Raw genomic sequence first — 54,796 nt, 5'->3', positions numbered from 1 at the left:
AAAAAATGATCATCGGTGTCCCCAAAGAGATCAAGAACAACGAATTCCGCGTCGCCATCACCGCTGCCGGCGTCAACGAGTTCCGCACCCACGGCCACTCGGTCCTGGTGGAGCGCGGCGCAGGCCTGGGCTCGGGCATCACGGACGAGGAATACGCCATCGCCGGCGCCGAGATCGTCGCCGAAGCCGACGACGTCTGGGCCCGCGCCGACATGGTCATGAAGGTAAAGGAGCCGGTCAAGGCCGAATACCACCGCTTCCGCAAGGGCCTGATCCTCTTCACCTACCTGCACCTGGCCGCCGAGCCGGAACTGACGCAGGAACTCATCAACAGCGGCGTCACCGCCATCGCCTACGAGACCGTCCAGGAGGGCCGTACGCTGCCGCTGCTGGCCCCGATGTCCGAGGTGGCCGGCCGCCTGTCCGTCCAGGTCGGCGCGACCTCGCTGATGGCTCCGGCCGGGGGCAAGGGTGTGCTGCTCGGCGGCGTCCCGGGCGTTCGCCCGGCCAAGGTGGTTGTCCTGGGCGCCGGAGTCGCCGGCACCAACGCCGCCGCGATGGCGCTGGGACTCGGCGCCGACGTCACCATCCTGGACATCAACATCAACCGCCTGCGCGAACTGGATGCCCAGTACCAGGGCCGCCTGAAGACGGTCGCCTCCAACGCCTACGAGATCGAGAAGTCCGTGGTCGACGCCGACCTCGTGATCGGCTCCGTGCTGATCCCGGGCGCCAAGGCCCCCAAGCTCGTCACGAATGAACTCGTCTCCCGGATGAAGCCCGGCTCCGTGCTGGTGGACATCGCGGTGGACCAGGGCGGCTGCTTCGAGGACACGCACCCCACCACGCACCAGGAGCCGACGTACAAGGTCCACAACACGATCTTCTACTGCGTTGCCAACATGCCCGGCGCCGTCCCGAACACGTCCACCTACGCCCTGACCAACGTCACCCTGCGCTACGCCGTGTCGCTGGCCAACCTGGGCGTCAAGGCCGCCTTCGAGCGCGACGCAGCCCTGGCCGCCGGCCTGAACATCGCCGGCGGCAAGGTGGCGCACCGCTCGGTCTCCGAGGCGCACAACCTGCCCCTCGTGACCGACTGGCACCAGCTGGTCTCCGCGTAAGCTGACCGCTAGACACCGCATCGACTGCTCCGCTACCGCCCTTTGGACACCCAAAACGGCGGTTACGGAGCAGTCGATTGCTGTTTAACCCCCGATGGCGCGGAGGGCGTTCACCTGGCCCTTGCCGTAGAAGCCGTTGTTACCCGTGCCGCCCTGGCAGACCTGCGGTGCACCGTTGGACGCGGACGGGAACGGCGCATACATCGTGGTCTCCGGGCAGGCCATGCCGTCGGCGGTGGTGCTGATCCGGGCTGAAACAGCGCCAGGGTTGCTCACACCGCTGCTGACCACGAGGGCAGCGACCCCGGCGACGTGCGGGGAGGCCATCGAGGTGCCCTGGAGGTAGCAGTACGCGGCACCGGCGTCGACCACCTTGAGCGATGCGGCGCAGGGCGCGGACGACGGCCAGGTGGACAGGACGCGCCCGTTCACGGCGGCGGGAGTGAGCTGCAGACGGCGGTCTCCGCCGGGAGCCACGACGTCGGCAGTGCCGACTCCGTAGCTTGAAAAGTAGGACTTGAAGCCCTTATTGCCGTTGGCCGTCACACCGATGACGCCCGGCAGTTCGACCGGGACCACGGCACAGGCGTTGGTGATCTCACGCGATACCGGCGTGGAGTCGTCCGGACTCATGACATCGCGGGTGGGGTGGGCGAGGTCGTCCGAGAAATTACCCTGGGCAGCAACGACGGTGGTGCCGCTCTGCTGGGCGAAGCGGATGGCGCGGCGTTCGGCCTCCCAGATCGCGCGCTGCTCCGGATCGTTCTTGCAGTTGAAGAGATATGGGTCCGCGAAGTAGCTGTTGTTGGTGACCTGGATGCCCTTGGCGGCCGCCCACATAAAGGAGCAAACGATCGCCTCAGGATAGAAGAAGCCATCGGCGTTGCCGGCCTTAATCCCGGCAATCTTCACGCCGGGCGCCACGCCGACCATGCCGATGCCGTTCTTGGCGGCCGCGATGGTCCCCGCGGTGTGGGTGCCGTGGCCGTTGTCGTCCATCCAGGCGGACGGGGACTGGTTTGTGACGCCGCCGACGCAGGAGACGCTCTTGGCGAAGTCGACGTTGGGTGCCAAGTCAGGGTGGGTGTAGTCGAGGCCAGTGTCGATGTCGCCGACCACCACGGAAGCACTGCCGCCGTTGAGGGCGCGGGCAGCGGGGGCCTGGATCTGGTCCATGTCCCATTGCAGGGCTGACAGGTTATCGTTTCCGGGGGCGGGTGTGCCCGGTGCAACCGGTGACTGGGCGTCGGTACTGTCCGCGGCGCTGTCGCCGATGGCGACCCCGAGGGCAGCTGTGGAGGCCGCGCCCTGCACCGAACCGTCCTGGGCCTTCAGCGCCGAGCCGAAACCGACGCGGTCCGACTTCACGATCGCCACCCCGATTTCCGGATAGCTGTGGACTACGGTTCCGCCGGCTGTCGCGACCGACTTCAGCGAGGAATCTGAAACACCGTTGGCCTTGTACAGGACAACGTAGTTCTGCATTGAGCCGGTTGTGGCCTCGGCTGACGCGGCAGGATATGCCGTACCGGCCAACAAGCCCACTGCAAGGCCTACTGTGCTCAGCGGTGCAATGAGCCTTTTGAGTTTTTGCATAGTGCTGCTCCATTTCTGCCAGGGCGGCAGCACACGATAGCGGCCGGCCGCACTGGATTCGCTCTCCAATCGACCGAGGGCGTCTTTGCCGAAGGCCGCTTCCGGGGTTCACCCGACCAAGATTGGTGAAGACCCACGGCTTAGACCATAGTGACGCAAGTTACAGTTGTGAAGCCCTGCGGTAGATGAGCTTGGCCATTCCCCGCCTAAACCAGCGCCCGGGCCTGTTCGATCAGCCGCAGGACTTCAACCGGGCCGGCAGGATCCACGGGGACGGGCAGCGCCGAGGCCGCGCCGCCGTCGTTGATCTTTTCCGCCAGGAGCCGGTAGAACTCCGGGTAGGCGCCACGCTCGGTGGGCAGCCGGTCCAGGTGGCCGTCCCGGCCCAGCATCCCGGCCCAGTCGCGGTCCTCGACGCCGTAGTCCGGATCCAGCGGGCTGCCGCCGGCCACGATGAAAGGCTCCTGCGGGTCCACGCCGTGCTTGGTGTAGCCGCCCTCGCTGCCGAGCAGCCGGTAGCGCGGCCCCTGCTGGGCGCAGAGCATGTTCATCCACAGGTGGCTGGTGACGCCGGAATCATGCCGCAGAACCAGGAACACGTCATCGTCGACCCTCTCCCCCGGCCGCCGGGCGGCCAGTTCCGCGTGGACCACCGTGGCGGGTCCGAAAAGCTCAAGGGCTTGGTCCAGCAGGTGGGTGCCGAGATCGAACAGGACCCCGCCGCCGTCGTCCGCCGTGGCGGACGCCTTCCAGGCCTTGGCGACCGCGGGCGACCAGCGTTCAAAGCGCGATTCAAACCGCGAGACGGCGCCGAGCACGCCGCTGGCCAACAAGCCGCGGACGCTCAGGTAGTCGCCGTCCCAGCGCCGGTTCTGGAAAACCGTGAGGACCCGGCCCAGCCGCTCGGCCAGGGCGATCAGTTCCTCGCCCTCGGCGCTGCGCACCGTGAAGGGTTTATCCACGACGACGTCGAGTCCGGCTTCCAGCGCGGCCTTCGCGAGCGGGTAGTGCGTGGCCGGCGGTGTCCCCAGCACCAGCAGGTCCAGGTCCCCGGCAAGCTCGAGGATCGCCGCCGGGGTGTCCACGATCCTGGCCCCGGGGAAGCTGGCGGATGCCGCGGACTTCCGGCCGGCGTCGGACGTGGAGATGACATCGAGGGAATACGCGGGGTTGGACGCGATCAGCGGCGCGTGGAAGACGCTGCCGGAGAGACCGAAGCCGGCAAGGGCCACACGGATGGTCCGGGGAGAATCTGTTGTCATGGCTCCTACGCTACCCCCGGACGCTCCGTGAATCCGCGGGTAGGACGGCTAAGGCCGGCACCCCCGAAGATTCAGGGACGCCGGCCTTGGCTGACCTGACTGGTTCTATTGCTGGGGACTACTTCTTTTCCCAGCCGAGGGTGGTCCAGTCCGGAACCTGGGACAGGCTCTTGAACAGGGACGGGCCGTAGTTGGCCAGGCCGGTGCGCACGAAGGAGATCTGCGGACCGTTCATCACAACACCCATGGAGAAGTACTTCGCCATGTGCTTCTTTTCAACTTCCATGGCCGCCTTGTTCCGCTCGGCGTTGTCGGAAATGGTGGAGAGCTTCTTGATGTCGGCATCCAGCTCCGCGTCGCCCAGTTCGTTCTCGTTGGTCTTGGAATCGTAGAACTGCTTGACGGAGTCAGTGGCGTCCGGGCCCACGGTGTAGCCGGAGACGCTCAGGAAGAAGTCGCGGCTGCCCAGGACCTTACCGAAGTCGGCGGAAGCGCGCTGGTCGATGCCGACATCCATGCCGCCGGCCTTGAGCTGGTTCTGCAGGGTCTGCGCGAAGGCCAGGGTGGTCGGGTCGTCACCGAAGTTGCTGATCTTGAAGGTGGCGGGAACGCCGTCCTTCTCCATGATTCCTGCCGCGTTGGCCTTGTAGCCGGCGTCGGTCAGGACCTTCTTGGCGGCCTCGGGGCCGGTCTCCGTGACGGGGTAGTTGTCCTGGTAGTACTTGGAGAAGGGCAGCAGCATCATCGATCCGGAGCTGGTTTCTTCCCAGTTCAGGCCGTTGAACCGGACCTTGCGCAGGGCTGCGCGGTCGACGGCGGTGAAGATCGCCTTGCGGATCGCGACGTCGGTCAGCGGAGCCTTCTGGGCGTTGAGGTTCAGGCCACCGGCGAACAGTCGCTGGCCGCGGCGGACCTCGGAGTCCTTGGTGCCGTCGAGCTGCTTGTACGGAGTGATGGTGTTGGCGGAGACGCCGTCGATTTCACCGTTCTTGAAAGCGGCGATGGCGGCGCTGGTCTCGAGCTGGCGGAAGATGACCTTGTCCAGGACCGGCTTGTTGCCCCACCACTTGTCGTTCTGGGCGAGGGTGACGGTCTTGGCGGCGCTGTCGTACTGATCCACCTTGAACGGGCCTGCCATCCACTCCGGGTGCAGGTCTCCGGTGAAGCCGTTGTTGAAGATCTCCGGGGTGTTCACGGCCGGGTGGACCAGGCCGGTGAAGAGGGAATCCAGCGGGTAGACCGGTTGGGTGGTGGTGACAATGACTTCCTTGTTGCTGGCACCGGCCTTGACGGAATCAACGAACTCGTACGCACCGGAGGTGACGATGTCGATGTCCTTGTTCTCGCCCTTGAGCATGTTCCAGGTGTTCTCGAAGGTCTTGACATCGATCGGCGTTCCGTCGTTGTAGGTGGCCTTCTCATTCACCTTGATGGTGATGGTCTGCTTGCCGTCCTTGACCTCGCTCTTGACGTCTTCGCAGAAATCCTTGTTCGGCGTGGCGGTGCCGTCGAAGTCGAAGTTCCAGCAGCCCCAGGTTCCGGCCTCGTCGATCGGGCGGTGCAGCGCGGTGTTGTCCGCGCTGTTGCCGTTGTTGGAGAACCCGTTGAAGTCCGGCCCGATGTTGCCCAGCGGCAGGGTGACGGTGCCGCCCTGTTGCAGTTCCTTGGCATCCTTCGCGTTGATGCTGATGAGCTTGGCCAGATCGCTTCCGGCGTCCTGACCCTTGCCGGACTCCGGGCCCGTGGCGCCGCCGCCGCCCCCGCCGCCGCAAGCGGTCAGTGCGAGAGCTGCCACGACGGCGGTAACTCCGCCGATCTTGGTCAGTTTCTTCATGGTGTTCCCTTCATTTTTGGTGCGAGTTGTGATGCGTAGGTGGTTCGGTAGCTCAGGTGGTTTCGTGGACAACAAGCATGTCCGCGTCCAGTTCGCCGTCCGGGTAGAAGCAGGCGAATTGCTGGTCTGTGGGGGCTGGCGGCGCGGCCCTGCGGCCGGTGGAGGCCCCGGGCGCCGCTGCCGTTTCCAGGTGCGGCTCGATGGTCAGGCACTTCTCCTGCTTCGCGGGAGGCAGCGCGGCAAATACCGGGCAGCGGGAGGCGAAGTTGCAGCCCTTGGGCGCATCCAGCGGCGAGGGCAGGTCACCTTGCAGGATGATGCGTTCGCGGGTGCGCTCCAGCTGCGGGTCCGGGACCGGGATCGCGGAGAGCAGTGCCCGCGTGTACGGGTGGCGCGGGTTGTCGAAGACGCTGTCCACATCCCCGATCTCCACGATCTTGCCCAGGTACATCACGGCCACGCGGTTGGAGATGTGGCGCACCACGGAGAGGTCGTGGGCCACCATGAGGTAGCTCAGCCCGAGTTCCGCACGGAGCTGGTCCAGGAGGTTGATGACGCCGGCCTGCACCGACACGTCCAGGGCGGACACCGGTTCGTCCAGCACCACCAGCCTGGGGTTCACGGCCAGGGCGCGGGCAATGCCGATGCGCTGGCGCTGGCCGCCGGAGAACTGGTTGGGGAAGCGGTTGACGTGGTCCGGCTGGAGTCCCACGAGTTCCATCAGCTCCAGGATCCGCTTCCGGGTGGCCTGCCTGGTCATCCCGGCGTTCTCCAGGGGCTCGGCCAGGACTTCGTAGACGGTGAAGCGCGGGTCGAGGGCGCCGGTGGGGTCCTGGAACACCATCTGGAGTTCCTTGCGCATGGCGCTCCTGGTCCTGGCGTCGGAGGCGGCCTTGTTGCTGAGCCCGCCGATGATCACCTCGCCGTCCTGGTCCTTGTGGAATTCCATGATTTCCAGCAGTGTGGTGGTCTTGCCGCAGCCGGACTCGCCCACGATCGAGAAGCACTCGCCCTCGCGGATGTCGAAGCTCAGCCCGTCCACGGCCTTGACCGTGCCGATCCGCCGCTTGATGAGGGCGCCCTTCATCAGCGGGAAGTGCTTCTTGACGTCTTTGAGCTCCAGGACCGCCTTGCGCTCTTCGCGGGGGATGGCGTCGAAGCGCGAGACCGGAACGGCCGGGGCCTGGAAGATCTCATGGACGTCCGCCTCCGCGCCGAGGGAATCGGTCTTGATGCAGGCGGCCTTGTGCTCCATCGCGCCAATTCCGCCGCTTCCGCCGACCGGCCAAAGTTCCGGCTCGCCCTGCAGGCAGGCGTCGCTGGCGAGGGGGCACCGCGGCGCAAAGGAGCACCCGGTGGGAGTGTGGATCAGGTTCGGCGGAATGCCCTCGATCGGCACCAGCGAGGTCTTTTCCGCTGTGTCCACGCGGGGCACCGCGCCCAGCAAGCCCATGGTGTATGGCATCCGCGGGTTGTAGTAGATGTCGTCCACGGTGCCGGTCTCCACCGGCTTGCCCGCGTACATCACCATGATGTCGTCCGCCATGCCGGCGACCACGCCGAGGTCGTGCGTGATCATCACGACGGCGGCGCCGGTTTCCTCCTGTGCGGTGTGCAGCACCTCGAGGACCTGGGCCTGGATGGTGACGTCGAGCGCCGTCGTCGGTTCATCGGCGATGAGGACGCGCGGGTTGTTGGCGATCGCGATGGCGATCATGACGCGCTGGCGCATGCCGCCGGAGAACTCGTGCGGGAAGGCCCTGAGCCGGTCCCTCGGGCTGGGGATGCCCACCATGGCGAGCAGTTCGACGGCGCGGGCCTCCTTGGCCTGCTTGCTCATGGTGGGGTTGTGGACCGTGAGCGCCTCGATGATCTGGTTCCCGACCGTGTAGACCGGGGTCAGGGAGGACAGCGGGTCCTGGAAGACCATGGCAATGTCCTTGCCGCGGAACTGGCACATGGCCTTGTCGCTGAGTCCCAGCAGTTCCTTGCCCTTGAGCCGGACCGAGCCGGTGATCTCCGCCGTAGGGGGCAGCAGGCCCATGATGGCCATCGAGGTGACCGACTTGCCGGAGCCGGATTCGCCCACGATCCCGAGCGTCTTGCCGGGCAGCAGGTCAAAGTCAACGCCGCGGACGGCGTGCACCACACCGTTCTCCGTGTTGAAGCGGACATTCAGGTCGCGGACGGAAAGCACCGCATCCGTAGGGGCATGCAGTCCGGCCACGTGCAGCCGTTCGGCGGGGTTCATGGCGGTCAATTCGGTGTTGGCGGTGATTTCGCGGCTCATTGGTTTTTCTTCTTTGCGGTCTTCTGTGCGCCGTTCGCCTGTGTCTTGCCCGTACGGGCGCTGCTCCTCTTGGCGCGGCCAACGGAGCTGGAGCTGGGATCGAAGGCGTCGCGCAGGCCGTCGTTCATCATGGCCAGGGAACCGGTCAGCAGGAACATGACGGCCAGCGGAACCCAGAACATCCACGGGAACGTGGACACCTGGGACGTGGCCTGGCCGATCAGTACGCCCAGGCTGACGTCCGGGACCTTGATGCCGATGCCGATGAAGGAGAACGCGACTTCCGCCAGGATGGCGCCGGTCACGCCGCGGGTGATGTCCAGGACCAGCAGAGAACCGATGTTGGGGACGAGGTGCCGCCAGACGATGCGGCGCGGCGGGATGCCCATGTACTGGGCGGCCTTGACGAAGTCACGCTGCATGAGGGACATCGAGAGGGAGCGGATGAGGCGGGCGGTGCCCATCCAGCTGAAGACCAGCAGCACGACGATCAGCAGCAGCCAGCTGGGAAGCGTTTCCCGCAGGCCGTTTCCGCCGCCGCTTGTGGCCACGGCCACGACGAGCAGCGCCGGCATCATGATCAGGGCTTCGAGGACGAACAGCATGACCTTGTCCACCTTGCCGCCGAAGTAGGCCATGGTGCAGCCATAGACGGCGGCGATCAGCACCGAGACGAGGCCGACGATGAGACCGATCAGGATCGAGACCCTGGTGCCCTCCACGGTCAGGGCATAGAGGTCGATCCCGGCCTGGGAAGTGCCCAGCAGGTGCTCCCCGGACGGCGGCATGCCGATGTTGAAGGGGTCGAGGGTCTCCTTGTCCCAGCCGGAGAAGAAGCCGCCGACAAAGGAGAAGAGCGTCACTGCCAGGAAGATGACCAGGCCCGCTACGGCGGTCCTGTTGCGCAGGAAGCGCCGCAGGATGATGGTGGTCTTGCCGATCACAACGTCGTTGTTCTCGATTTTTGCCTCGTCGGCGATGGCAACCGGGTCGATGGCGTTCAGGTTGGTCATGGTTACTGCACCCGCACTCTCGGGTCGACAAGCGTGGTGGCAAAGTCAGCCAGGATAGCGCCGATCGCGAAGATCACGGAGCCATACGCGAGGGTCGCCGTGGCGGCGTTGACGTCCTGCAGGGCGATCGAGTCGATGGACCAGGCTCCGACGCCGTGCCAGGCAAAGATCTTTTCCGCGAAGAAGCCGCCGGCGAAGATGGCCGGGATGGTGAACGCGATGCTCTGGGCCACGGGGATGAAGGAAACACGCAGGGCGTGCCGGGTGATGGCCTGGTTGCGGGTCAGGCCCTTGGCCCGGGCCGTGCGGACAAAGTCCGCATTGACGTTGTCCAGCAGGTACTGGCGCTGGGCTATCTGGTAGGTGCCCCAGCCGACGATCGTGATGGCGAAGGTAGGCACCGCGTAGTGGGCGAGCATGTCCAGGAACTGGACCCACCCGTTCCCGTCCAGCCCGGGGGTGGAGATGCCGGTGACGAAAAATATCCGTTCGCCCACTGTCTCGTTGACGTTGATGGCGCCCAGCTGGACCAGGAAGTAGGCGATCGGCGCGGGCACGATGTACACAAGGTAGCTGTACGAGGTAATGACGCGGTCCGAGAACTTGTACTGCCGTGCCGCGGTATAGACCCCCAGGGCGACGCCGATGATCAGGGTCAGGATGATCGAGGCCAGGAAGAGCCGGGTTGAGATCCAGACCCGGTCACCGAACTCGGCATTGATAAAGGCGCCGTTGGGGCTGCGCCCCCAGTCCCAGCGGGTGACGATCCCGGTCAGCCAGTCCACGTAGCGCTCCCAGGGGCTGAGCGTCGGATCGAGGCCCTTGAGCCGGAAGGAATTGGTCACCTGCTCGGGAGTGGGCCGCGGGATGCGTTCCTGTTCCAGCAGCGCCGGCTGCAGCGTGCTGACCGCCAGGAAGTAACCGGCCGTGGTGGTCAGGAAGATCATGAAAACGTACGTGACGGCGCGTTTTGCGAGATATCGGAGCATGGCGCCTCTAGTTCTGAATCGCCGTTGTCCGCGCAGGGCCGGAGGCTGCGGGGCGGCCTGCAACGGCCTGCCTGCGCGCCGGATTCCTCACAAGATTCACGACGTTGGTCCTTCCGTAGTCCCCCTTCAGCAGGGGGTTTCCGCTGCCGATCAGGGATCTTGGCCAGCGGGTGTCTGGCCGCCCGCACGCCTTTCGACAATAGTCCTGGTGGACTATGTTGCGGGTCACATTCCAGAGGAAACTACCACATGGACACAGCCACCAGACTCGCTTTGACGGCAGAACCGCAGGTCTACCACCAGATCGTTATGAATAACTCCCGGCACTGGATTGACTGGCAGTGCCGGGAAATCCGGGCTAGTTTACGCCTTGCCGACTACGCGCGAAACAAGCTCGCGCCAGGACTCGGCGAGGCGCTCAGGTGCTATCCCATGCACCCTCACGGCGTGCAGGAGGCGCTCCGGCTCCAGGGTTGCACTCAAGGAAGTGGCCATGAGCCAGGGGTCGGCAGTCACCCCAGCTTCGCGCAGCAACATTTCGAGATGCCGGTGCCAGAGCACGGCGGCCGGCACGTCAAAGCGGTTGTAGGCGGAGACATCCGCGGCCCGTGCCAGTTCGCCGAATTCCAGCACCCAGGCAATGCGTTCGACGCCGAACGCGACGAGCCGTTCCAGCGGTGGGGCGCCGGGGCCCAGCGGCGGCGGGCCGAAAATGAACCGGCCCTGGAAACCGGCTTCAGCATCGCTGAGCAGTGTCATCATGAGCCCGGCGCGGCTGCCGAAGCGCCGGAACACGGTGCCCTTGCCGACGCCGGCACGCTGCGCGAGCGTGCCCATCGTGAGGCCGTCGACTCCGCATTCCTCGATGAACTCCCGGGCGGCACGGAGCAACAGTTCGCGGTTCCGCGCGGCGTCGCTGCGTTCGGATTCGCCGACCGGAACCGCGCCGGGCCCGGTGCCGGGGCGGGCTCCGGGCCGGGCGTCGGGCCGCAGTGGGATTAAGCTCACACCGCTCATTGTAGCCCCGGGAATATTAACCGGACCGCAGTCCGTTTAGCATCAGTGAAGGCCCAAAGCCTCGCATGATCAGCCAGCCGCAGGAACACCGCGGCGCGATACTCAGGAGTTAACATGTCCAAGAACACTGTCCTTACCCTGGTCGGCAGCCTCCGCGCCGGCTCCACCAACCAGAAGCTCGCCGAGGCCATCCAGCTGAACGCGCCGGAGCAGGTTGAGGTCCTCATCCACGACAGCCTCGGCAACATCCCGTTCTACAACGAGGACCTTGACGTCGAGGGCCAGGTGCCCGCCGCGGCAGCCGCCCTGCGCGCCGCAGCCAACGATGCCGACACCCTGCTCCTGGTCACCCCGGAGCACAACGGCACCGTGCCCGCCTCGCTCAAGAACGCCATTGACTGGCTGTCCCGCCCCTTCGGTGCCGGCGCCCTCAGCGGCAAGCCGACCGCCGTCGTCGGCACCGCTTTCGGCCAGTTCGGCGGCGTGTGGGCGCAGGATGAGGCCCGCAAGGCTGTCGGCATCGCCGGCGCCCAGGTCCTGGCGGACGTCAAGCTCGCAGTGCCGGGTTCGATGGTGCGCTTCGCCGAGGTCCACCCGAAGGACGACGCCGAGGTTGTCGAGCAGATCAAGGGCGTCTTCGCAGCGCTGGAAGTCTCCCGCACCGTTTCCGCAGCCTAGTCCGCGGCCCCGCTTCAGCTTTAGTCGCCCCCGGCAGCCTCAGGTTGCCGGGGGCGTCTTGCGTCCGGCCGCTATTTTTGTGAACAAACGTTTCCTGTGTGGCAACAAGGGTTGTATTCTGGAAAATGTGACCCACGAAACACTTGATGCCGCCGCAGAAGTACTTCCGGCCGAGGCAATTGACGCAATCGAACGTGCGGCTACGTCCGCCCACCGCCACGAGGAGCTTTTCTCGGAGCGCGCAGCAAACATCAAGCAGTCGGCCGTCCGTGATGTCTTCGACATCTCGATGCGGCCCGGACTCGTCTCGCTCGCCGGCGGGAGCCCGTACCTGCAATCACTCCCGCTGGAGCGGCTTGGACAGACCGCGGCGAAGATCATCGCCGAACAGGGAATGACCGCCCTGCAGTACGGCGGCGGCCAGGGGACGGAAGAACTCCGGACCCAGGTCTGCGAGGTCATGGCCGCCGAAGGAATCCTCGACGCCAAGCCCGAAAACGTCGTGATCACCGCCGGGTCGCAGTCCGCCCAGGACGTCGCCACCAAAGTGTTCTGCAACCCGGGCGATGTGGTCCTCGTCGAGGACCCCACCTACGTGGGCGCGCTGAACACCTTCGAGGCCTACCAGGTGGAGGTGGCCACGGTCCCGATGGATGAGGACGGCATCATCCCGGACCTGCTGGCGGCCAAGATCGCCGCGCTGCAGACCGCCGGTAAAAACATCAAGTTCCTCTACACGATCCCGAGCTTCAACAACCCCTCCGGCATCACCTTGTCCCAGGAGCGGCGGCAGCAGGTCGTCGATATATGCCGCAGTGCGAATATCTTGGTCCTGGAGGACAACCCCTACGGCCTGCTTCGCTTCGACGGCAAGCCGTTGACTCCTCTCCGCGCCGCCAACCCGGACGATGTCATCTACATGGGCTCCTTCTCCAAGATCTTCGCCCCGGGGCTTCGGATCGGCTGGGCCCTGGTGCCGGCCCATCTCCAGCGCCGCTACTACCTCGCCTCGGAGGCCGTGACTCTCTGCCCGCCGACGCTGAACCAGATGCTTGTCTCCGCCTACCTGCGGGACTACGACTGGCGCGGCCAGATTGAAACGTACCGCGGACTTTACAAGGAACGCTGCGATGCGATGCTCGCGGCCCTCGAGGAATATATGCCCGAGGGCCTGAGCTGGACCCGTCCCGAGGGAGGATTCTTTGTCTGGGTGACCCTGCCCGAGGGTGTGGACAGCTATCCCCTCCTGACGAAGGCGATCGACGCCGGCGTGGTATTCATTCCCGGTGCGGCATTCACGCATTCGGATGAACCGTCCAACAAGATCCGTCTGGCGTTCAGCGCCGTTCCGCCGGACTCCATCCGCGAGGGTGTCCGCCGGCTGGCGCCGGTCCTGCGGGAAGCCGTCGCAGCGTTGTAGCCTGAAGCATCACGGAAGCATGGCCGAAGACGATCGTTGACCTCAAGGAGCATTTTCATGACCGGAATTATTGTTGTCGGCGTCGATGGCAGCGAAACAGCCCTGAAGGCGGCGCAGACCGCCAAGGATCTGGCCGCCACTCTCGGCGCTACCCTCCACGTGGTCAGCGCCTTCGACAGCGACAGGACCGAGGTCTTCGGCAGCGGCAGCGACAAGTGGATTGTCTCCGATGCCGGTGAGGCGGAAAAGGTCGCGAGGAGCGTCGCGGACAGCCTCCGCACGCCTGCGGTCAACGTCACCTACGCCGCGGCCCGGGGAAAGCCCGCCGAAGCCCTGATCAAGGAGGCCGAGCGTGCCGGGGCCCGGATGATCGTGGTCGGCAACAAGCGCATGCGCGGAATCGGCAGGGTGCTCGGGAGCGTTGCGAACAGCGTGGCACACAACGCCCCCTGCGACGTCTACATCGCCAAGACCGACTCCGGCGACTGAGCCGGAGGGGCCGGAACAAGAACGCGTCAGGCCGTCCCGGTGCCCGCCGGGGCGGCCGTCTTCAACATCCGGCGCAGGATCTTGCCTGAGGCGGACTTCGGCACGGCGTCGATGAATTCCACCCGACGGACCTTCTTGAACGGCGCCACGTGGGCTGCCACGAAGTCCATCACGGCGGCCTCGTCAAGCCGGTCACCGTCGTCTCCGGGCTGGCGCACCACAAAGGCCATCGGCACTTCCTGGCCGTCGGCGTCGAGAGTCCCGATCACGGCGGCATCGGCGATGCCGGGGTTCGTGAGCAGCAGCGCCTCAAGCTCCGCGGGGGCGATCTGGTAACCCTTGTACTTGATGAGCTCCTTGAGCCGGTCCACGATCGTCACGACGCCGTCCGCCCGCACCGTTGCGACGTCCCCGGTGTGCAGGAAGCCGTCGGCGTCGAGTGTGTCCGCCGTTTCCCCGGGCCGGTTGAGGTAGCCGAGCATCACGTTCGGGCCGCGGCACAGCAGGTGTCCCGGGGCGCTGGTTCCTTCGGCGGGGACCTCGATCTCCTCCCCCGTGGCCGGGTCCACGAGGCGGCAGTCCATGTTGGGCACGGTGTAGCCCACCGAACTGACCGGCACGCCCGTGGCATCCACCGGGATCAGGTGCGAGACGGGGCTCATCTCGGTCATGCCGTAGCCCTGCAGCACCCGGCAGCCCAGACGCGCGGCAAGGCTGCCGCCGAGTTCGCCGTCGAGCGGAGCGGCACCGGACAGGGCGGTGTGCACCGAACTGAGGTCGTAGTCGGCGACGAGCGGATGCTTGGACAGCGCGACGGCGACCGGCGGGGCGATGAAGAGGTAGCTGCACTTGTGGTCCTGGATCACCCGCAGGAACTCGGACAGCTCGAACTTGGGCATCGTGACCAGGCAGGCGCGCTGCCGGAGCGCCAGGTTCAGCAGCACGGTCAGTCCGTAGATGTGGAAGAAGGGCAGCAGTGCCAGCAGTCGGTCTTCGGGGGCGACCTTCAGCAGGCCGCGCGACTGCTCCGCGTTCGCTACGAGGTTCCGGTGGCTGAGCATCACGCCTTTGGGCCGGCCGGTGGTTCCGGAGGAATAGGGCAGCACGGCCACGTGCGTGGCGGGATCAAAGCTGACCTCGGGGGCCGGCGCGCCCGCGCTGAGCAGGTCCCGCAGCGAGGGGTGGCCCTCGGCGCCGTCGAGCACCACGAGCCGCTCGGCCGGGATCCCGGCCCGGGCGGCTGCCTCAAGGGCGCCGGGCAGCAATGCCGAGACGGTGAACAGCCACTCCGCCCCGGCATCGGCGAGCTGCAGGGCGATCTCATCCGCCGTGTAGAGCGAGTTGACCGTGGTCACCGTGGCGCCGGCCCGCAAGAGGCCATGGAACACGACGGCGAAAGCCGGGACATTGGGGCACAGGATTGCCGCCACGCCATGGACGCCGAGCCCCTGGCCCGCGACGGCCCCGGCCAGGGCATCGATCTGCCCGAGCAGCGTGCGGTACGTGGTTTCCGCGCCGCTCGTGCCGTCCACGACGGCGATCCGGTCCAGGTCCTCCTCCCGCAGGCCGCTGAAGAGGTAGTCGTACAGGCTGACGTCGGGAACATCCACGTCGGGGAACGGGCTCGAAAACACGCAGCATCTCCTTTGATCCGCGTCCGCCGGGCCGGCGGCGGCTGGTGCCACTCTAATGCCGTCCGGCGGGCTGGGACAGGAAAGTGCCGATTTGACCCGCGTCACGGCCGGCCGCGCTCCGTCCGCCCGAGTCCTGCCAACGTCAGTCCAGCAGCAGCGCGGGCTCTTCGAGGATCGCGGCGACGTCGGCCATGAAGCGGGCCGAGAGGTCCCCGTCCACCACGCGGTGGTCGAAGGACCCGCCCAGGGTGGTGATCCAGCGCGGAATGACTTCGCCGTCGAGCACCCAGGGCTTCTGCTTGATGGTGCCGAAGGCCACGATGGCCACCTCGCCGGGGTTGATGATCGGCGTGCCGGTGTCGATCCCCAGCGCGCCGATGTTGGTGACGGTGAGGGTTCCGCCCTGCATCTGGGCGGGCTGGGTCTTGCCGGCGCGTGCGGTGGTGGCCAGCTCATTCAGGGCCAGGGCCAGCTCCTTGAGCGAGAGGTCCTGGGCGTTCTTGATGTTCGGCACCATCAGGCCGCGGGGCGTGGCAGCGGCGATGCCGAGGTTCATGAAGTGCTTGACATGGATCTCCGCGGAATCGCTGCCGTCCGGGTTGTCCACCCAGGTGGCGTTCACGCTGGGGTTCCGGGCCGCGGCCCAGATGACGGCCTTGGCCAGGATCAGCAGCGGCGACACCTTGATGCCTTCGAAGTCCCGGGAGGCCTTGAGCCGCTTCACGAATTCCATGGTGCGGCTCGCGTCGACGTCCACGAAGATGCTGACGTGCGGGGCGGCGAAGGCCGACTCGACCATGGCCTTGGCGGTGGCCTTGCGGACGCCCTTGACCGGGATCCGTTCGATCCGTTGTTCCTGCGGAGCGCCGGACTTGCCCCAGAAGGTGTCCGCCTTGTCCACTTCGGCGTCGCGCTGGGCCTGGTAGCTGACCAGGTCCTCGCGGGTCACTTCGCCGCCGGCGCCGGTGGGGACGACGTCGGACAGGTCGATGCCGAGGTCGCGCGCAATCTTGCGCACGGGCGGCTTGGCCAGCACCCTGCCCAAGAGACCTGTGATGGCGCCGCCGAGCGTGGGGCGCTGGTCGATGCCTTCAGTGGGGACGGGGCGTTCCGGGACGGTCCCAGGCTCGACCACCGGGACGGGGGTGACTGAGCTTGTCGAAACCGCCGGCTTGATCGCCGGGCCGGCAACCCGACGGCGGCGCTTTACGGCGTCGGCCTTGGGGCCGGAACCTACCAGCGGACCGCCGGCCGGGCGCCCGGCTGACCCGCCGTCGTCGGAGGCATCCTCCTCAAGTTTCCCGTACATGGGAGCGTCAACTGCCGGCGCCTTACCGGCAGGAGCCGCGGGGGCCGCCGGAGCGGCAGCAGCCGGGGCTGCGGCGGCGGGCGCGGCGTCCGCGGCCGCGGCGTCGGACACGCTGATGATGGGGGTCCCGACGTCGACCGTGACACCCTCCGGGACCAGCAGTTCGGTGACCGTGCCGGCGAACGGCGAAGGCAGCTCGACCAGCGACTTGGCGGTCTCGATCTCGCAGATGACGTCATTGACGGCCACGGTGTCGCCGGCCTTGACCTTCCAGGAGACGATTTCGGCCTCGGTCAGCCCTTCGCCCACGTCGGGGAGGTTGAACTTGTGGAGAGTCATGTTGTCCTTGGTTTGGGAAGGCGTCTCAGTACAAAAGGCGTCAGAAGGAATCAGTAGGAAAGGGCACGGTCGAGTGCCTCAAGGATGCGGTCGATGTCCGGCAGGTAGTCTTCCTCCACCTTGGCCACGGGGTAGGGCATGTGGAACCCGCCCACGCGGATGACCGGCGCCTCGAGCGAGTGGAAGGCCCGCTCGCTGACCCGGGCCGCGATTTCGCCGCCGATGCCGCCGAAGGTGGGGGCCTCGTGGGCCACGATCAGCCGGCCGGTCTTCTTGACGGAGGCCGTGACGGTGTCGAAGTCGATCGGCGAGATGGAGCGCAGGTCGATCACCTCGACGCTGCGGCCGTCCTCGGCGGCGGCGTTGGCCGCGGCGAGGGCCACCGGCACCAGCGGACCGTAGACCACCACGGTGGCATCCGTTCCCTCGCGCAGCACGTGCGCCTTGAAGGGGTCCGCGGACGCTCCGGGGGATTCGGTGTCCACCTCGCCCTTGAGCCAGTAGCGGCGCTTGGGCTCGAAGACGATCACGGGGTCCTGGCAGTCGACGGCCTGCTGGATCATCCAGTAGGCATCGTGCGGGTTGGACGGGGTGATGATGCGCAGGCCGGCCGTGTGGGCGAACAGCGCCTCCGGCGACTCCGAGTGGTGCTCGATCGAGCCGATGCCGCCGCCGTAGGGGATCCGGATGACCACCGGCACGGTCAGGTTGCCGTTGCTGCGCGAGTGCATCTTGGCCAGCTGCGTGGTGATCTGGTTGAACCCGGGGAAGACGAAGCCGTCGAACTGGATCTCGCAGACGGGCAGGTAGCCGCGCAGGGCCAGGCCGATTGCGGTGCCGATGATGCCGGACTCCGCGAGCGGGGTGTCCACCACGCGGTCCGCGCCAAACTCGGCGATGAGACCGTCGGTGACCCGGTAGACGCCGCCCAGGGCTCCGATGTCCTCGCCCATGAGCAGGGCCCGGGGGTTATTCCCCAGGGTCGCGCGGAGGCCCTCGTTGATGGCCTTGGCTATGGTCATGGTGGTCATCAGTGGGCCGCCTCTGTCTCTGCCTGGGCGGGTTCCGCCTGGTCGGCGAACCCCGCGCTGTACTCCTCGAACCAGGCCAGCTCCTCGGCCACCAGCGGGTGCGCCTCCACATAGGCGTTGGCGAACGCGGTCCGGATGTCCGGGGTTTCCAGGTCGTGGGTGGTCTTGCGGACGTAGGCGGCGAGTTCATCGCCGTCGGCCCTGACCTGCTCAAAGAAGGCGTCGTCCGCCAGGCCTTCGGCGCAGAGGTACTTTTCCAGGCGTTCCAGCGGATCCTTGGCCCGCCACAGGGCCTCCTCGGCGGATTCCCGGTACTTGGTGGGGTCATCCGCCGTGGTGTGGGCGCCGACGCGGTAGGTGAAGGCCTCGATCAGCACCGGGCCGTTGCCCTCGCGGGCATGCTCCAGCGCCCACTCCGTCACCGCGTGCACGGCGATCACATCGTTGCCGTCCACCCGGATACCCGGGAAGCCATAGCCCTTGGCGCGGTTGGCCAGCGGGATGCGGGTCTGCACCGAGCTGGGCACGGAGATGGCCCAATGGTTGTTCTGGCAGAAGAACACGACGGGCGCATTGTAGGAGGAGGCAAACACCATGGATTCGTGGACGTCGCCTTCGGAACTGGCGCCGTCACCGAAGTAGACCACGACCGCGGCCTTGGGCTCCGGAGCCTGGCCCGCGGCGTCATTCGGGGTAGCGGCAGCGGCCGCAGCGGCAGCCGCGAGTTTCTGGTCCCGCTGGATGCCCATCGCGTAGCCGACGGCGTGCGGGGTCTGCGCCGCCAGGACCAGCGTGTAGAGGTGGAAATTGGTGTCCTTGGGGTTCCAGCCGCCGTTGGACACGCCGCGGAACTGGCGCAGGAGCTCCGCCAGATCGACGTTGCGCGTCAGCGCCACACCGTGCTCACGGTAGGTGGGGAATATGTAGTCCTGCGGCTGGCTGGCCCGGCCGGAACCGATCTGCGCCGCTTCCTGGCCGGTCAGCGGGACCCACAGCGCAAGCTGCCCCTGCCGTTGAAGAGCCGTGGCCTCGACGTCGAAGCGTCGGATCGTAGCCATGTCGGCATAGAAGCCGCGCAGCTTTTCCGGATCCAGCCGCTCCGCGTATTCCGAGAAGACCGGGTCGGTGCCCAGCGTCCCGTCGGGGGCCAGCAGCTGCACCATCGGCCCGGCCGGGTCGCCGAGTTGGGCTTCGGCCGCCGCCTCGCGCTGGTCGTCCATGTCGGTTCCGTCGAACTCGGTAGAGGGCAGATGTGTGTCGCCCATACCGTCTCCTTGCCTGCCGCATCCGGATGCGCCGCAATCGCTGGGATATATGCCGAACCGGTAATACATTCCAGATCCGGCATATATTTTGGCTTACTCGTCCTTACTTTATCCGCAGGCCCTCGCCCGCGGCCGTCATGTTAAGCGCTAGGAACGCCGTGGCGGTTTTGTATAGATCGCACAGAGTTCCAGGAAGCGGGTGTTGGCCTCGGTCTCACCGATGCTGACCCGAACCCCCTCGTCCCCGAAGGCGCGTACCGAAAGTGCACGCTCCCCCGCAAGGGCGGCGAATTCCGCACTGTTGGAACCCAGGCTGAGCCAGACAAAGTTGCCCTGCGCCTCCGGGACAAACCATCCAAGCTCGCGGAGCCCGGCCGTGACGCGGTCCCGTTCGTCCACCAGGCTTTGTACCCTTTCTACAACCTCCTCGAAATGCTGCAGCGAGGTGACAGCGGCGATTTCGGCGATCTGGGACACCGCGAACGGGGTGGCAGTGACGCGCAGGTGCTGGGTGAGGTCCGGGTTGGACACGCTGTAGCCCACGCGCAGGCCGGCCAGTCCGTGGGCCTTGGAAAAGGTCCGGAGCACCACCACGTTCGGGTACTTGCGGTACATCTCGATGCCGTCAACGGCGCCTTCTGCACGGACGAACTCCTGGTAGGCCTCGTCGATGACGACCACGACGTCGGAGGGAACCGTCTTGAGGAAGCGCTCGGTTTCCGCCGTGGTGAGTATGGGCCCGGTCGGGTTGTTGGGGGTACACAGCAGGATCATCCTGGTGCGGGCCGTCACCGCTGCCGCCATGGCGTCCAGATCGTGGCGGCCGTCGGCGGTCAGCGGGATCCGGACACTCTCGGCGCCGGCCACGCCGACGCAGATCGGGTACGCCTCGAACGAGCGCCAGGCGTAGATGACCTCGTCCGGCTTGCCGTCGTCATTCTGGCCGGCGAAGGTGGCCAGCAGCTGGTTCAACGCTCCGAGGCTTCCGGCGCCGGTGACGATGTCCTCGGCGGGAACGTCCAGGAACTCCGCGAGCGCGCCGCGCAGCCTGCTGCTCAGCGGATCGGGATAGCGGTTGAAGTCGGTCTGCGCCGCAATGGCCTGCCGCACTGCAGGGATCGGGGGCAGCGGGTTTTCGTTGGAGGAAAGCTTGTAGCTGACCACGCCCTCGACGGGGACGGGCGGTTTGCCGGCCGCGTAGCGGGGAAGGAGGTCTACCACCGGGCGGGGCCGGATTCCCCCGGCCGTGTTCTCTGATGAAGTCATGCCAACTAGCCTACTTCGCGTCCCTGCTGCCGCCGGTGCCGGATATGACAGCATGGGTCCATGCGCTCATTCATCGTTCGGGTCATCATCAACGGGCTGGCCCTCGGAATCGCGAGCTGGATCCTCCCCGGCCTGGACACCTCCACCACGGCCACCACCGCTGCGGTGGGGAACAGCGGCGTCACGGAGGGCACGGACACCATCGGGATCGTCCTGGCGTACCTGTTCATCGGTTTGATCTTCGGCGTGGTCAATGCCCTCGTCAAACCCGTCGTCAGCCTGCTGTCCCTCCCGATCACCATCCTCACCCTGGGCCTTTTCACGATTGTCATCAACGCCGCGATGCTCTACCTGACGTCCTGGCTGAGCGGCTACACCTCGGTGCACTTCACCATCGACACCTTCTTCTGGACCGCGGTGTTCGCGGCCATCATCATCACGGTGATCTCCCTCGTGGCCGGTCGGCTGGCGGGCGCCGGGAGGCGCTGAGGGCCGCTACGCTCAGATCTCAGCTTTCCGCACGCGGTGCCCCGCCGGTCTCCGTCCCGTCTTCCCATCCGGTGTCCTGTCGGGTTTTCCGTCCGGCTTCCTGTCCGGCCCGCCGCGCCCAGCCTCCACCCTGCGGTCGCCCTGTTGCGCGGGCATCGGGTCGCGCCGGAGCGCGAACCGGGTGACCGTGGCTGCACCGCCACCCCCCACCACGGCCGCGAGCGCTGCGGTGGAGGACTGCAGGGAGGGGTCCTTGCTCGCGGCGATGGATTCCGCTCCGGCCGTATAGTTGCCGAGGCGGTGCCCGGGGCCAAGGCCGAAATCCGCCAGCGGCGGGATGTCCAGCGCGTTGGTCAGTGTCACGGTCACCCGGTCCCTGGTGTCAGGGTTTGCCAGCCCGTCGGCCCCCGGCACCCAATCCTGTTCGTGTTCCAGATGCAGGCTGCTGATCCCTGGCCCCGGGCTGATGCCGCCCACCGGTGAACCCGCCGTCAAGACAAATTTCAGATCATATTCGGCCAGGAATGCCTTGTCCTGGCTGAGGTTCATGGCATGGATACCGCCCTGGCTGTAGCCCACGGCAGCAAGCGGCTCCCCTGCCTCCGCGCCCGCCTCCCGCAGGGCCTGCCGGATGGCCGGCGTCGTCTCCGCCGATCCATACCCCAGCCCCTCCGCGATGCCCAGGGTATCGAAGGGGTTCGTGCCGGCGGGCAGTCCGTCCAGCTGCGTCCCCGGGAGGATGACCACCCAGGCCGGCCGGCTGCCCGCATCGAACCGCAGGACTTCAATGTCGCCGCTCCTGCCGCCCACGGTCCCGGCACGGAACAGCAGCCCTGCCGGCGAAGCATCGACGTCCTCAATCCTCGTTTCCGCCCCGGCGATCCGGACCGGACGGGGCCGGAGGAAGCCCAGCCCCGGCGCCGACCCCAGTGCATGGACGGTATCACGGACACCCGGAGAACCGCCGGGCGTCCCCATGCCACGGGCAAGGCCGGCCGGCACTCCCAGCAGGATCGCCAGCCTCCCGGACGCCAGGGATGCCTCATCCTCCACGACGTCACGAACGGTCATCGCCGGCAGGCCGAACAGGCCCCACAACGGCCCGTAGCCCGGGCCGAACCGGCCGATCCGCAGGAGCAGGCTGTTCCGTGCTTCGGTGAATTCATACTCCCGGTGGCTCGCCCTGACATCCCGGCAGAGTCTCTCGAGGCCATCCCGGACCCGCCCCAGGGCACGGGCTCCCTCCCCGGCCGTGATGATGGCGTTGCTGCCGCTGGTGTAGGAATCGTCCTGATAGGGGAACAGGGCCCGCCGCACCGCATCGGTCTCCGCCTCAAGGGACCCGAGCTGGCCCACCAGCGCGTCGAGCGCCCCGGCTCCGGCGAGCAGCTCCTCGAACTGGAAGCTGAGCCCACCGACCCCGCCGCGGATCCGGAGGAACCCGTCGGCGGCGGGAGCAGAGGGCCGGGGCGCTCCCCCGGAATCTGCCGGCGTCGCCTCGGCCATCAGGACCCCCGCCGGCCGGAGGACAGCACCACGTTCTGGGCGTGCCGGAGCAGAACGGCGACGGCGTCCTGCAGGACATTACGGCTGCGGCGCAGGGATGCAGCCTGCAGGGACAGTGCAGTCCGGTAGGCGCGTCCGGCCGGCGACTGCCAGCCCTGCAGCTCCAGCCGCACCAGCTGGGAGAGCACAGCATCCGCTTGGTCTGCACAGGCAGCCAACCGGGCCGCAAGCTGCTGGACTTCGTAGCTGCGCGAGGCGCACGCCAGGGCATCAGCTGCCGTCAGATTGCCGCTCACTGTGCCGGTCATCCCCGTGGTCATGACACTGACGCTAGAGCGGCCGGAAGCCGTGCTGAAGCTCCCCTCCCGGCTATGTGCACAACACAGGTGGCCAAGCCCGCTCCGGGAGCCCGGGACGGACAACACCTGAGTCATACGGAACGGCGCACTTAAGGCACAGTGCCACTTCGTGAAAGAATCGGGACATGCCTGAAACTGCCGCCACAGCCGATACCCGCACGCCGTCCGGACGCCTGGCCCTCGCCGCGTCCTCACAACAGATCGCGCTTGGCCCGCTGGACGGCCGGTACCAGTCCGCCGTCGCGCCGCTGGTCGACTACCTCTCCGAGGCCGCCCTCAACCGCGACCGGGTCGCCGTCGAGGTTGAATGGCTCATCCACCTGACCGGCAACAACGTGCTGCCCGGCGCCGGACCGCTGACCGCGGAGCAGCAGGAGAAGCTGCGCGCCATCGTCACCGAATTCGACGCCGACTCCGTCAGTGAACTGGCCGATATTGAGGCCGTCACTGTGCACGACGTCAAGGCCGTCGAGTACTACATCGGCCGCCGCCTGAACGGCATCGGGATCGAGCACCTGACCGCCATGGTGCACTTCGGCTGCACCTCCGAGGACATCAACAACCTCTCTTACGCCCTCGGCATCAAGGGCGCCGTGGAGGACGTGTGGCTGCCGGCCGCCCGTCAGCTGGTCGCCCAGATCAGCGCCATGGCCGAGGCCAACCGGGCCGTGCCGATGCTCTCCCGCACGCACGGCCAGCCGGCCACCCCCACCACGCTCGGCAAGGAACTGGCCGTCATCGCGCACCGGCTGACCCGTCAGCTGGACCGCATCGCCCGGACCGAATACCTCGGCAAAATCAACGGCGCCACCGGCACCTACGCCGCCCACGTGGCATCGGTCCCCGGCGCCGACTGGCAGCACGTCGCCAAGAGCTTCGTTGAAGGCCTTGGCCTGAGCTGGAACCCGCTGACCACGCAGATCGAAAGCCACGACTGGCAGGCGGAGCTGTATGCCGACGTCGCGCGGTTCAACCGGATCCTGCACAACGTCTGCACAGACGTCTGGAGCTACATTTCCATCGGCTACTTCGTGCAGATCCCGGTCGCAGGTGCCACCGGCTCCTCCACCATGCCGCACAAGGTCAACCCGATCCGCTTCGAGAACGCCGAGGCCAACCTGGAGATCTCCTCCGGGCTCCTGGATGTCCTGGGCTCCACGCTGGTCACCTCCCGCTGGCAGCGCGACCTCACCGACTCTTCCTCGCAGCGCAACATCGGTGTGGCCTTCGGCCACTCGCTCCTGGCCATCTCCAACGTGGCCAAAGGCCTCGACCGCCTGGACGTCGCCGAAGACGTGCTGGCCGCGGACCTGGACACCAACTGGGAGGTCTTGGGCGAGGCGATCCAGATGGTCATGCGCGCCGAGGCCATCGCCGGCGTCGACGGCATGGAGAACCCCTACGAGCGGCTCAAGGATCTCACCCGCGGCCAGCGCGTCGACGCCGCCCGGATGCAGGAGTTCGTCCAGAGCCTCGGCCTCTCCCCCGCCGCCGAAGCCCGGCTGCTGGCGCTCACTCCTGGTAGGTACACCGGCATCGCGGACAAGCTGGTGGACCACCTTAAATGAGGCTTCTGCTCATCCGCCACGGCCAGACGCCCGGCAATGTCCTGGGCCAGCTGGACACCGCCCATCCCGGGCCTGGGCTGACCGAACTCGGTGAGCGGCAGGCCGCCGCCCTGGCACGGTCGCTGGCGAATGAGCAGATCGATCTGATCTTTGCGTCCACCCTGATCCGCACCCAGATCACCGCGGCGCCGCTGGCCACGGCGCGGGGGCTCGGGGTCGAGGTGCTCCCGGGGCTGCGGGAGATTGAAGCCGGGGCGCTGGAAAAGCTGACTGACCGGGAATCGCATATGCGCTACCTCCGGACGGTGTTCGGCTGGGCTGCCGGCGAACTGGACCGCCGGATGCCGGCCGGCCCCAGCGGGCACGAATTCTTTGAACGATACGACGCCTCGATCGCGCGGATTGCCGCCACGGCCGCAGGAGCGGGCAACGCCGGGACGGTGGCCGTGGTCAGCCACGGCGCCGCGATCCGCGTCTGGGCCGGGCTGCGGGCCGCCAACATGGAACCGGACTTCGCCGCCCGGCACGTGCTGGCCAACACCGGGATCGTGGCCCTGGAAGGGGACCGCGACGGCGGCTGGCGGCTCATCCACTGGGACGACAGTCCGGTGGGCGGACTCAGCCTCGCGGACCCGACGGCGGAGGACCCCACCGGCCGCTCGGTGTAGCGGAGTTCTCCGAAGCCTTACGCGCAGGAAACACAGCCGAAACCGGCGCTGCCTAGCCTTGATCTGCATAACCCTTCGGAGAATCGAGGCAGTCATGCAGACCAACCCGCGGCTGAACATCAGGCAGGTCACCTGGGCCAACCCCGTGGGCGCCGATCTGCGCGCTGCCCAGCAGGCGGAACTGGACGCCCGCTTCGGCACCAGCGACCACGAGCCCGGGCCGCCGCCGTCGGAAGCCGACACCGCAGTGTTCCTCGTGGCGCACGACAAGGCCTCCGGCCAGCCCGTGGGCTGCGGCGGACTGCGGATCCTGGGCGACCACACTGCCGAGATCAAGCGGCTCTACGTGCTGCCGTATACGCGCGGTTCAGGCGTGGCCAGTTCGATTCTGGCGGCGCTCGAAGCCCACGCGCATGCGCTCGGCATCACCTCCATCACGGCAGAGGCGGGCTCGGCCCAGCCCGACGGCCGGCATTTCTACGAGAGTTCGGGCTTTGAACCGGTGCCGAACTTCGGGCCCTACGTCGGGGTGGAGCACTCGTACTGCTACGCCAAGGCCATCGACTCGCACAGCGCCGCACACACCGCCATGGCCTAGCAGGAGTTTCCTAGCTAACGGGTCCACGGTCCAGGAAATGTCGGCCGTCGGGCAGCCCCACGACCTCGTCCCCGGGTGCAGGGCGCAACCCTTCGGACGGGCTGATCTGCCCGTTCCCGCGGCGTTGACCGGATGGGCCAACTGTAGTGAGATTGGGCCACCTTGAATGAGACAGGACACAACAAGTATCGACTTCAGGGAACCACCGCACTCCGCGCGGCCAGATGGCAGGTTCACGCAATCATCGTTATCGGCTAAATATCAGGCTACCAAGTGGCCTGATATTTAGCTAAACTTTGGGCATGAGAACGGTGCCGCTAAGTGAAGCGAAAGACAAGCTTTCCGCCCTCGTGGAAGAGGCGGACAAGACCCACGAAATCATTCAAATCACCAGACACGGACACCCGTCCGCCGTGCTGATGTCTGCGGATGACCTTGAATCCCTTCAGGAAACGATCCACTGGCTTTCGCGGCCGAACATCCGAGAAGACCTGGAGCAGGCCAAGCATGACATAGCCGAGGGCAAGACGGTCAGCGGTGACAAATTGCGCCGTGAATTTGGATTGCCGCCGAGGTGACTGAACAGGGACCGTGGAAGGTTGAAGTCACCAGCCCCGCGCTCAAGGGATTCCGCCGGCTGCCGGAGAAAGCCGCCACGGCGATCGTCGAATTCATCACCGGTGTCCTGGCTGACGATCCCTACAGGCTCAGCAAACCGCTGACCAACGAACTGCTGGGCCTGCGCACGGCACGCCGCGGCGACTACCGCGTGCTGTTCACCCTCGATGTCGAAGACCACATCATGTACATCCACCGCATTGACCACCGCGCCGACGCCTATAGGCCACGCTAGCCGCTTGCCTGCTCCTGCTGCGGCCCCGTATGGCGCGTTCGATTCCACCTGAATCACAGGGCTGAGGACACTGAGGGCGTGGACGGCGTGTCCAACACCTTCGTCTACACGGTGCTGCTCATGGTCATCACCGGAGTGACGATGTATCTGGTCTACGGCAGATCCGGCCGGAAGCCTTCCAAAAAGGCGAAGGCCGGCGCCGATGACAAGGAAGGCACGACGCCGGTCCCGGTGGAAGCCGCGCGGGACGAGCCCGTCCGCGTGCCCTGACCGGCCGGTTAGCGGACGCCCTATGGGCGCCTCGTGGGGTGCCTAGCGGGTGCCGGGCCAGCCGGTGTAGGCCTCGGCGAGGTAGGCGCGGCCGTGGCGTGACGAGACCACCGAGTTGAGCTCGCCGAGCTGGCGGGCGCGGGCGAAGTCGTCTGCGCCGGCCGGGGTGTGCAGCATGGACGTCATCCAGTAGGAGAACTGCTGCGCCTTCCAGACCCGGTCCAGGGCGCGGTCGCTGTAGCCATCCAGGAGCGCGGTGCTGCCGGTCCGGTAGAAGCTGTCCAGCCCTTCGAAGAGCACCTTGACGTCGTGGAGTGCCAGGTTCAGGCCCTTCGCGCCGGTCGGCGGGACGGTGTGGGCCGCATCCCCGGCCAGGAAAAGTTTTCCGTGCCGCATCGGGGCGTGCACGAAGCTGCGGAACTTCAGGACCATCTTGTCGATGACCGGGCCTTCCTTGAGTTCGAACCCGTTGCCGTTCACCCGGCTGCGGAAGGCGTCCCAGATGCGGTCCTCGTCCCAGTTGTTGACGTCCTCGTTGGGATCGCACTGGAAGTACATCCGCTGCACGGTCTCGGTGCGCTGGCTGATCAGGGCGAAGCCGTTCCCCGAGTTGGCGTAGATCAGCTCATCGGAGCTGCGCGGCGCCTCGGCCAGGATGCCGAACCAGGCGAAGGGGTATTCGTGGAAGTACCACTTGCGCTGCGCCTCGGGAATCTGGAAGCGGCAGTGGCTGCGCGAACCGTCCGCGCCGGCGATGAAGTCGGCCTGGAGTTCGTACTCGACGCCGTCCGCATCCGTAAACCAGACCCGTGGCTTGCCTTCGATGTCATGGATCGTGGTGGCGGTGACGCTGTACCGGACGTCGCCGCCGTCGGCCCTGCGCCGTGCGGCGAGGTCGGCGAAGACGTCGGTCTGCGGGTAGAGCCAGACGGATTCGCCGACGAGGTCCTGAAAATCGATCCGGTGGCTTTCCCCGTTGAAGCGCAGTTCGATTCCGTCGTGCCGGTCCCCGTCGCGCAGGACGCGGTCCGAGACGCCGCTGTCCACGAGCAGGTTCACCGAGCCGTGTTCCAGGATGCCGGCGCGTACGGTTTCCGAGATGTCCTGGTAGCTGCGGACCTCGATGACGGTGGAGTCGATCCCCGCCCCTGCCAGGAGGTGGGACAGCATGAGCCCTGCCGGGCCGGCGCCCAGGATGGCGACCTGGGTGGTGATGACTTGACGGTTGGCCATGTGTTCCTCGCTTCGTTGCGGCTCGGGAAGTCTCTGGCTACAGTCTGCGTCCGGTGGCGTGACGGACGTTACATGGATTCCGCTGAATGGAATATCTCGATGCTATTCGTCTCGTTCAGCTGCCGCCCGATCCCCCGGGCGGCGGTCTGCAGGGCCGGGACCAGCGCCTGGAGGCGCATCTCCTGGAGCGGGACGACGACGCCGAGCGCCGCCACCGTGCGGTTCCTGGCCTCCCGCACGGGCACCGCAATTCCCCATGTGTCCGGATCCACCACACCGGCCAGCTGGGCGAAGCCGTGGCCCGCGGCCTCCTGGAGCAGGGTCCGGAGCCCGTCCGCGCCCAGCTTGCCGGCGGGGTCCTGGAATTGCCGCAGATAGTCCGCCTGGACGGCCGGGGGCTGGCCGGCCATCAGCGCCAGGCCGGCCGAGGAGATGTGGACGGGCATCCGGCCGGCGATCTGCGCCCGGTTCGGTACCGACCCGCGGCGGGACAGCCGTTCGACGAAGAGCGCTTCCCAGCCGTCCAGCACCGCCAGGTTCACGTTCTGGTTGAGCACCTGCTGGATGTCCTCCATGAAGGGCATGGCGGCCTGGCGGAGGGCCAGGGTCGGTGAATTCCGGTTCACGAGTTCCCACAGCCGCAGTCCCAGCTGGACCGAGCCGCCGCTGCCCAGTTCCAGGAGCCCGTGCCCGGCGAGCTGCCGGACCAGCCGGTGGGCGGTGGTCACGGGCAGCTGGGCCTTGGCCGCGAGCTCCGAGAGCTGCAGCACCGTGACGCCCTCGGGAAACGCCGCAATGACCCGCACCACGCGGTCCACGACGGAGTCGCCCGTGCTCGAGTTCGCCACGATTCCTGCTTCCTGGGCTTCCGGAGCGGCGCCCGGCATTCCATTGAACGGTTTGTGGTGTCCCACATTACACCTGCCGGTGATACAACTCTCGTGTCGGAACCAGCCGAAGTGCCCGTTGTCACGCACCGGAACCCGCCGCTCCGGCCTTCGCCTTCCTGCCCGCTCGACGCCGAGCCCTATCTTCGAGGTTGCCATGCCAATGACGTCCGCTGACCGCACTTCCCGCTGGCCTGTTTGGCTGTGCTGGCTGGCCATGGCGCTTGACGGTTTCGATCTGGTGGTGCTGGGCACCGTCATCCCGACGCTGATCAAGACCCAGGAACTCGGGTTCGACGCCGTGGGCGCCACCTTGGCCGCCACGATTTCCCTGGTGGGCGTGGGCCTGGGCGCGCTCTTCATCGCCCCGCTCTCGGACCGGTTCGGCCGCCGCCGGCTGCTGATCGCCTGCGTCGCCTGGTTCTCCTTGTTCACCCTCGCGGTCGTGATCGCCCCCAACGTCCTGGTGTTCAGCACCTTCCGGTTGCTTGCCGGCCTGGGTCTCGGCGCCTGCCTGCCCGCGGCGCTGGCCTACATGAACGACTACGCCACCAAGGAGGGCTCGGCCGGCCGGTCCACCACAAGGACCATGACCGGCTACCACGTCGGTGCCGTCATCACTGCTTTCCTGGCACTCCTGCTGATCCCCAACTGGCGGATGATGTTCGTCATCGGCGGCATGGCCGGGCTGGCCCTCCTGCCGTTCCTGTGGTTCAAGCTGCCCGAGTCCCTGCCGCCGGTCAAGCAGGCGGACGAACCTGCGGAGGCAGCCAGCTTCCGCGACCTCGCCAGGAAGCCCTACCCCGTGGTGGCAATCGGCGTCGGGATCGCGTCGTTCATGGGGCTCCTGCTCGTCTACGGCCTGAACACGTGGCTTCCGCAGCTCATGGCCTCCGCGGGCTACTCCATCGCCGCGGGCATTGGACAGCTGCTGGTGCTCAACGTGGGCGCCGTCGTCGGACTGGTCATCGCCGGCATCCTCGCGGACAAGCACGGCGCCAAAAAGGTGGTCCTGCTGTGGTTCGGCCTGTCAGCTGTTCTCCTGGCCGTGCTGAGCATCAAGCTTCAGAACGAGCTGCTCCTCAACGCGGCGGTCTTCGTCACCGGCGTCTTCGTTTTCAGCTCCCAGGTCCTCGTTTACGCCTGGGTCAGCCAGCTCTTCCCCAGCCGTCTGCGGGCCACTGCACTGGGCTACTCCGCCGGCATCGGCCGGCTGGGTGCGATCCTCGGCCCCGCAGTGACGGGCACCCTGGTGGCAGCCGGCATCGCCTACCCGTGGGGTTTCTACACCTTTGCCGCAGCTGCCGTGATTGCCGTGGCCGCGCTGGCCATTGTGCCGCAGCGGATCTCGCACCCCGCGCCGCAGGAAAGGGCAGGGGCCGAGGCAAAGGCTCCGGCGGGGACGCAGGCTGCCGGGGCGCCGGCCTCCGAGGACGCCTAGGGCGTCAGGCGGCGGCGTGCTGCGTGCCGGGCACGCAGCTGGCGCCACACTGTGGGCGCCAGCACGACGCCGATGCCGACGGCGGCACCGATGACGGTCTCCAGGATCCGGTCCCGCAGCAGCAGCCCGGGAGCCGAGGGCGCCACCAGCAGGGTCGAGATCAGGGCCAGCGGCGTCACGAAAATCTGGGCGAGCACATACTGGCGGGCGATGAACATCTCGGCGCCGAACTGGCAGGCGGCGATCACCAGCACGGTCTGCCACGGCGCCGGCTGCAGCAGCAGGATCCCGGCCAGCAGGACCAGCCCCACGGCCGTGCCGACGATACGCTGCACCCCGCGGCTCACACGATGACGGGTGGTGTGCCCCACGAGCGGGACAACGGCTGCCACCATGGCCCAGTAGTTGTGGCCGAAGCCCAGCCATTCGCCGGCCAGGGTCCCGAGCGTTCCGGCCAGCCCGGCAGCCACGAGGTAGCCGAGGCTTTCGAGCCGTGCGGCCCGTTTCTCGGCCGGTGTCAGCCGGGCGGGGTGGGGCCACACCCACGGGCTCCGGCGGCTCCGGGCCACGCGGGAGGACATACCGATCAGCAGGGAGAAGGCGACCGTCAGCACGGCCACGAGCATGGCCTGCCAGAGCGGCGGCTGGCTGGGGATGGAGGCGATGGCCGCGAAAGCGAAGATGTGGAAGAGCGAGCCCGCCGGGCGGAGCCGCCACCAGGCGACGATCAGCGAACAGCCCCCGGCCACCAGGGTGGTCGCGACGACCTGCATCCAGATGGTGTCCGCCGTGGAGAGACCAAGGGCACCGCCCGCGCGTGCTGCCAAGGCGGCCAGCAGCATAACCAGCAGCATCAGCGTCCCGGCGCGGAACTGGAGGACGAAGCGTTTGGCGTGCGGCTCATTTCGGCCGTAGATCCCGGTGAAGGCGCCGAAGGAGGCGAAGATGGCCAGATTCAGGCGGTCCAGCAGCACCAGGGTGATCAGCGGGACAAAGACGCCGACGGCGCAGCGGATGGCGACCTGATAGTCCTTGTGGCCGGGTGCCATGGTGAACATCTCGGCGAACAGCTTCACGAGTGGTCTGCGCCCTTCGTTGCGGTCCGATGATTACGACGGCGGCACTGGCATCCAGACTGGATTCTACGCCGGAACGGTGCGGGATCCGCATCGCGCTCCATTGAGTGGAACCCGTCACGGTCCGCGGAAACAGGCAGGGAAGTGGTAGCGTCTAGCGGTTGATTCCCGCCAACGGAGTCACCACTGGACGACGTACGCCAAGGCACCCCGGAGGACCCCCATGCTCAAAGGATTCAAGGATTTCATCCTGCGCGGCAACGTGATCGAACTGTCCATCGCGGTGGTGGTCGGCACCGCCTTCACCGCCCTCGTCAGCGCATTCACCTCGAACATCGTCAACCCCATCATCGCCGCTGCCGGCGGCGTCGAGACCGACGGACTGGGCTTCCACATCTGGCCGGGCAACCAGAAAACGTTTGTCAATTTCGGCGCGGTCATCACGGCCTTTGTCACCTTCCTGATCACCGCGGCGGTGGTTTACTTCATCTTCGTGGCGCCCATGAACCGGATCAACACGATCGTCAAGAGGCGCCTCGCCACAATGGAACCCGAAGAGGAGCCCGTGCCCGCGGACACCGCCCTGCTCGCCGAAATACGCGACCTGCTGACCCAGCTCGCGGCCCCGGAACGGACCGGCGAACACGCGGCCGGCCACACGGCCGACTACACCAGTGAGCACACGGCCGTCCACGCCGGTGAGCACACGGCCCAACACGCGGGCGCACGCAGCCGCTAGACCGACTGAAAAAGTCACCGGCCCGCAACAGGGCCGTAACAGCAGCCGGACATCATGGAGCCATGAAGCCCACAGCCCATGCAACCTCCGAGCTGAGCTGCGAAGTGTGCGGCCAGATGCCCGAACCGACCAAGGCCCGGCTGACCCTGGCCAATATCGCCGTGATGCTGCCGATCGAACTGCTCGTGCACGCCGCGGTGGTGGAAACCCATCTGCCCTACCTGGCCAAAGTCCTGGTCCTCACCCTGACCGCCACCGTCCTCGTGATCTGGGTCGCGGAGCCCTCCGCGGCCCGGATCCTGCGGAGCTGGCTGCACGCCCCGGCCCTGCGCCACCGCAAGAAGCTGGGAGCGGCCCCGGCCCTTTGGCGGGCCCGCACGGTACTGACGGACCACCCCGGTTCCCTGCAGAAGGTGACGCATTCGCTGGCCCGGCTGGACGCCAACATCCTGAGCATCCACGTCCACCCCGTGGCCGGCGGCGTGCTCGACGAGTTCGTGCTCTCGGCGCCCGGTGAACTGCGCGAAGGCGAACTGCTCCGTGCCCTGCGCGACGGCGGCGGCAGTGAACCGCAGGTCTGGCCCACCACGGCGTTGGCGATGGCGGACGGCCAGACCGGTGCGCTGAGCCTGGCCGCCCGGATCGCGGTGAATCCCGAGGAACTACCGCTGGCGGTGGCGGAACTGCTGCGCGCCCGGATCGAGCCGGCACCGGATGCAGACACGGACCCCGCCGAAACAGCCCCCGAAAGGGACGGCACAGCAGGGGACGGCACAGCAGGGGACGGCACACAAGGCGACGGCACCGTCCTGAGGATCCCAACCGCCTGGCACGGACCGATCACGTTCTCCCGGCCCGGCGAACCGTTCACGCCGGCGGAGTCCGCACGCGCCCACCGCCTGGCCGAGCTCGCCGAGATCCTTTCCCGCCGTCCGGCCGCGCCGGCAGATCCTGCCTAGACCGTCATCCGGACTGTCAGGGCCTCGTGTTCGACCGTCACCTTGAGGTGCTTGGCCTTGCCGGTGTGGTCGCCGTCGAGCTGGAATTCCTGCCCGTGATCAAGCTCGATCTCCGCTGACTTGCCCCTGAAGTACTCCACGGACGTGTTCTTGCTGTTCTTCCGGCCGAACACTCCGGCGAGCACGGTGAGCCAGCCAAGCTTCCCTGCGGGCGCCAGGATCACGACGTCGAGGATGCCATCATCCAGCTTGGCGTCGGGGAAGACCTCCACGCCGCCCATGATCTTGCCGCAGTTTCCCACCATCACACTGCGGATCCGGCGGCGGACCGGGTGCTGTCCGTCGATGCTGATCTTCGCCTTGACGGGCTTGCCGGGCAGGTGGCGGATCCCGGCCTCGACGTAGGCGAGCCAGCCCACGCGGTCCTTGAGTCCGTCCACCGTGTTCGCCATGATCGCGGCGTCGTAGCCGAGCCCGGCCATCACGAGAAAAAGCTGTTCGTCCTCCGAGTGGTCCAGGCTCGCCTTGACCACGTCCACCTTGGCATCCGTGCCGGTCAGGATGTCATGGCTGGCGGCAACGGGATCAGTGATGTCGATCCCGAGGTTGCGGGCCAGCAGGTTGCCCGTTCCCATCGGGACGAGGCCCATCGGCGTTCCGGTGCCGGCAAGGATCTCGGCCACGCAGCGGACGGTGCCGTCCCCGCCGGCGGCAATGACGACGTCGACCTCCGCCTCCAATGCCTCGCGGGCCTGGCCCAGGCCGGTGTCCTCCGCAGTGGTCTCCAGCCAGAGCGGCTCGGCCCAGCCCTGCGTCGCGCACAGCCGGTGGAAGGCCGCCTTGAAATCTTCGCCCGAGGATTTCATGGGGTTGATGATCACGGCGGCGCGCCTGGGCTGTGTCGTGCCATCAGGCGTTGTGCCTTCAGGCGTTTTGCCATCAAGCGCGGGGTTGTTCTCTGTCATGGTGTCCTTCACGGGCGGGTGGGCGGGAAGTGTCCCGAAGTGAAATCCTAGCGGGATTTCCCCGCGTAACTTAGGCAGCGGGGCCGCCGATCATGGACGTTGCCGCACCGCCGTCACTAAACTGGCCATGCTTATGTACTGGAGCGTGCCGGGCTTTTCTGACAGCCGGCCGGATGCCTGCCCGGATCAGCCGGACAGGCCGCGCTCCGGACAATGGAGGCGGGGGCACATGACCGAACCACAGGAAAACTACTCAGCCGAGGCTGAGGCGTCCAGCACGGATCCCCATGACTGGGGACGGGCGATGGCACTGGCGGTCACGCGGCTGGCTGAGCAGCTCGCACCCGAGGACAGCGAGGACATCCACTCCTCACTCGTGGGCAGGGAACTGCACCTCAAGATCCGTGACGACGCCTCCGGGGTCACCATCACCGTGTCCACGGCACCGGTCAAAGACCCCGAGAGCTGACAGCTAACGCCCGCCGGACAGGTCCGCGGAGACCAGTGCCGCGGTGGCCACGGTAGCCTTCCGCACCGAGTCCAGGTAGGCCTCCGGGTCCGGCTGCGCGGCCACGGACTGGGCCTGCAGCGAGACATTGATCGCGGCGACCACCTTGGGCCCGTCATGGACCGGCGCCGCGACGGACATCAGCCCCAGTTCGAGTTCCTGGTTCAGCAGGCACCAGCCCTGCGAGCGCACCACAGCCAGCTCAGCCTGCAGCGCCTCCCCGGTGCAGATTGCCCGTGGCGTCAGGGGGCGGATCTCGGCGGCGGCGAGGTATTGCGCGAGCTCGGCGGGCGGGAGCGCCGCGAGCAGGACCCGGCCCATCGACGTCGCGTAGGCCGGGAACCGGGTGCCCACCGTGATGCCGACGGTCATGATCCGGCGGGTGGCCACCCGGGCGATGTAGGCGATGTCCGTCCCGTCCAGCACGGCGGCCGAGGTCGATTCGCCCAGCTGGAGCGACAGCTCCTCGAGATGCGGCTGTGCGAGTTGCGGCAGGGACAGCCCGGACAGGTAGGCGTAGCCCAGCTGCAGCACTTTGGCGGTCAGCGCGAAGACCTTGCCGTCGGTGCGGACGTACCCCAGCTCCACCAGGGTGTGCAGGAACCGCCGGGCGGTGGCCCGGGTCAGGTCCGTCCGTGCGGCCACCTCGGTCAGCGTCATCTTCGGGTGGTCCGTGTCGAAGGCCCGGATCACCGCGAGCCCGCGCGCCAGCGACTGCACGTACTGGTCGCTGGCCGCGGGCGCGCCATCGCTCCTGACGCCGCTTGCTGCCTCAATCATTTCCACGCCTCTCGGTCTCGCAACACTTTATCCCGCGCGATCCCGCGCGAACGGGCACTTCAGGCCCCGAAACCGCCGATTTGCGGGCCTGAAGTGCCCGTTCGGCCCCAGGGTCAGACGGCGGCCGCGGCCTGGAGCGGCACGGGCACCATCGCCTGCAGCTCCGCCAGGGTGCAGCCGAAGGTTTCCCGGACCTCGACTCCCTCGGGTCCGGTCAGGAAGACCGCCTTGTCCGTGTACACGCGCGTCACGCAGCCAATCCCGGTCAGCGGATAGGTGCAGGCTTCCACGAGCTTGGACACCCCGTCGCGGGTCAGGAGCGTCATCATCACGAAGACGTCCTTGGCCCCGGTGGCGAGGTCCATCGCGCCGCCGACGGCCGGGATCGCGTCCGGCGCACCGGTGTGCCAGTTGGCGAGGTCCCCGGTGGCCGAGACCTGGAAGGCACCGAGGACGCAGATGTCCAGGTGCCCGCCACGCATGATCGCGAAGGAGTCGGCGTGGTGGAAGTAGGACGCCCCGGGCTGTTCCGTCACCGGGATCTTGCCGGCGTTGATGAGGTCGCCGTCGATCTGGTCCCCGGTGGCTTCCGGGCCCATGCCGAGCATGCCGTTCTCGGTGTGGAGCGTGATGTTCTGCTCCGGCTCAAGGTAGTTGGAGACCAGGGTGGGCTGGCCGATGCCGAGGTTCACGAAGGAGCCCGGCTTGATGTCCCGGGCCACCAGTCGGGCCAGGTCATCGCGCCCCAGCGGATTGTCGGAGGTCTGGATACTCGTCTGTACGCTCATCTCAGGCCACCTTCACAATGCTGTTGACGTAGATTCCGGGCGTCACGATGATTTCCGGGTCGAGGCCTCCGGTGGGCACGATCTCGGACACCTGGACCACGGTGTGCCTGGCGGCTGCGGCCATGATGGGGCCGAAGTTCCGGGCGGTCTTGCGGTAGACGAGGTTGCCCTTCCCGTCCGCCGTGAGCGCCTTGATGAGGGCGACGTCGGCGTGGATGGGGGTCTCGAAGACCTGGCCGCGGCCGTCGAGGATGCGGGTTTCCTTGCCCTCGGCCAGCGTGGTGCCGTAGCCGGTGGGGGTGAAGAAGCCGCCGATCCCGGCGCCGGCGGCGCGGATCCGCTCGGCCAGGTTGCCCTGCGGCACGAGTTCGAGCTCGATCTCGCCGGCGCGGAACTTGGCGTCGAAGTGCCAGGAGTCGGACTGCCGCGGGAAGGAGCAGATCATCTTTTTCACCCGGCCTTCCTTGATCAGCAGCGCGAGGCCCTGGTCGCCCTGGCCGGCGTTGTTGTTGACCACCGTCAGGTCCGTGGCGCCGCAGTCCATCAGGGCGTCGATGAGTTCGAACGGCTGGCCGGCGTTGCCGAAGCCGCCGATCATCACCGTGGAGCCGTCCTTGACGCCGGCGACGGCCTCGCCGACGCTGTCTACGAAGTTCAGCATGTCCTATCCCTTTACTGTGACTGTTTTTGCCGACGGTACGGCGGAAGCGGTGACGTTTTCGAGGACCACGGCCAGGCCCTGCCCGACGCCGATGCAGATCGCGGCGACGCCCCAGCGCTCACCGGAGGCCTGCAGGCTGCGGGCCAGGGTGCCGAGGATACGGCCGCCCGAGGCGCCCAGCGGGTGGCCCATGGCGATGGCGCCGCCGTGCCGGTTCACGATTCCCGGGTCGATGCCCCAGGCGTTGATGCAGGCCAGGGACTGCGCGGCGAAGGCCTCATTGAGTTCGACGGCGCCCACCTGGTCCCAGCCGATGCCGGCCTTGGCGAGGGCCTTGTTGGCGGCCTCCACCGGGGCGTAGCCGAAGAACTGGGGATCGTTCGCGTGCGCGCCGCGGCCGGCGATGCGGGCCAGCGGCTCCAGGCCGAGCATGCCGGCGGCGTTCTCGCTGCCGAGCCAGGCCGCGGAGGCGCCGTCGGACAGCGGGGAGGCGTTGCCGGCGGTGACGGTGCCGTTCTCGGGGCGGAACACGGTCTTGAGTCCGGCAAGCTTCTCGGCCGAGGAGCCGGCGCGGATGCCCTCGTCGCGGGTGAGGCCTGTGCCCGGCACCACGGTGACGAGGTTGTCGTAGAAACCTTCCTCCCACGCCGCGGCGGCGAGGTTGTGCGAGTTGGCCGAGAATTCGTCCTGCTGTTCGCGGGTCACGCCGTACTTTTCACGCAGCCGTTCCGTGGCCTCGCCCAGGGAGATGGTCCACTCGGCAGGCATCGCCTTGTTGACCAGACGCCAGCCCAGCGTGGTGGAGGCCAGGGTGAGGTCCCCTGCCGGGTACGGCTTCTCGGTCTTGGGCAACACCCAGGGGGCGCGGCTCATGGATTCGACCCCGCCGATCAGCATCAGCTCCGCGTCGCCGGTGTTGATCTGGCGGGACGCGATGATGGCCGCGTCCAGCGAGGAGCCGCAGAGCCGGTTGACGGTGGTGCCCGGGATCGAGACAGGCAGCCCGGCCAGCAAGGTGCCCATCCGGGCGACGTTGCGGTTTTCCTCGCCGGCGCCGTTTGGCGTTGCCGAACACCACTTCGTTGATCTGCTCGACGTCCAGGGCCGGGGCGCGCTTGACGATCTCGCCGATCACGTGCGCGGCGAGATCGTCCGGGCGGACGGCGGCGAGGCTGCCGCCGAACTTGCCGAAGGGTGTCCGCACGGCGTCGTAAATAAAAGCCTGGTTCAATGTGTTCCTCTGATTCTTTGTGGCCCAACTAGGTAGCAGTAATTGTCGTTATGAGGGCCCAAAACGACACTTAGTGCTGCCTAGTTGGGTGGACTAGCGGTTGCGTCGAGCTCGGCAAACACCTGCTGGGCGGTCTTGAAGGCGGTATTGGCGGAGGGAACCCCGCAGTAGATGGCGGTCTGCAGCAGGATTTCCTTGACCTCGTCCCTGCTCAGGCCGTTGGTGAGGGCGGCGCGGATGTGCATGGCCAGTTCTTCCCAGTGCCCGTGGGCCACCATCGCGGTGATGGTGACAGCGGAGCGCATCTGCCGGGTCAGGCCCGGCCGGGTCCAGATGCCGCCCCAGGCGATGCGGGTGATCATGTCCTGGAAGTCCTCGGTGAAGGCATCCTTGGTGGCGTTGGCGCGGTCCACGTGCGCGGCCCCGAGCACCTCGCGGCGGACGGCCATGCCGCCGTCGTAGATTTGCTGGCTGGTGGCGTCGGGCTGGACAACGCCATTTCTTTCCGGTCCGCTGCGCTCGGCGGCCGTCACTTGCCGGCTCCGCGGGATTCGGTCCAGGCGATGAGGCTCCGCAGCAGTTCGGCAACGTGCGCGGGTGCCTCAAACGGAGCCAGGTGTGCCACGCCCCCGAGTGTCACGGCACTCGCGGTGCCTCCGCCCGCGGTGATGCCTTCGGCGATCTCCTCGGCGAACGACGGCGGGGCGACGGTGTCGTGCGCGCCGGCGACGGCCTGGGTGGGGACGCTGATGCTGCCGAGGTTGTTCCGGACGTCATAGGCGGCGAGGGCTTCGCAGCAGAAGGCGTAGCTGAAGCGGTCGGCATCGCGCAGGGCGTGCAAGAGGCGGCTGCTGCGCTCGGGCTCGCGGTCCATGAAGCCGGGGCCGAACCAGCGCTGCGCCGAGCCCTGGATCATCACCGGGGTGCCCTGGGTGCGCACGGTGTCGGCGCGTTCCAGCCACCCTTCGGGGGTGCCGAGCTTCGCCCCGGAACATTGCACGGACAGGCTCTTGAGCCGTTCGCCGTGCTTGATCCCCAGCTGCAGCCCGGTGGCGCCGCCGAGGGAGACGCCGGCGTAGTGGAAGCGCGCACCCGGCGCGATCGAATCGACCAGCTCGACGACGGCGTCGGCCAGTTCCGCGACGCTGAAGGTTTCCGTGGCGGCGGGCGAGATGCCATGGCCGGGAAGGTCCCAGGCGACGACGTCGACGTCCTGCTCCCCGAGCAGCGCTCCGGCCTGGGTCCACAGGAACGTGGAGGTGCCCAGGGACGGCCCCAGCACCAGGAGGGGCTTGTCCCCGAGCGGGCGCTGGGGGGAAAGCAGTACTGCCTTGACTGTTGGTCTAGCCACGGGAGGCTCCGTTCAGGTCGGGGGTCGGTGAGGCGTCGGGGGCGCCGGCTGCGGTTCCGGCGTACTCGGGGTAGGCCGCGAGGATGCGGCGGGAAATTTCGGCGGCCAGGCCGAGGTAGTTCGCCGGATCCAGCAGTTCCTCAAGCCGGGCGTCGGAGAGTTTTTCGTCCGGGACGGCCGCGCGGAGGAGGCGGCGGTAGGTGGAGGCCTGTTCCGAAGCCGGTGCCCGGAGCGCCTGGTCCACGACCGCCTGGAGCTGTTGCTTGCCGGTCTGGCCTGAATCGTCCGGTCCCAGGAGCGGTGCCACCGCAGCGGATACGCCCTCGCTGAGCAGCAGCGGTCCGGAGAGGCCGAGGTTGCGGCGCATGGCGCCGGGGAAGACCTGCAGCCCTTCGGCGAGTTCGCGGAGCTGCCCGGCGGCACCGAGGGCGAGCCGGAGCAGCTGGCGGAGCGCCGGCCATTCGCTGTGCCAGGCACCGTCGGGGCGTTCGTCGTTGAAGTTGGCGGCGGCGAGGTGCAGCTGGGCGGCCTGCCCGGGTGCCTGCAGGGCTGCGCTGCGGATCAGCACGGACAGCACGGGGTTCTGCTTCTGCGGCATGGCCGAGGAGCCTCCCCGGCCGGCGGCGCGCGGCTCGGCCAGCTCGGCGACTTCCGGGCGGCTCAGGAAGAGCACATCGGCGGCGATCTTGCCGGCGGCGTCGGTCACGGCGGCCAGGGCATCGCCCAGTGCGGTGACGGCGAGCCGGTTGGTGTGCCACGGCGCGGGGACGGGCGCGAGGCCCAGTCCGGCGGCCAGACGGTCGGCCAGGTCAAAGGGCGTGACTGCGATGCCGGCGGTCAGCACGGTGCCCGCGGCCAGGGTTCCGGCCGCTCCCCCGGCCTGTACCGGCAGTTCAATGGCCCCCAGCCGGCGCGCCGCGGCGGCCAGTCCGGCGAACCATTGCGCGGCCTTGAGCCCGAATGTGAACGGCAGCGAATGCTGGGTCAGGCTGCGGCCCACGCACAGCGTTTCCGCGTGCTGTTCCGCGAGGGCGGACAGCGCCGAAGTCGCTGCCACGAGCTCGGTGAAGAGCCCGCGGAGGGCGTCCCGGGCCAGCAGCATGAGGGCCGTATCGAGGACGTCCTGGCTGGTCAGCGAGGCGTGTACGGCGAGGTCAGCGCCGATTCCGGTGGTGTCGAGGGCCCGGATCTGGGCACGGAGATCTGCCAGCAGCGGGATCACCGGGTTACCGCCGCCCTGGGCGCGTACGGCGATGTCCGCGACGTCGTATCGGCTCACGTCGGCTGCTGCCGCCACCACGGCGGCGGAACCGGCCGGGGCGAGGGACGCCTCCTCCAAGACCTGGGCCCAGGCGGCCTCGACCTGCAGGATGGCGGCCAGGACTGCCCGGTCCCCGGTCAGCGCCGCCACAAAGGGCGACGCCGACACGGGACTCAGCAGGCCAAAGTCACCGTGCAGGCCGGCGCCGCCGTCGGATTCGAAGGATGTCACTTCGAGGCGTCCTGTGTTTTTGTTCCATGGAAGTCGAGGAACACGGTCTCGCCCTCGCCCTGGAGCCGGAGGTCCCAGGTCAGGCCGCCGTCGGCGTCCCGGCGTGCGATCAGCGTCTGGCGGCGTTCCGGCTCGAGCGAGGACAGCAGCGCGTCTGCGGCCAGGGCCTTCTCGTTTTCCGGCAGGTAGATACGCGTGAAGAGCCGGTTCATCAGGCCGCGGGCGAAGACCGCGACGGAGATGAACGGCGCCGCGCCTTCTTCTGTGGGACCCGGGTTCACCGTCGTGAAGGTGTAGGCCCCGGTGTTGCCCACCGCGCTGCGGCCGAAGCCGGTGAAGGTGTAGCCGTCCCGCACGAGCGAACCCGCGTGCTGCGGGACATTGCCGTCGGCGTCGGCCTGCCAGATTTCCAGGATCGCGTCCGGGATCGGGTGTCCGGCGCCGTCGTAGACCGTGCCCTGCAGCCGGATGGAGCCCGGGGAGCCGGGAGCCAGAAGCTCGCGGTCCTTCGGGTAGGGCAGCGCGTAGCCGTAGAACGGTCCGACGGTCTGTCCGGGAGTGGGGGTGAGTTTGGTGGGGTTACTCATGATCATCACTTTCTGCTCCCAGGGCCTCGTTCTCGGTCCAGGTCCGCTTCGACCCGGTCAGGACAATGTCCCAGTTGTACGCCAGCGCCCATTCGGGCCTGGTCTGCTCGTGGTTGTACGTGGCCACGAGCCGGTCCCGGGCGTCCTGGTCCACGATGGACTGGTAGATCGGGTCCAGCGGGAAGAGCTGGTCCCCGGGGAAGTACATCTGGGTGACGATCCGCTGGGTGAATTCCTGGCCGAACAGCGAGAAGTGGATGTGCGCCGGGCGCCAGGCGTTGAGGTGGTTCTTCCAGGGGTAGGCGCCGGGCTTGATGGTGGTGAAACTGTAGGAGCCGTCGGCACCCGTGATGCAGCGGCCGACGCCGGTGAAGTTCGGGTCGAGGGGGGCCGGGTGCTGGTCCCTCTTGTGGATGTAGCGGCCGGCGGAGTTGGCCTGCCAGATCTCCACGAGCTGCCCGGCCACGGGACGGCCGTCGCCGTCGAGCACGCGGCCCGAGACGACGATGCGTTCGCCCAGCGGTTCCCCGTTGTGCTGGATGGTGAGGTCCGATTCCAGCGCGTGCACGTCCATGTGCCCGAACGCCGGGGAGAACAGCTCGATGGTTTCCGGGTCCGCGTGGTGCAGGTCCTTGGTCGGATGGCGCAGGATGCTGCTGCGGTAGGGCGCGTAGTCCAGCCGGGGCTGGACCTCGGCCGGGGCGGCGTTCTGGAGCGCCTGTGCGTAGGCGTCGCCAAGGGCTTTCATCTCGGCGCTGAGGTCCGCCTGCGACTCCGCGGCGGCATCCAGCGGCGGGTGCGTCGTCGGTGCGGCCCCGGTGGCTTTGTCGGACACGTCCTCGGTGAGCGGATCCGCGTTGTAGACCTCGAGGTTGATCTCTTCAGGCACGGCAGCCTCCTTTTCGTTGGGTGTGGGTACTGGTCGGTTCGGCCAGGGGGTTCGACTCAGGGGGTTCGGCTCAGGGGGTGGGCTTCAGCTGGTGCAGGTGGTCGTACTGGACGGCGTGCCGCACCGGGGCGTTCGGTGCCCCGTAGCCGTCGTAGGCGCCGCGGCGTTCCACCATTTCAAAGAACACGCTGCCGACGGTGGCGGTGTAGAAGTGCAGGAATTCGCCGTCGGCATCGCGGTCGTAGAGCAGGTTGAGCTCCCGGAGGGTGGCCAGGAAAGCCGGCTCCAGGTCGAACCGCGCCTCCAGATCCTCGTAGTAGTTTTCCGGGATCCGCAGGAAGTCCAGGCCGCGGGCCTGGGCGGCGCGGGCCGTCGCCACGAGGTCGTCCACCGCGAAGGCGATGTGTTCCTGGTAGCTCCGGCGCTGGCCGGTGCCGCCGGTCCCTGCCGCGCTCGGCGTGGTCCCTTCCTGCTGGAGCAGCGGGGCCAGGTTCAGCACCAGGCGGACGCCGCGGTCCCGGGTCAGCATCACCTGGGAGCGGATCAGCCCGGTGGGGCTGGCGACTTCGGCGTACGGCTGCGGTTCCAGCGCGAGGGCGCTCGTGTAGAAGAGCACGGCTTCGTCGAAGTGCTGCCAAGGCTGGGCGAGGTTGACGTGGTCGATCACGGCGCCCGGAGCCCCGGCCCGGCCCGCGGCGGGGAGTTCCAGTCCTTCGCCGAATTCCCGGGTCCACGCGGCGGTGCCGTCGGGGCTGCCCTGGCAGAGGAAGATCTCGGTGGAGTCCGGGGCCGCGAAGCCCTGGAAGATCTCCTCGTCGGCCTGGCTCTTGCGCGGCACGGCCGGGGCCTTGAGCTGCTGGGCGCGGGCGGCGGCAATCACCGGGGAATCGACGTCGAACCCCACCGCGGAAATGGCAGCGGAAATGGCAGGGGCGGTGGCCGTCCCGGAACTTTCGGCACCCGCCGACTCTTCGTTGATGATGACGCGGGCGTGACCCATGGTCCACAATTGCACGTTCTTGGTCCGGTGCCGGCCGTTGAACGCGAAGCCGAGCTGGCCCAGCAGGGTCTCCAGCGCGGCGGTGTCCGCAGCCCGGACCTCGGCGAAGTTGAAACCGGCGGGTTCGGCCACCTGCGGGAGCGTGGCCAGTTCCATCGGGTACCGGCGGCGGGTACCCGGGACGAGGCCGGCGGACTGGCCGTCCGGGCCGGCGGCAGCCGGGTTCGCGTCGAGCCACTTGGCGCTTTGTTCCTCCAGCCAGATGAGCGAGCGCATGGCATCCACGGCGGTGCGTTCGACGTCGGACTGGCGGAAGACGTCGTTGAAGACCTCGAGGGAGACCGGTCCGGTGTAGCCGGCCCGGACCACGTGGCCCAGGAATTTGGCGAGTTCGAACTGCCCCTCGCCCGGGAACACGCGGTAGTGCCGGCTCCAGGACAGCACGTCCAAGGACAGCTTCGGCGCATCGGCGACCTGCACGAAGAAGATCTTGTCCGGATTGAAGGACTCGATCGGCGCGGTGTCCCAGTCACGGGACAGGATGTGGAAGGAGTCCAGGCAGGTGCCCAGATTGGGGTGGTCCACCGTCTGCACCAGCCGGTGGGCATGCTCGTAGTCGTTGACATATTTGCCCCACGCGAGCGCCTCGTAGGCCACCTTGATGCCGTGGTCGGCGGCGAGCCCGGCCAGCCGGGAAAGCTGGGCGGCGCGGAGGTCGTCGTCGTCGATGCTGGCGGTGCCCACGTTGGAGCAGACCAGGACGGTGTCCATGCCGAGGCGGGACATCAGCCGGAACTTGGCCTCCGCGCGGCGCAGGTTGGCGGCGAGCAGTTCCTCCGGGACGCTGTCGAAGTCGCGGAACGGCTGGTAGAGATCCAGGCTCAGGCCCAGGTCCGCGGCCATCTTCCGGACGTCCTCCGGGCTCAGCGGGGACGTGACGAGGTCCTGCTCGAAGATCTCGATCCCGTCGAAGCCGGCGACGGCGCAGGCCTGCAACTTCTCCCGCAGCGTGCCGGAGAGGCACACGGTGGCGATTCCGGTGCGCATCAGGCGGCCACCTCTTCCGCGGCGACGAGCTCCAGGAAGTGGGCCCGCATACGCTCCGCATCGGGCTCGAGACCGGTGAAGATCCGGAAGGCGTCGGCAGCCTGGCCGACGGCCATCCGTCCGCCGTCGAGCACCTCGCAGCCCTTCGCCCGGGCCTCGCGGACCAGTTCGGTCTCGATCGGGCGGTAGACGATGTCCGCGACCCAGTGCCGGGACTCCACGTGGGACATGTCCAGCGGAACGCCCGGGTGGGCGGCCATGCCCACCGGGGTGCAGTGCACCAGACCGTCGGCCTGCGGCATCAGCCGCGGCAGCTCCGCCGTCGTCCGGGCCGTGACTTTCTGGTCCGGAAAGAACCCGGCGAGTTCGGTGGCGCGCGCCGCGCAGCGCCCGGCGTCGGTGTCCACGAGCTCGAGTTCTTGGACCCCGGCGGTGAGCAGGGCGTAGGCGACGGCGGACCCGGCACCGCCGGCGCCCAGCTGCACCACGCGGTCCAGCTTGGCGCCGGGCAGGCCCGAGGCCAGGGCCGCGGCGAAGCCGGAGAAATCGGTGTTGTGGCCGACGAATCGGCCGTCCCGGATGGTCACTGTGTTCACCGCGCCGAGGCGCCGGGCGTCGGGCGTGACCTCATCCAGGCATTCCAGGACCAGCTGCTTGCACGGGTGGGTGATGTTCAGCCCGTTGAAGCCGAGGCGCTGCGCGCCGGTGAGGAGCTCGCCCACGGCCGCGCCGGGGAGCCCCAGCTCCAGGAGGTCGATGGGGCGGTAGAGGTACCGGAGGCCCTGGAGGTCGCCTTCGCGTTCGTGCATATAGGGAGTAAGTGACGGCATCACGCCATCACCCACCAGTCCCACGAGGAAGGACTCTGCTCGATTGCTCATCCGTATAGCTCCTTTGACAACGGCACTCGGCCGGCGGGGACGCCCAGGGCGTCGCCGGCGGGCCGGGTGATGGGGATTACTGTAGCGCAAATGTTCACATCTTGCACGGTTGTTCTAGTAGCGAACAGGTGATGACGACTCATGGCCGGCCTCACCGTTGCGGAAGCCTGGCGGACAGCTCCGCCGCTGCTGACTGCAGCAGCGGCACAAGAGCCACGAGGGCCTCCATGCTCATCCGGAAGACCGGTACGGCGGTGGCCAGGGATGCAAAGGCCTGGCCCTGGGAGCTGAAGACCGGGACCGCAATGGCCCGCATGCCCAGCTCGTTCTCCTCGTCCATGGTGGCGTAGCCGCGGCGCCGGACCAGCTCGATCTCTGCCCGGAAGGCCTCACGGTCCGTGATGGAAAACTCGGTCAGCGGCGCCAGCTCCAGGCCTTCCACGAGCTCGGCGCGGGCGGCTTCATCAGCAAAGGCCACCAGCGCCTTGCCCACCGAGGTGGTGTGCAGCGCGCCGAGGTGGCCGGGATCGCTCGTGACCCGGAAGGTCTGCGGCCCGTCCACTTTGTTGACGGTGAGATGGTGGACCCCGTCGCGCACGGACAGGATGGTGGCCTCCCCCGTCTCCTGCGTGACGCGGCGCAGGATGGGCAGGGCCGTGCCGGCAAAGCCGTGGTGGTTGGAAACCCGCTGTCCGAGCTGGAAGACGCGCAGGCCCAGGTGGTAGCGGCGGCCGTCCGGTTCGTAGTCCACAAAACCGTCCCTGGTCAGGGAGCCCAGCAGGCGGTAGGTGGTGCTGAACGGCAGATCTGCCCGGCGGGACAGCTCGGCAGCGCTAGCCCCGCGGGGCTCGTCACCCAGCAGGACCAGCAGGCCCAGGGCTTTGCCCACCATGTCCGTCCGGGAGTCCTCCTTCGGAGACTTGGGGGACTTGGCTGCCGGCGTCGGAGGGGCGTCAGTCTCGGTCGATTCTGTGTCTTGGTTCACACTCATGACTCAATGCTCTCACATAGTGAGAGCTATTTCTAGATGGTGATTATTTTGCTTGACAGGTGACACCGCTCACAGCCATGATTGCTACATCGCACGAGTAGCTCCCACAATGTGGCTACTAGTCCGGGTCTTTCCACGGACCTCCGGCTACCGCACACTTGAATCATGCGGCGGCTGAGACCTTCCTGATCCATCCGCGACAATGTCGTCACACCAAAGGAACACATGAGCCAGACACTCCCGTCCACGACGCCGGGCACTGCCGCACCGGCCGGGACACCGAAAAAGGCGGCCCTCGCCAGCTTCCTGGGCAGCGCCGTCGAGTATTACGACTTCTTCATCTTCGGCTCCGCCGCCGCCCTGATCTTCCCCAAGGTTTTCTTCCCGGACGCCGACGCCAACGCGGCGATCATGTCCTTCGCAACCTTCGGCTTCGCCTACGTCGCCCGGCCGGTCGGCGCCGTCATCCTGGGCCACTTCGGTGACCGGGTGGGCCGGCGGAAGGTCCTCATGTTCACGCTGCTGCTGATGGGCGCGTCGACCTTCCTGATCGGCTGCCTGCCGGACTTCAAGACCGTCGGCTGGTGGGCCCCCGTCCTTCTGGTGCTGGCGCGTCTCTGCCAGGGTCTGTCCGCAGCCGGCGAGCAGGCCGGCGCCTCTTCCATGACGCTGGAGCATGCCCCGGATAACCGCCGCTCCTTCTTCACCTCCTGGACGCTCACGGGCACCCAGGGCGGCCAGATCCTCGCGGCCCTCGTCTTCATTCCGGTCCTGGCCCTGCCTGACGAGATCAAATACGGCATCGGCTGGCGCATCCCGTTCTGGCTCAGCGCCGTCGTCGTTGTGGTTGCGTTCTTCATCCGCCGGACGCTGCACGAGCCGCCGGCCTTCGAGGCAGCCCAAAAGTCCGCCCAGATCTCCAAGCTCCCCGTCGCCGACCTCCTCAAGGACCACTGGCGCGATGTCCTCCGCGTGGTCGCCTGCGCCTTCATCGCCGCAGTCTCCACCGTGTTCGGCACGCTCGCCATCAGCTACGCCAAGAACGTCGCCGGTGTGGACGGCACCACCACGCTGTGGCTCGTTGTCGGCGCCAACCTGGTCGCCCTGGGCACGCAGCCGCTGTTCGGCAAGCTTGCGGACCGGATCGGCCGCAAGCCGGTGTTCATCTACGGTGCCCTGGTCAGCGCGGTCCTGACGCCGTTGTTCCTGCTGAGCCTGGAGTCCGGCAGCGTCCCGCTGATGTTCCTCGCCGCGATCGGCTTCTTCTCCTTCGGTTACGCGGCCTCCAACGCCGTCTGGCCGTCCTTCTACGCCGAAATGTTCAGCACCAGGGTCCGCTTCTCCGGCCTGGCGATCGGCACCCAGCTCGGCTTCCTGATGGCCGGCTTTGCCCCGGCGATCGTGGCAGCCATGGGCGGCATAAAGCCCGGCGGTTGGGTGCAGATCAGCATCTTCACCGCGGTCATCTGCGTCATCTCTGCCGTCTCGGCACTGACCGCCAAGGAAACGTTCAAGGTCCCCACCCAGGAACTCGGACTGCGTTAAGGCTCAACGGCAACACCTACGACGGCGGTCCGCCCTTCCCGGGACGGGCCGCCGTCTGCGTTGGCGCGAGTGTCTAGCGGCCGCCGGTTTCCAGCACCTGGGCCAGGTCATAGGAGACCGGCTCCTCGAGCTGTTCATAGGTGCAGGAGCGCGGATCACGGTCCGGGCGCCAGCGCACGAACTGCGCCGTGTGGCGGAACCTCACGCCTTCCATGTGGTCGTATTTCACTTCCACGACGCGTTCCGGGCGGAGCGGTGTGAAGGACAGGTCCTTGCCCCCGCTCCACCGGCTGCCCTCCGCATTCCGCGGCGTCCGGGCGCCCTCCTCCTGCCGGGCCGGGGTCCACGGGTGGTCCTCGAGGCCGGTGACGAGGGGCTGGAGCTCCTCGAAGAGGTCCTTGCGGCGCTGCATCGGGAAGGCGCCCACCACACCCACATTGGCGAGGACGCCGTCGTCGTCGTAAAGGCCCAGCAGCAACGACCCGATGCGGTCCGGCCCGGACGTGTGCACCCGGTACCCGGCGAGGACGCAGTCCGCGGTGCGTTCATGCTTGATCTTGACCATGGCGCGTTTATCCGGCTGGTACGTACCGTCCAGGGCTTTGGCCACGATCCCGTCCAGGCCGGCCCCTTCAAACTGGCTGAACCACTGCCCGGCGGTCTCCCGGTCCCGGGTCGCGGGCGTCAGATGGATGGGCGCGGCACTCCCGGCCAGCGCCCGTTCCAGCGCGCCGCGCCGCTCGGAAAAGGGCCGCGCGGTGAAGTCCTCCTCAGCCAGCGCCAGCAGATCAAACGCCACAAAACTCGCCGGAATCTCCTCGGCCAGCAGCCGCACCCTGCTTGCGGCCGGATGGATGCGCTGCTGGAGCGCATCGAAGTCGAGCCGGTCCCCGGAAGCGCCCACCAGGATGATTTCACCGTCGACCACACAGCGCGGCGGCAGGTTCGCCTTGAGCGCTTCAACCAGCTCCGGGAAGTAACGGGTCAGGGGTTTACCGTTGCGGCTGCCGATCTCCACCTCCTCACCGTCGCGGAAGATGATGGACCGGAAACCGTCCCACTTCGGCTCAAAACTCCACCCCGGCCCGGAGTCCCCGGAGCCCGAGTCCCCGGTTCCCCCGGGGAGCGCACTCGCGGCCTTCGCCAGCATCGGCGCGATCGGGGGCATCAGGGGCAGTCGCATAGGCCCCATTCTTACCCGGCGGTCCGCTCGCCGCCAGCCCCCGCCGGCAGGTATTCCTCGACACACCCCTGAGGACAGTTTTGCCGGGCGGGCACCCAAACCTTACCCAGAGCTTACGCACCGCTTACCGGGCCGAAACGCCGCCGCAACATAGGCACGTCACACTGGAAGTGCCGGCAAGAGCAGGCACCAGCTCCATTCCAGGAGGCCCCGCCATGTTGAAGGAAGCCAAAGCCCATGTGACCCGCGTCCGCGCTGTGGATCAGCTGCACCGCGGCGACGAGATCGAGGCCCGCCTGCGGATCGGCCCGAACTACGACGACGTCGTGATCCGCCGCGGCAGCGTGCAGGAAACCGCGCCAGGAATCGGCGTCGTCTGGATCATGGACCGGCAGTCCGGCACACGCAAGGCCATCAACACGGACGAGTGCAGCCTCTGGCGGGTCGCCTGAGACCGCTAGCCTCCCGCGACCGACTGGATGATCAGCAGTTCCTGGCCCGGGGAGACCTCGGTGGCCAGGCCCTGCAGCCGGCGGATCTCATTCCCGTTGACGTAGATATTCACGTAGCGCCGGACCGCCCCGGTTTCATCCCGCAAACGCCTGGAAAGCGCCGGGTAGCCCCCGGTCACCGAGTCCAGCACCGCCGCAACAGTCACCGCCGCGCCGGCGGGCGCAGTCAGGACGGACTGCCCGCCGGCGAGCGGCTGGAGCACGCTGGGAAGCAGGACGCTGATCTCAGTCATGGACGCTCAGGCGTTCACGGCGACGCCGGGCGCGGCAACGGGTACGGGTGCGGAGGACACGGCCGCGGCCCGCACGCACAGCACGTCCGGCAGGTGGGAGGCCACTTCGGTGAAGTGTTCGCCCTCGTCGGCGCTGGCGTAGACGCTCCCGCCGCGTGTCCCGAAGTACACGCCGGCCGGCTCCGCCGCATCGACGCACGCGGCGTCCCGGAGCACGGCGTTGAACTCAGCCCGCGGAAGGCCGGAGTCGAGCCGTTTCCAGCTCGCGCCGGCGTCGTCGGTCCGGTGGACGGCAAGTTTGCCTTCCGGCGGGATCCTTTCACCGTCAGCTTTCAGCGGGATCACCCAGGCGGTGCCTGCCCGGCGCGGATGGGTGAGCATCACGAAGCCGAAGTCCGCCGGCAGCCCTTCAGCGATCGACTGCCAGTGCTCGGCGTCGTCGTCGCTGCGGTAGACGCCGTGGTGGTTCTGCGCGTAGAGGCGGCCGTCGACGGCGGCGTCGGCCGCAATCTTGTGGACGCACTGGCCGAATTCCGGGTTGGGATCGGGCATGAAGTACGCCGAAATCCCCTTGTTCCGGGGCTCCCAGGAAGTGCCGCCGTCGAGCGAGCGGTAGACCCCGCCGGTGCTCATGGCAACATGGACCTTCTCTCCCGTGGGGTCGACGACGATCGAATGCGCCGCGGCGCCGCCGTACCCGGCTCCCCATTCGGTGCGGTGCGGGTGGTCCCAGAGTCCCCGGTTCAGCTCGAAGTGTTCGCCGCCGTCGGTGGACTTCCAGACGGAGATCGGCTCGCAGCCGGCCCAGACGACGCCGGGGCGGGACTCGGCATCCGGGTGGATCTGCCAGACGCGTTCCAGGGCGGCATCGGTGTCTTCGGGGAAACGGATGGCGCCCTGCTCCGGCTCGCTCCACGTCCCGCCCAGGTCATCGGAGTGAAAAACGGTAGGACCCCAGTGTTCCGACCTGACGCCGACCAGGATCCGGGTCCGGCCGTCGCGCGTGTCGATGCCGATGCTGGGGATCTCGCTCATCAGGAAATGCGGACCGGACAGGGACCAGTCCTTGCGGTCGGGACTGGTCGCGAGCCAGAGCCCTTTTTTCGTGCCGATCGCCAGGACATAACTCTCTTCGGTAGCCATGCCCCCCATGCAACCACTCCGGCCGGGCGGCCGCAATGGTTATTTCCACTCAACGGACGACGCCGGCTTGTTGCCGCCAGCCGCCCCCCAGCCTGTTGCCGCCGGAAATCAGTCCACGAATTCGGACTGGGTCTCGATGAAGTCCCAGTCGGCGGCGGTGAGCACGGCCGCCACATTGTCGGGGTGGGGGCCGCCGGCCTCCGCGATGCCCTGCAGCACCGGTAAGGGCACTTCGGCGGCGCGCAGGTTTTCCCGCAGCCACTCCTTGCTCGCCAGATCCAGATCCAGCCACCACATGAAGATTTCCACCGCGGTCACCCTTTCCCTATTTCTTCAACCGTAGGCCCCGTAGCGAAGGTGTTCAAGAGCCACTCAACCACGCCGGGCACGCCGCAGGTCAATGGTGCGCAGACCCCACGAAGTCCAGGGCCTCACGGGCCAGGGCCAGCCATGACTCCTCATCGTCGGCCGTGACGGTGAGCCACTCCTTCATCGCACGGCCCTTTCCGGCGTCGAACGGAGTGCCGGCTCCGGCCCCGATCAGCGTGTCGACCCGATCATGGGGCAGCATGGGAACATCCTCCCGCCCAATCTATTCCTACGGCTCCCATGCGTGCGGTGTTCAGGCAACCTTGTTTGGTCGGGCGGCGGAAACGCGCCGACGAGCGACGGCGGGCTGGCATGTTGCGGGCGAGTGGGTTCCCGCCGTGGGCTGCGGCAGGTCGGAGAAATGGCTAACTGCGGGCGCGGGGGCGGTGTCGAGGGCAGGAGGCCATGTTGATGAGCCGCTGGCGGGGACTTCGGGGCAGAGATCGGTGATGAGGCCCAGCCCGGCATACTCGCGCACCGCGCTGATGCCGGAGACAGCAGCCGACTTGTCCGAAAACGGCCTGGAGATGGCCACCACGGTTCCGTCGGGGGCTTTCAGCCTGAATCTGAAATACATGTCCTCGTCGGTGAAGAGTTCAAATTTACCGGTCATTGTTATCCTCCTGAACGCGGGTACCAGGCCGCCTTCGACATTCTCTCGTCGGGTCCTGGATGCGGCATTGCATCAAGGTTTTGCCGATTTGCAAAGGAGCATTTCTTCATCTGATATGTGAAGCGCGCCAATTGAAACGTGAAGCGCGCCACACGGCGCCCTCACCAACATACGCGGAAAGACCGTCTGCTGGCGAGTCCACCAACGGTCGCCGGGAGCGGATTCGGCCCGATTGGCCGTTCGATTTCGGGCTTTGCACGGTCATCAACGGGAATCCCCGAAATGCACCGCCGGGTTACGTCCCGCCTGCCGTGCCTGACCTCAGGAAAGCTGCCGTGCATTGGGCAAACTCGTTCGCCTGTCTTTACTTCCGTGGCATGTGGAATGCTTCAGCCATGCCGTTCGACGTCGAATACGAGAGGCACTGACCGGCCCACCTCCAGCGGGACATCGGCTCGCCAGGAACGACACCCGGTCCGTGTCGGGTCGGGTCCTGAGAGACAAAAGAGACCCGGCGGAAGCAGCCGGGTCTCTTCTGAATGACCGGTCCTTAGATGGTGCTGGCGTCGACTTGAAGGGGTGCCTCGGTGGCGCCGGAGGTGACTCCCGCAGGTCTCGGGGCGATGTGAAGTCGCGTGGAGAACGCCGCGATGAGGGCGAAGAGGAAGGCTCCTGCCGCGATGGCCAGCGCCATGGCGGCGACGGTTCCGTAGCCGCTGACCCGGGGGTCCAGGAACGGGTAGGGGTACCAGTCGACGATGGGACCGCGGATCAGGCTGTAGATCAGGTAGAGGAGGGGGAACGCGAGCCAGATCAGCGAGGTGCGGACGGGAACCCTGGCTTTGGGCAGGTCAACAAGCCAGTCGATCACCATGATCGTCGGGATGGTGTAGTGCAGCACGACGTTGATCCAGGGGATCGGAGTGTTGACGTCGATGTTGCTCAGCAGAAGGTTGTAAACGATCCCGGTGATGGTCATGTAGATGGTCGCGGCTCCGCGCAGGAGTTCAAGCCAGCGGGGGCTTTCGCCGTTCCACGCGTACCGTCCGGCGATCGCCAGGGCGATGACGGCGATGACGTTTGATTCGATGGTGAAGTAGCTGAAGAAGTTCCCCACGGAGGCGCCGGGAGCGTTCTGGAGCAGGTGGGTCAGCTGGAAAAGTATGGCCAGGAATCCGAGCAGGGCAAACCAGAACCTGAAGATCGCGAGCCCTCGATTGGGTGTCATATAGGGATCCTATGGGGCCAGGAACGTCGGGGCCGTGAGGTTGGCGGTGTCGGCGCCGGGTCAGCGCGCAGGAGGGGCGCCGACTTATATGGAGGTATCGGGTCAGCTTGCCCGCGGCATGGTCGTGGGAGCTTCGCGGTTCAACCCGGAGCGGTGCTTGTCGCGAGAAGGTCCGGTGAGTAGGGCCCTGTTCAGGCCGGCGTGCCGGGGCAACAATTGAGTATGTCCGACGAGCCCTTCACCGGTCCTGCGCCCCTCCTGCTCGGCGTCCTGCCGGGACAGTACCCGGAAGTGCTGCAGACCGCCGCGTCGCTGGCGGACGCTCTTTCCGCGCCCCTGACCTGCGCTTACGTGGACGAGGCAAGCTATCTGGTGGAGTGGGATCCGGCACGGTCGGCGCACCGCTTGTCCCTGCACCCGGACGTGGACGACGCCGAAATCCGGGCAGTGACCCAGGAGCTGCGGTCCGTCGTCGGGGCAGCCTGCGACAAGCTCGGGGTCAACTGGGCCCTGCGGACCCTCGCCGGCGACCCGGCCCGGGCGCTCGGCCGGCTGGCGGCGGAGGCGGGCGCGGCAATGATCATCGTGGGCACCCCCGAACGCGGGCTGGGGCACCGCCTTTCCGCCGCACTCAACGGTTCGGTCGCCGCGTGGCTGAGCCACCATCAGGAGCATCCGATCCTGATCGTCCCGGCCCCCGTCGCGAAACGTGGCCGCCCGCCGCGCGGCTCCTGACGGGCCCCTCGGAACTCCCCGTGGACCGCAGTCCGCGGGTGAAAACTGCCCCGGGAAAGTAAAGCGAAAGTAGTTATCCGGGGCGCTGGCTTTCTTTGACTACCGCCGAGTAAGCTTGATGTCGTAGCCCGATGGAGGGTCTACCCCATAGCTGCTCCGGAGTGCGTATCCCCCAATAACGCACTCCGGAGCTCTTTAACGCCCGGGCAGGTTCCGCAGCCCGGACCGCCGATACCCCCACCGGGTACTTGCGTCATACCCCTAGGGGGTATATCTTTGCCTTATGAACGAGTCCGAGATCCCTGTCCTGGCAACTGCCGATGCCGATGCGGAACACCAGCAGCACGGCTACACCTCCAACAAGGACGCGTACCTCCGGCGGCTCAAGCGGATCGAAGGCCAGGTGCGCGGCATCGCCCGGATGGTCGACGAGGACAAGTACTGCATCGACATCCTCACCCAGGTTGCCGCCGTCACCAAGGCCCTGCACGCCGTCAGCCTGGGACTGGTCGAAGAACACATCGGCCACTGCGTCGTCGGTGCGGCGTCCGAGCCGGATCCGGATCTTCGGGCGGAAGCCATCGACTTCAAGGTCAAGGAGGCCACCGATGCCATCGGGCGCCTGCTGCGGTAGCGGCAACACCACTCACCACACGATCGGTCTGCTTCAACCACCAGCAGCCCACCAAAAGGAGCCAGCCATGAGCACCGTTTCGACCACCGTCAGCGTTTCCGGCATGACCTGCGGCCACTGCGTGTCCTCCGTCAGCGAAGAGCTCGAGGCGCTGACCGGCGTCGAGAAGGTCGACGTCGACCTCAACGCCGGCGGCGTCTCCACCGTCACCATCACCTCCACCGCGGC

The 54,796-nt window shown here is 67.4% G+C and carries 56 protein-coding genes and 1 pseudogene (1 of these 57 only partly in view); 20 read left to right on the top strand and 37 right to left on the bottom strand.

Annotated elements, in window-relative coordinates; all coding sequences use genetic code 11:
- Positions 1-5: 5 nt before the first annotated feature.
- Positions 6-1,124, top strand: coding sequence for an alanine dehydrogenase (gene ald, locus ACVWZ8_RS08750; protein WP_426979665.1), 1,119 nt, complete (start codon positions 6-8; stop codon positions 1,122-1,124).
- Positions 1,125-1,208: 84 nt separating this feature from the next.
- On the opposite strand, the gene ACVWZ8_RS08745 is transcribed toward ald, so the two are convergent.
- The 7 genes from ACVWZ8_RS08745 to ACVWZ8_RS08715 all read right to left on the bottom strand — a co-directional run bounded on the left by ACVWZ8_RS08745 (position 1,209) and on the right by ACVWZ8_RS08715 (position 11,116).
- Entirely contained in the window at positions 1,209-2,720 is a 1,512-nt protein-coding gene (locus ACVWZ8_RS08745; protein WP_456504392.1) for a S8 family serine peptidase, read from the bottom strand.
- Between the two features lie 206 nt (positions 2,721-2,926).
- Positions 2,927-3,982 (bottom strand): Gfo/Idh/MocA family protein, encoded by a 1,056-nt coding sequence (locus ACVWZ8_RS08740; RefSeq protein WP_456504391.1) that lies wholly within the window; start codon positions 3,980-3,982, stop codon positions 2,927-2,929.
- 118 nt (positions 3,983-4,100) lie between these two features.
- A complete protein-coding gene (locus ACVWZ8_RS08735; protein ID WP_426979669.1) occupies positions 4,101-5,816 on the bottom strand; it encodes an ABC transporter family substrate-binding protein in 1,716 nt (571 codons plus the stop codon).
- Positions 5,817-5,868: 52 nt separating this feature from the next.
- Positions 5,869-8,106 (bottom strand): dipeptide ABC transporter ATP-binding protein, encoded by a 2,238-nt coding sequence (locus ACVWZ8_RS08730; protein ID WP_456504390.1) that lies wholly within the window; start codon positions 8,104-8,106, stop codon positions 5,869-5,871.
- Positions 8,103-9,119 carry an ABC transporter permease gene (locus tag ACVWZ8_RS08725; RefSeq protein ID WP_456504389.1) on the bottom strand — a complete coding sequence of 339 codons (1,017 nt, stop codon included), beginning with the start codon at positions 9,117-9,119 and terminating at the stop codon, positions 8,103-8,105. The genes ACVWZ8_RS08730 and ACVWZ8_RS08725 overlap by 4 nt, the downstream gene beginning before the upstream one ends.
- Before the next feature lie 2 nt (positions 9,120-9,121).
- On the bottom strand, positions 9,122-10,108 hold the full coding sequence (locus ACVWZ8_RS08720) for an ABC transporter permease (protein WP_354239109.1): 987 nt from the start codon (positions 10,106-10,108) through the stop codon (positions 9,122-9,124).
- Between the two features lie 363 nt (positions 10,109-10,471).
- Positions 10,472-11,116, bottom strand: coding sequence for a TetR/AcrR family transcriptional regulator (locus ACVWZ8_RS08715; RefSeq protein ID WP_426979672.1), 645 nt, complete (start codon positions 11,114-11,116; stop codon positions 10,472-10,474).
- 123 nt (positions 11,117-11,239) lie between these two features.
- Between ACVWZ8_RS08715 and ACVWZ8_RS08710 the strand changes: the two genes are divergently transcribed.
- The 3 genes from ACVWZ8_RS08710 (at position 11,240) to ACVWZ8_RS08700 (ending at position 13,712) form a co-directional block, all read left to right on the top strand.
- Complete coding sequence (locus ACVWZ8_RS08710; protein ID WP_426979673.1) at positions 11,240-11,803, top strand: NAD(P)H-dependent oxidoreductase; 564 nt, start codon at positions 11,240-11,242, stop codon at positions 11,801-11,803.
- 127 nt (positions 11,804-11,930) lie between these two features.
- Positions 11,931-13,223, top strand: coding sequence for an aminotransferase-like domain-containing protein (locus ACVWZ8_RS08705; RefSeq protein ID WP_426979674.1), 1,293 nt, complete (start codon positions 11,931-11,933; stop codon positions 13,221-13,223).
- A 57-nt stretch (positions 13,224-13,280) separates the two neighbouring features.
- Entirely contained in the window at positions 13,281-13,712 is a 432-nt protein-coding gene (locus tag ACVWZ8_RS08700) for a universal stress protein (protein ID WP_426979675.1), read from the top strand.
- 26 nt (positions 13,713-13,738) lie between these two features.
- On the opposite strand, the gene ACVWZ8_RS08695 is transcribed toward ACVWZ8_RS08700, so the two are convergent.
- The 5 genes from ACVWZ8_RS08695 to ACVWZ8_RS08675 all read right to left on the bottom strand — a co-directional run bounded on the left by ACVWZ8_RS08695 (position 13,739) and on the right by ACVWZ8_RS08675 (position 20,556).
- Positions 13,739-15,346 carry an AMP-binding protein gene (locus tag ACVWZ8_RS08695; RefSeq protein WP_456504388.1) on the bottom strand — a complete coding sequence of 536 codons (1,608 nt, stop codon included), beginning with the start codon at positions 15,344-15,346 and terminating at the stop codon, positions 13,739-13,741.
- A gap of 142 nt (positions 15,347-15,488) precedes the next feature.
- Positions 15,489-16,994, bottom strand: coding sequence for a dihydrolipoamide acetyltransferase family protein (locus tag ACVWZ8_RS08690; RefSeq protein ID WP_426979677.1), 1,506 nt, complete (start codon positions 16,992-16,994; stop codon positions 15,489-15,491).
- A 50-nt stretch (positions 16,995-17,044) separates the two neighbouring features.
- Positions 17,045-18,025: an alpha-ketoacid dehydrogenase subunit beta gene (locus ACVWZ8_RS08685; protein WP_426979678.1), complete on the bottom strand. Its 981-nt coding sequence runs from the start codon at positions 18,023-18,025 to the stop codon at positions 17,045-17,047.
- The gene (pdhA, locus tag ACVWZ8_RS08680; RefSeq protein WP_426979679.1) at positions 18,025-19,290 is read right to left on the bottom strand and encodes a pyruvate dehydrogenase (acetyl-transferring) E1 component subunit alpha; all 1,266 of its coding nucleotides are present in this window, start codon (positions 19,288-19,290) and stop codon (positions 18,025-18,027) included. The genes ACVWZ8_RS08685 and pdhA overlap by 1 nt, the downstream gene beginning before the upstream one ends.
- Before the next feature lie 147 nt (positions 19,291-19,437).
- Positions 19,438-20,556, bottom strand: coding sequence for a histidinol-phosphate transaminase (locus ACVWZ8_RS08675; RefSeq protein WP_456504387.1), 1,119 nt, complete (start codon positions 20,554-20,556; stop codon positions 19,438-19,440).
- A 60-nt stretch (positions 20,557-20,616) separates the two neighbouring features.
- On the opposite strand from ACVWZ8_RS08675, the gene ACVWZ8_RS08670 reads away from it, so the two are divergent.
- Positions 20,617-21,045: a phage holin family protein gene (locus ACVWZ8_RS08670; protein ID WP_456504386.1), complete on the top strand. Its 429-nt coding sequence runs from the start codon at positions 20,617-20,619 to the stop codon at positions 21,043-21,045.
- 12 nt (positions 21,046-21,057) lie between these two features.
- On the opposite strand, the gene ACVWZ8_RS08665 is transcribed toward ACVWZ8_RS08670, so the two are convergent.
- Both ACVWZ8_RS08665 and ACVWZ8_RS08660 read right to left on the bottom strand, forming a co-directional pair.
- Positions 21,058-22,551 (bottom strand): hypothetical protein, encoded by a 1,494-nt coding sequence (locus ACVWZ8_RS08665; protein ID WP_456504385.1) that lies wholly within the window; start codon positions 22,549-22,551, stop codon positions 21,058-21,060.
- Positions 22,551-22,871, bottom strand: a complete 321-nt coding sequence (locus ACVWZ8_RS08660; protein WP_456504384.1) for a hypothetical protein — start codon at positions 22,869-22,871, stop codon at positions 22,551-22,553. The genes ACVWZ8_RS08665 and ACVWZ8_RS08660 overlap by 1 nt, the downstream gene beginning before the upstream one ends.
- A 164-nt stretch (positions 22,872-23,035) precedes the next feature.
- Here ACVWZ8_RS08660 and purB point away from each other — a divergent pair, with 164 nt between their 5' ends.
- The 6 genes from purB (at position 23,036) to ACVWZ8_RS08630 (ending at position 26,867) form a co-directional block, all read left to right on the top strand.
- On the top strand, positions 23,036-24,478 hold the full coding sequence (gene purB, locus ACVWZ8_RS08655; RefSeq protein WP_426979684.1) for an adenylosuccinate lyase: 1,443 nt from the start codon (positions 23,036-23,038) through the stop codon (positions 24,476-24,478).
- Complete coding sequence (locus ACVWZ8_RS08650) at positions 24,475-25,146, top strand: histidine phosphatase family protein (RefSeq protein ID WP_456504383.1); 672 nt, start codon at positions 24,475-24,477, stop codon at positions 25,144-25,146. Before purB ends, ACVWZ8_RS08650 begins: the two co-directional genes overlap by 4 nt.
- Positions 25,147-25,240: 94 nt before the next feature.
- On the top strand, positions 25,241-25,744 hold the full coding sequence (locus ACVWZ8_RS08645; protein ID WP_426979686.1) for a GNAT family N-acetyltransferase: 504 nt from the start codon (positions 25,241-25,243) through the stop codon (positions 25,742-25,744).
- Between the two features lie 302 nt (positions 25,745-26,046).
- Positions 26,047-26,322: a type II toxin-antitoxin system Phd/YefM family antitoxin gene (locus ACVWZ8_RS08640; protein ID WP_456504382.1), complete on the top strand. Its 276-nt coding sequence runs from the start codon at positions 26,047-26,049 to the stop codon at positions 26,320-26,322.
- Entirely contained in the window at positions 26,319-26,597 is a 279-nt protein-coding gene (locus ACVWZ8_RS08635) for a type II toxin-antitoxin system RelE family toxin (RefSeq protein WP_456504381.1), read from the top strand. Before ACVWZ8_RS08640 ends, ACVWZ8_RS08635 begins: the two co-directional genes overlap by 4 nt.
- Before the next feature lie 78 nt (positions 26,598-26,675).
- Positions 26,676-26,867, top strand: a complete 192-nt coding sequence (locus ACVWZ8_RS08630; protein ID WP_456504380.1) for a hypothetical protein — start codon at positions 26,676-26,678, stop codon at positions 26,865-26,867.
- 42 nt (positions 26,868-26,909) lie between these two features.
- Here the strand turns inward: ACVWZ8_RS08630 and ACVWZ8_RS08625 are convergent, their stop codons facing one another.
- Entirely contained in the window at positions 26,910-28,100 is a 1,191-nt protein-coding gene (locus ACVWZ8_RS08625) for a 4-hydroxybenzoate 3-monooxygenase (RefSeq protein ID WP_456504379.1), read from the bottom strand.
- Positions 28,101-28,168: 68 nt separating this feature from the next.
- The gene (locus ACVWZ8_RS08620; RefSeq protein WP_456505922.1) at positions 28,169-28,948 is read right to left on the bottom strand and encodes an IclR family transcriptional regulator; all 780 of its coding nucleotides are present in this window, start codon (positions 28,946-28,948) and stop codon (positions 28,169-28,171) included.
- A 196-nt stretch (positions 28,949-29,144) separates the two neighbouring features.
- Between ACVWZ8_RS08620 and ACVWZ8_RS08615 the strand changes: the two genes are divergently transcribed.
- Positions 29,145-30,428: an MFS transporter gene (locus ACVWZ8_RS08615; protein WP_426979692.1), complete on the top strand. Its 1,284-nt coding sequence runs from the start codon at positions 29,145-29,147 to the stop codon at positions 30,426-30,428.
- Here the strand turns inward: ACVWZ8_RS08615 and ACVWZ8_RS08610 are convergent.
- Positions 30,425-31,504, bottom strand: a complete 1,080-nt coding sequence (locus ACVWZ8_RS08610) for an FUSC family protein (protein ID WP_456504378.1) — start codon at positions 31,502-31,504, stop codon at positions 30,425-30,427. The genes ACVWZ8_RS08615 and ACVWZ8_RS08610 overlap by 4 nt on opposite strands.
- 223 nt (positions 31,505-31,727) lie before the next feature.
- Between ACVWZ8_RS08610 and mscL the strand changes: the two genes are divergently transcribed.
- On the top strand, positions 31,728-32,243 hold the full coding sequence (gene mscL / locus ACVWZ8_RS08605) for a large conductance mechanosensitive channel protein MscL (RefSeq protein ID WP_426979694.1): 516 nt from the start codon (positions 31,728-31,730) through the stop codon (positions 32,241-32,243).
- A 62-nt stretch (positions 32,244-32,305) separates the two neighbouring features.
- Positions 32,306-33,202 carry an amino acid-binding protein gene (locus ACVWZ8_RS08600; RefSeq protein ID WP_456504377.1) on the top strand — a complete coding sequence of 299 codons (897 nt, stop codon included), beginning with the start codon at positions 32,306-32,308 and terminating at the stop codon, positions 33,200-33,202.
- Here the strand turns inward: ACVWZ8_RS08600 and ACVWZ8_RS08595 are convergent.
- Entirely contained in the window at positions 33,199-34,167 is a 969-nt protein-coding gene (locus ACVWZ8_RS08595) for a diacylglycerol/lipid kinase family protein (protein WP_456504376.1), read from the bottom strand. The two genes, ACVWZ8_RS08600 and ACVWZ8_RS08595, sit on opposite strands and share 4 nt — an antisense overlap.
- A 229-nt stretch (positions 34,168-34,396) precedes the next feature.
- Here ACVWZ8_RS08595 and ACVWZ8_RS08590 point away from each other — a divergent pair, with 229 nt between their 5' ends.
- Positions 34,397-34,636 carry a hypothetical protein gene (locus ACVWZ8_RS08590; protein WP_426975232.1) on the top strand — a complete coding sequence of 80 codons (240 nt, stop codon included), beginning with the start codon at positions 34,397-34,399 and terminating at the stop codon, positions 34,634-34,636.
- 3 nt (positions 34,637-34,639) lie between these two features.
- Here ACVWZ8_RS08590 and ACVWZ8_RS08585 read toward each other — a convergent pair whose 3' ends face one another.
- From ACVWZ8_RS08585 to ACVWZ8_RS08530, 12 genes and pseudogenes are all read right to left on the bottom strand, one after another.
- Positions 34,640-35,455, bottom strand: coding sequence for an IclR family transcriptional regulator domain-containing protein (locus tag ACVWZ8_RS08585; protein WP_456504375.1), 816 nt, complete (start codon positions 35,453-35,455; stop codon positions 34,640-34,642).
- A gap of 113 nt (positions 35,456-35,568) precedes the next feature.
- Complete coding sequence (locus ACVWZ8_RS08580) at positions 35,569-36,243, bottom strand: 3-oxoacid CoA-transferase subunit B (protein WP_456504374.1); 675 nt, start codon at positions 36,241-36,243, stop codon at positions 35,569-35,571.
- A 1-nt stretch (position 36,244) separates the two neighbouring features.
- Positions 36,245-36,904, bottom strand: a complete 660-nt coding sequence (locus tag ACVWZ8_RS08575) for a 3-oxoacid CoA-transferase subunit A (RefSeq protein WP_426975236.1) — start codon at positions 36,902-36,904, stop codon at positions 36,245-36,247.
- A 3-nt stretch (positions 36,905-36,907) separates the two neighbouring features.
- Positions 36,908-38,135, bottom strand: a pseudogene (locus tag ACVWZ8_RS08570) (thiolase family protein).
- An 80-nt stretch (positions 38,136-38,215) separates the two neighbouring features.
- Positions 38,216-38,668: a 4-carboxymuconolactone decarboxylase gene (pcaC, locus tag ACVWZ8_RS08565; protein ID WP_456504373.1), complete on the bottom strand. Its 453-nt coding sequence runs from the start codon at positions 38,666-38,668 to the stop codon at positions 38,216-38,218.
- On the bottom strand, positions 38,665-39,486 hold the full coding sequence (locus ACVWZ8_RS08560) for an alpha/beta fold hydrolase (protein ID WP_426975240.1): 822 nt from the start codon (positions 39,484-39,486) through the stop codon (positions 38,665-38,667). The genes pcaC and ACVWZ8_RS08560 overlap by 4 nt, the downstream gene beginning before the upstream one ends.
- Positions 39,479-40,978 carry a lyase family protein gene (locus ACVWZ8_RS08555; RefSeq protein ID WP_456504372.1) on the bottom strand — a complete coding sequence of 500 codons (1,500 nt, stop codon included), beginning with the start codon at positions 40,976-40,978 and terminating at the stop codon, positions 39,479-39,481. The genes ACVWZ8_RS08560 and ACVWZ8_RS08555 overlap by 8 nt, the downstream gene beginning before the upstream one ends.
- Positions 40,975-41,565, bottom strand: coding sequence for a protocatechuate 3,4-dioxygenase subunit alpha (gene pcaG / locus ACVWZ8_RS08550; protein WP_426975242.1), 591 nt, complete (start codon positions 41,563-41,565; stop codon positions 40,975-40,977). The genes ACVWZ8_RS08555 and pcaG overlap by 4 nt, the downstream gene beginning before the upstream one ends.
- Positions 41,558-42,454 carry a protocatechuate 3,4-dioxygenase subunit beta gene (gene pcaH / locus ACVWZ8_RS08545; RefSeq protein WP_456504371.1) on the bottom strand — a complete coding sequence of 299 codons (897 nt, stop codon included), beginning with the start codon at positions 42,452-42,454 and terminating at the stop codon, positions 41,558-41,560. Before pcaH ends, pcaG begins: the two co-directional genes overlap by 8 nt.
- Positions 42,455-42,524: 70 nt before the next feature.
- Positions 42,525-44,501 carry a bifunctional sugar phosphate isomerase/epimerase/4-hydroxyphenylpyruvate dioxygenase family protein gene (locus ACVWZ8_RS08540; protein ID WP_456504370.1) on the bottom strand — a complete coding sequence of 659 codons (1,977 nt, stop codon included), beginning with the start codon at positions 44,499-44,501 and terminating at the stop codon, positions 42,525-42,527.
- Positions 44,501-45,382, bottom strand: a complete 882-nt coding sequence (locus tag ACVWZ8_RS08535) for a shikimate dehydrogenase (protein ID WP_456504369.1) — start codon at positions 45,380-45,382, stop codon at positions 44,501-44,503. Before ACVWZ8_RS08535 ends, ACVWZ8_RS08540 begins: the two co-directional genes overlap by 1 nt.
- Positions 45,383-45,533: 151 nt before the next feature.
- Positions 45,534-46,373: an IclR family transcriptional regulator gene (locus ACVWZ8_RS08530; protein ID WP_426975246.1), complete on the bottom strand. Its 840-nt coding sequence runs from the start codon at positions 46,371-46,373 to the stop codon at positions 45,534-45,536.
- 225 nt (positions 46,374-46,598) lie between these two features.
- Here ACVWZ8_RS08530 and ACVWZ8_RS08525 point away from each other — a divergent pair, with 225 nt between their 5' ends.
- Positions 46,599-47,918 carry an MFS transporter gene (locus ACVWZ8_RS08525; protein ID WP_456504368.1) on the top strand — a complete coding sequence of 440 codons (1,320 nt, stop codon included), beginning with the start codon at positions 46,599-46,601 and terminating at the stop codon, positions 47,916-47,918.
- A gap of 73 nt (positions 47,919-47,991) precedes the next feature.
- Here ACVWZ8_RS08525 and ACVWZ8_RS08520 read toward each other — a convergent pair whose 3' ends face one another.
- Entirely contained in the window at positions 47,992-49,101 is a 1,110-nt protein-coding gene (locus ACVWZ8_RS08520) for an ATP-dependent DNA ligase (protein WP_456504367.1), read from the bottom strand.
- A 215-nt stretch (positions 49,102-49,316) separates the two neighbouring features.
- Here ACVWZ8_RS08520 and ACVWZ8_RS08515 point away from each other — a divergent pair, with 215 nt between their 5' ends.
- A complete protein-coding gene (locus ACVWZ8_RS08515; RefSeq protein WP_354239040.1) occupies positions 49,317-49,553 on the top strand; it encodes a hypothetical protein in 237 nt (78 codons plus the stop codon).
- A gap of 5 nt (positions 49,554-49,558) precedes the next feature.
- Here ACVWZ8_RS08515 and ACVWZ8_RS08510 read toward each other — a convergent pair whose 3' ends face one another.
- The 6 genes from ACVWZ8_RS08510 to ACVWZ8_RS08485 all read right to left on the bottom strand — a co-directional run bounded on the left by ACVWZ8_RS08510 (position 49,559) and on the right by ACVWZ8_RS08485 (position 53,199).
- Complete coding sequence (locus tag ACVWZ8_RS08510) at positions 49,559-49,846, bottom strand: MoaD/ThiS family protein (protein WP_354239038.1); 288 nt, start codon at positions 49,844-49,846, stop codon at positions 49,559-49,561.
- Positions 49,847-49,852: 6 nt separating this feature from the next.
- Entirely contained in the window at positions 49,853-50,998 is a 1,146-nt protein-coding gene (locus ACVWZ8_RS08505) for a WD40/YVTN/BNR-like repeat-containing protein (RefSeq protein WP_426975252.1), read from the bottom strand.
- Between the two features lie 99 nt (positions 50,999-51,097).
- Entirely contained in the window at positions 51,098-51,298 is a 201-nt protein-coding gene (locus tag ACVWZ8_RS08500) for a hypothetical protein (RefSeq protein ID WP_426975253.1), read from the bottom strand.
- Between the two features lie 88 nt (positions 51,299-51,386).
- Positions 51,387-51,560 carry a hypothetical protein gene (locus tag ACVWZ8_RS08495; protein ID WP_456504366.1) on the bottom strand — a complete coding sequence of 58 codons (174 nt, stop codon included), beginning with the start codon at positions 51,558-51,560 and terminating at the stop codon, positions 51,387-51,389.
- 51 nt (positions 51,561-51,611) lie between these two features.
- On the bottom strand, positions 51,612-51,971 hold the full coding sequence (locus ACVWZ8_RS08490; protein ID WP_456504365.1) for a YegP family protein: 360 nt from the start codon (positions 51,969-51,971) through the stop codon (positions 51,612-51,614).
- Positions 51,972-52,521: 550 nt separating this feature from the next.
- Complete coding sequence (locus tag ACVWZ8_RS08485; RefSeq protein WP_456504364.1) at positions 52,522-53,199, bottom strand: Pr6Pr family membrane protein; 678 nt, start codon at positions 53,197-53,199, stop codon at positions 52,522-52,524.
- A gap of 222 nt (positions 53,200-53,421) precedes the next feature.
- On the opposite strand from ACVWZ8_RS08485, the gene ACVWZ8_RS08480 reads away from it, so the two are divergent.
- From ACVWZ8_RS08480 to ACVWZ8_RS08470, 3 genes are all read left to right on the top strand, one after another.
- Complete coding sequence (locus ACVWZ8_RS08480; RefSeq protein ID WP_456504363.1) at positions 53,422-53,934, top strand: universal stress protein; 513 nt, start codon at positions 53,422-53,424, stop codon at positions 53,932-53,934.
- Positions 53,935-54,217: 283 nt separating this feature from the next.
- Positions 54,218-54,568, top strand: coding sequence for a metal-sensitive transcriptional regulator (locus ACVWZ8_RS08475; RefSeq protein ID WP_456504362.1), 351 nt, complete (start codon positions 54,218-54,220; stop codon positions 54,566-54,568).
- A gap of 67 nt (positions 54,569-54,635) precedes the next feature.
- A protein-coding gene (locus tag ACVWZ8_RS08470; protein WP_456504361.1) for a heavy-metal-associated domain-containing protein crosses the window boundary here: on the top strand, positions 54,636-54,796 show its 5' portion. The gene runs 70 nt beyond the window's last position; 161 of the gene's 231 nt are visible here — the first part of the coding sequence; the start codon lies at positions 54,636-54,638; its stop codon lies beyond the right edge, outside the window.

This window comes from Arthrobacter sp. UYCu723, assembly GCF_054059215.1.
Note: the sequence above shows the minus strand (reverse complement) of the source record. Positions and strands in the feature narration are given on the sequence as shown.

Bases quoted from the DNA above. Each gene is read 5' to 3' on its own strand.
- ACVWZ8_RS08600 (WP_456504377.1), top strand. From the start codon at position 32,306: ATGAAGCCCACAGCCCATGCAACCTCCGAGCTGAGCTGCGAAGTGTGC.
- ACVWZ8_RS08505 (WP_426975252.1), bottom strand. From the start codon at position 50,998: ATGGGGGGCATGGCTACCGAAGAGAGTTATGTCCTGGCGATCGGCACG.
- ACVWZ8_RS08645 (WP_426979686.1), top strand. From the start codon at position 25,241: ATGCAGACCAACCCGCGGCTGAACATCAGGCAGGTCACCTGGGCCAAC.
- ACVWZ8_RS08665 (WP_456504385.1), bottom strand. From the start codon at position 22,551: ATGGCCGAGGCGACGCCGGCAGATTCCGGGGGAGCGCCCCGGCCCTCT.
- ACVWZ8_RS08590 (WP_426975232.1), top strand. From the start codon at position 34,397: ATGACCGAACCACAGGAAAACTACTCAGCCGAGGCTGAGGCGTCCAGC.
- ACVWZ8_RS08650 (WP_456504383.1), top strand. From the start codon at position 24,475: ATGAGGCTTCTGCTCATCCGCCACGGCCAGACGCCCGGCAATGTCCTG.
- ACVWZ8_RS08615 (WP_426979692.1), top strand. From the start codon at position 29,145: ATGCCAATGACGTCCGCTGACCGCACTTCCCGCTGGCCTGTTTGGCTG.
- ACVWZ8_RS08490 (WP_456504365.1), bottom strand. From the start codon at position 51,971: ATGACCGGTAAATTTGAACTCTTCACCGACGAGGACATGTATTTCAGA.
- ACVWZ8_RS08745 (WP_456504392.1), bottom strand. From the start codon at position 2,720: ATGCAAAAACTCAAAAGGCTCATTGCACCGCTGAGCACAGTAGGCCTT.
- ACVWZ8_RS08475 (WP_456504362.1), top strand. From the start codon at position 54,218: ATGAACGAGTCCGAGATCCCTGTCCTGGCAACTGCCGATGCCGATGCG.
- mscL (WP_426979694.1), top strand. From the start codon at position 31,728: ATGCTCAAAGGATTCAAGGATTTCATCCTGCGCGGCAACGTGATCGAA.
- ACVWZ8_RS08480 (WP_456504363.1), top strand. From the start codon at position 53,422: ATGTCCGACGAGCCCTTCACCGGTCCTGCGCCCCTCCTGCTCGGCGTC.
- ACVWZ8_RS08520 (WP_456504367.1), bottom strand. From the start codon at position 49,101: ATGCGACTGCCCCTGATGCCCCCGATCGCGCCGATGCTGGCGAAGGCC.
- ACVWZ8_RS08530 (WP_426975246.1), bottom strand. From the start codon at position 46,373: ATGAGTGTGAACCAAGACACAGAATCGACCGAGACTGACGCCCCTCCG.
- ACVWZ8_RS08540 (WP_456504370.1), bottom strand. From the start codon at position 44,501: ATGCGCACCGGAATCGCCACCGTGTGCCTCTCCGGCACGCTGCGGGAG.
- ACVWZ8_RS08725 (WP_456504389.1), bottom strand. From the start codon at position 9,119: ATGACCAACCTGAACGCCATCGACCCGGTTGCCATCGCCGACGAGGCA.
- ACVWZ8_RS08625 (WP_456504379.1), bottom strand. From the start codon at position 28,100: ATGGCCAACCGTCAAGTCATCACCACCCAGGTCGCCATCCTGGGCGCC.
- ACVWZ8_RS08675 (WP_456504387.1), bottom strand. From the start codon at position 20,556: ATGACTTCATCAGAGAACACGGCCGGGGGAATCCGGCCCCGCCCGGTG.
- ald (WP_426979665.1), top strand. From the start codon at position 6: ATGATCATCGGTGTCCCCAAAGAGATCAAGAACAACGAATTCCGCGTC.
- ACVWZ8_RS08580 (WP_456504374.1), bottom strand. From the start codon at position 36,243: ATGAGCGTACAGACGAGTATCCAGACCTCCGACAATCCGCTGGGGCGC.
- ACVWZ8_RS08690 (WP_426979677.1), bottom strand. From the start codon at position 16,994: ATGACTCTCCACAAGTTCAACCTCCCCGACGTGGGCGAAGGGCTGACC.
- ACVWZ8_RS08495 (WP_456504366.1), bottom strand. From the start codon at position 51,560: ATGCTGCCCCATGATCGGGTCGACACGCTGATCGGGGCCGGAGCCGGC.
- ACVWZ8_RS08700 (WP_426979675.1), top strand. From the start codon at position 13,281: ATGACCGGAATTATTGTTGTCGGCGTCGATGGCAGCGAAACAGCCCTG.
- ACVWZ8_RS08535 (WP_456504369.1), bottom strand. From the start codon at position 45,382: ATGAGCAATCGAGCAGAGTCCTTCCTCGTGGGACTGGTGGGTGATGGC.
- ACVWZ8_RS08685 (WP_426979678.1), bottom strand. From the start codon at position 18,025: ATGACCACCATGACCATAGCCAAGGCCATCAACGAGGGCCTCCGCGCG.
- ACVWZ8_RS08515 (WP_354239040.1), top strand. From the start codon at position 49,317: ATGTTGAAGGAAGCCAAAGCCCATGTGACCCGCGTCCGCGCTGTGGAT.
- ACVWZ8_RS08660 (WP_456504384.1), bottom strand. From the start codon at position 22,871: ATGACCACGGGGATGACCGGCACAGTGAGCGGCAATCTGACGGCAGCT.
- ACVWZ8_RS08575 (WP_426975236.1), bottom strand. From the start codon at position 36,904: ATGCTGAACTTCGTAGACAGCGTCGGCGAGGCCGTCGCCGGCGTCAAG.
- purB (WP_426979684.1), top strand. From the start codon at position 23,036: ATGCCTGAAACTGCCGCCACAGCCGATACCCGCACGCCGTCCGGACGC.
- ACVWZ8_RS08640 (WP_456504382.1), top strand. From the start codon at position 26,047: ATGAGAACGGTGCCGCTAAGTGAAGCGAAAGACAAGCTTTCCGCCCTC.
- ACVWZ8_RS08735 (WP_426979669.1), bottom strand. From the start codon at position 5,816: ATGAAGAAACTGACCAAGATCGGCGGAGTTACCGCCGTCGTGGCAGCT.
- ACVWZ8_RS08740 (WP_456504391.1), bottom strand. From the start codon at position 3,982: ATGACAACAGATTCTCCCCGGACCATCCGTGTGGCCCTTGCCGGCTTC.
- ACVWZ8_RS08730 (WP_456504390.1), bottom strand. From the start codon at position 8,106: ATGAGCCGCGAAATCACCGCCAACACCGAATTGACCGCCATGAACCCC.
- ACVWZ8_RS08525 (WP_456504368.1), top strand. From the start codon at position 46,599: ATGAGCCAGACACTCCCGTCCACGACGCCGGGCACTGCCGCACCGGCC.
- ACVWZ8_RS08485 (WP_456504364.1), bottom strand. From the start codon at position 53,199: ATGACACCCAATCGAGGGCTCGCGATCTTCAGGTTCTGGTTTGCCCTG.
- ACVWZ8_RS08595 (WP_456504376.1), bottom strand. From the start codon at position 34,167: ATGACAGAGAACAACCCCGCGCTTGATGGCAAAACGCCTGAAGGCACA.
- ACVWZ8_RS08710 (WP_426979673.1), top strand. From the start codon at position 11,240: ATGTCCAAGAACACTGTCCTTACCCTGGTCGGCAGCCTCCGCGCCGGC.
- ACVWZ8_RS08670 (WP_456504386.1), top strand. From the start codon at position 20,617: ATGCGCTCATTCATCGTTCGGGTCATCATCAACGGGCTGGCCCTCGGA.
- pdhA (WP_426979679.1), bottom strand. From the start codon at position 19,290: ATGGGCGACACACATCTGCCCTCTACCGAGTTCGACGGAACCGACATG.
- pcaG (WP_426975242.1), bottom strand. From the start codon at position 41,565: ATGAGTAACCCCACCAAACTCACCCCCACTCCCGGACAGACCGTCGGA.
- ACVWZ8_RS08510 (WP_354239038.1), bottom strand. From the start codon at position 49,846: ATGACTGAGATCAGCGTCCTGCTTCCCAGCGTGCTCCAGCCGCTCGCC.
- ACVWZ8_RS08585 (WP_456504375.1), bottom strand. From the start codon at position 35,455: ATGATTGAGGCAGCAAGCGGCGTCAGGAGCGATGGCGCGCCCGCGGCC.
- ACVWZ8_RS08720 (WP_354239109.1), bottom strand. From the start codon at position 10,108: ATGCTCCGATATCTCGCAAAACGCGCCGTCACGTACGTTTTCATGATC.